Raw genomic sequence first — 45,229 nt, forward strand, 5'->3', positions numbered from 1 at the left:
GTCGCCGAACAGTTCTGGCTTTGCCGTTGCCTTTCACGGCATCCTGCGGTCGGGTGCGACGGCCACCACCATCAACGCGCTGTTCACCGCGAAGGACATCGCCAAGCAGCTGACGGATTCGCACGCCAAGATGCTGGTGACCGTCACACCGCTACTGGCCCAGGCTGAAGCGGCAGCCACTGCGGTGGGATTGGCCGACGAAGACCTCGTCGTCCTGGACGGTGAGGGGCGGGACGCCACGGGTCATCCCAACGCCGCCGAACTCATGGCGCCGGGATCGCCTGCGCCCGAAGTGAACTTCGCCCCGTCCTCGCATCTGGCGGCGCTGCCGTACAGCTCCGGCACGACCGCCAATCCCAAGGGCGTCATGCTGACGCACCGCAACCTGGTGGCCAACGTGGCGCAGATCCGGCCGCTGCACGGGATGGTCGCCGACGACGCGATTCTGGCGGTGCTGCCGTTCTTTCACATCTACGGCATGACGGTACTGCTCAACGCCGCCCTGCACGCGCGGGCTCGGCTGGTGATCATGCCGAGCTTCGATCTCGGCGAGTTCCTCGGCAACATTGCGAACCACCGGTGCACCATCGCCTTCATCGCGCCTCCGGTCGCGGTGGCGCTGGCCAAACACCCGCTCATCGATTCGTACGACCTCTCGTCGCTCAACACCGTCATGTCGGGCGCCGCACCATTGGACGCCGAACTCGGCCACGCGGTCGCCGAGCGACTGGGCTGCCGCGTCGTGCAGGGCTACGGAATGAGCGAGTTGAGTCCGGTCAGTCACATCACGCCGTTCGACGGCGGGCAGTCCAACATGGGCACCATCGCCCCGCTGAGTTCGGTCGGTTGGACCGTTTCCAATGCAGCCTCGAAGCTCATCGATCCCGAGACGGGTGACGAAATCGCCATTCCCGCAGAGGGTCTCAGCGAAACCGGGGAGCTGTGGTTCAAGGGCCCCAACGTGATGGCCGGGTATCTCGGCAATGAGCAGGCCACCAAGGAAACCATCGACGGCGAAGGCTGGCTGCACACCGGCGATCTGGCCCGGGTCGACTCGAGCGGCTGCGTCTACATCGTCGACCGGCTCAAGGAACTGATCAAGTACAAGGGCTACCAGGTGCCGCCCGCCGAACTCGAGGCCGTGCTGCTGAGCCACCCCGGGATTGCCGACGCCGCAGTGATCGGCGTGAACGACGCCGAAGGCGAAGAAGTGCCAAAGGCGTTCGTGGTCAAGCAGGCTGGCGCCGAACTCGGGGAGGCCGAGGTAATGGAGTTCGTCGCCGGTCAGGTCGCACCGTACAAGAAGGTCCGGCAGGTGGAGTTCATCGAGGCGATCCCGAAGTCGGCCTCGGGCAAGATCCTCCGGAAGGACCTGCGACCGGCCTAACGCCGAACCAGTTGCGCCGCAGCCTTGCTCGCCCGCGCCTGACGGAATCCGAGCCAAGCTCCGGCGAGGGGGGCGAGGACCAGCCCCGCAAGGCCGAACAGCACACCACCGGGCTGGTACGGCGCGGCGGCCGCCCACAGCGACGACACGGCGCGTTGCAGCATCGGCTCCTCGAGCCGGACGGTCGGCGGCGGTGCGGGCGCTGGCGGCGGCGGGGCCGGGGCGGGTGTCTCCACGGGAGCGGCCGGCGAGGGCGCCTCCCTTGGCTGGCCCGAGAGGATGCCGGGCGAGCGGCCGTTGCCGACAGTCACCCGCGGTTGGGTGAACGACGAGCCGATGGAACCGGTGACCGCGGCACCGCCCGATCCGCCCCCTCCGTCGGCGGCGGGAGGCGCAGCCTGGTCCCCGGGCTGTGTCGCCGCGGACGCCCCCCGGGAAGTCGACGGTTGCCGGAAGACCGGCGTCGACCGGTCAGTCGGGGACGATCGGTTGTTTTCGGGGCTGCGTTGGTTACCGAAGGTGGGCGTCGGATCGGACGCGGCAACGCGGCCTGCGTCGCTGTCGCCACCCCGCCCGTCGGTACGGTCGACGTCGAACCTGCCGCCCCGACCTCGCTGCTGGTCGTAGCCGTCGTCGTTGCCGCGGTGGGAGCCGTTTCCGTGCCGCGAGTGGCCCGGATCAGCGGACACCACCGGGACGGTGCTGCCGGCGAACAGCACGAAGGCCGCGATCGCCCCGGCACCCGCGGCGACGCGAACGTTCGTTCGGCCCATCGTCCCTCCCCGACCCAGTGGGAAACGGCTTATCGGGTCATTCTGACATGATCGTGCGCCGCGGGCGATCACCCGTCCTCAGATTGCCGATGGATCGTCGGCAACCCCGTCGGCGACCTTCTGCGCCGACGCCAGCGCCAGGCGGGCCCATGTGGCGGTGGCGCCTGCCAATCCGCAGGCGGGCGTGATGCCGACGCGCTCGCGCAACACCGATCGCGGGAAGCCGAGGCGGTCGGTGATCGCGGCGGCGGACTTGGCGATCTCCTCGATCGACGGCCGGTGCTCCGGGTCGACCGCAGGAACCACGCCGAGCATTGCGGTCCGGCCCGAGTCGATGAACTCCCCGAGGCCGTCGAGGTCGGCGGCCACCAAGGTCGACACGTCGACGGAGATGGCATGAACGGTGCTGCGTTGCAATAACTTCCACGGCAGTTCGGACGCACAGCTGTGCAGCGCGACTTCGCCGCCGACCGTCGCCACGCACTGGTCGAGCAACGCGATGGCCACCGCTTCGTCGACCGGGTGCACCGGCGAGAAGCTCGTCACACCCGTCAGCCGACCGGCCAGCGCGGCCGGGAGCAGAGGCTCGTCGAATTGGACGACGACGGCGGCCTCCAACCGGCGGGCGAGCTCGGCCCGGTGCGCGGCCGCGCCCTCTGCCAACGACCCGGTCAGGTCACGCACCGCGCCGGCATCGGTGATGGCACGGTGTCCGCCGGGAAGCTCGAGTTGGGCAGCCAGCGTGATGGGACCGGGTGCCTGCACCTTCACCGTCCGCTCGCTGCCCCGCAGCCCGGCCTTCTCCCAGGCCTCCTCCAGGGCGTCGACGTCTTCGTCGAGCAGGCTGGCAGCACGCCGGGCCACCGCGCTGCGGCCGGTGGCGATGCGGTAACCGCGTGGCACGGTGTCGATGCCGATGTCGACGAGCAGCGCACCGCCGCGACCGATCATGTCGGCACCCACGCCGCGGGCAGGCAGCTCGACCAGATGGGTGACAGTGTGCAACTCCCCCACCACCACTTCTGCGGCCTCACGCGGAGACGAGCCGGGCCAGGATCCGATGCCGGTTGCCGCGGCGAAAATACTCACCGGCCAACAGTATTCGATGACCGTGTCCTCGCGTTACTCTCAACCATGCCCGCGTCGGCCAGGAAGCTGCTGGTGGGGTGGGCGGCGGCGTTGACGATGGCCGTCGCCGTCGCTTGCACGCACAGTGTCACGGGCAGCGCCGTCCGGTCGCCGCCGGGCATCGACGACGACTCGCAGTCGCCGGTCGACGTAGACGGCGTGCTGCTCGAGCAGGCGCAGATGCGGGCGATCACGGGCGCGGGCGACGACTTGACGGTGATCCCCAGCATGGACGGCAAGTTGCCGGTCGATATCGACCAGCTCGCCGAGGCCGTTCCGCCGCCGTGCCAGTGGTACTTCGCCGAGACCCACACGTTCGGTCCCGACGTCGAAGAGTTCCACAAGACGAGTTATCAGGACCCACCCGATGGCGCGCTGATCTCCCAGGGCGCGGCCGCGTACCGCGACGCGGGAACCGCACGCCGCGCGTTCGACGGGCTCGTCGCCCTGGTGGACGGCTGCGATTCGACGGAGATGGGGGCGACGTTCGTCGGCGACTGGACCGCGACCGGCGACTCGGTGCAGACCCGTACGGGCAGCCAATGTGGGCGCGACTACCGGCTGAAGTCCGTCGTGCTCGTCGAGGTGACGTTCTGCGCGTTCCCCGAGTCGGTGCCCGACATCGTCCTGACCAACATCTTGGCCAAGGTGCCGGGCTAAACCTTTGCGGTACAGCCGAATTGACGTCACTTTCAGTCGGTGGCGAAGAATTCGCCGACGAGAAGGTCGAGGCGCTCCGAATCGCGATCGGGACGCAGCCGTCCGCTCCGCGCGAGCGTGATCAATCCGTGCAGCGACGCCCAGAGCACTTCGGTACGGATGTCGACATCCCCGTCATCGGCGGTCGCCGCAACCACCGCACGGAGTTCGGCGAAGCCGGCCGACAACTGCTGCGGCGTTTCGGTGGTGGCGAAGTGCAACGTGGTCGTGCGGGTGAACATTGCGTCGTACAGCGTCGGATTCCGCTGAGCGAAGTCGAAGTAGGCGTGCGCGACCCGCCGCAGTGCCAGCTCGGGCGTGTCGGCGCCAGACCGGGCCTGCGCCAACGCGGCCGTCAGTTCATCGAATCCGTCGATGGCCACCGCCGCAGCGATGTCGTCCATGCTCGAAAAGTGCTTGTAGAGCACGGGCTGGCTGTACTCGATCTCCTCCGACAGCCGCCGGGTCGTGACGGCATCCCACCCTTGCGCCTCGGCGAGCCTGCGCGCGGTGGTAACGATGAGACGGCGCTGGGCTTCTCTGTCGCGGGCGCGGCGCTGCTCGATGGCCATACTCGATCATAGCACCGCTAGCGCACCTAGCGATGCTATTGAACAATCCAGCTCCGTGCGCGGCGGAGGGCATCAGACTTTTCGAACTGGTCCGCCGTCCACGTCGTGGATCGAACGGTTCCGCGACTGCCGTAGCGCTTCATGATGTCGATGTGATGGGGCAGGCCGACGAACCGCTCCAAATCGGCTTCGCTCGCCCACACCGAGATGGAACCGCTGCGCGCCGTTGCGGGCAGCGACCACAACCACAGGCCGACAGCTCCGGGCATGGCATACCAGCCCATCCGCATGCGTAGACCGTTCGCGGCGATGCCGGGCAGCTCTCGTCGGCGAAACGCCTGGAAGTCCGTGACACTGACCACGACGGAGGCGTCACCGGGGTCATGAGGACCTGGCATCCACGGCGCGATCAGTGGGGCCACCGACGCGGCGGAGGTTGTGGTTGGTTGCATGCCTATCAGCGTGCTCATACGATTGGTTCGTGTCACGGTCCAATGAGGGCTTTTCTGAACAGACCAATTCGTCCGACTCAGGGTTTCCGACGGACATCCTGCTGACGCTCGACCGGTCCGAGCGTCGGGGGTTGCGTGAGCAGCTGCAGCACCAATTGCGCTCGGCGATCCAGGACGGTCGATTGTCGGCGGGCACGCTGCTGCCACCGTCACGGCTGCTCGCTCTCGATCTCGGTATCGCACGAAGTGTGGTCGTCGACGCATACGAACATCTCGTCGCGGACGGCTACCTGGACGGCCGACAGGGCTCGGGCACCCGCGTCTTGCCAACCGCTGCACCGGCATTCACCAACCGAAGCGCCCGCTCCAAGCCCGTTCATACCGCCCGTCTCGTCGGCGGACTGCCCGACCCCGCCCTCTTTCCACGGACCGAGTGGCTGCGCCACTACCGCGTCGCGCTCAACACCGTTCCAAATGAACGGCTGGGCTACCCCGGGCCGCGTGGCGCACTGCCCTTGCGCAAGGCGCTCGCCGACTACCTCGGCCGAGTGCGCGGCGTCGCCGCCGACCCCGACCGCGTGATGATCACGGCGGGCCTGACCCAGGCCGTCGTGCTGCTCTCCCGGGCGTTGCGGCGCCGCGGCGTCGAAGCGATCGCCGTCGAGGACCCGTGTTTCGGGTTTCATCGCGAGGCGATCCTCAACGCCGGGCTGCGGGTGGTGTCGGTCCCGGTCGACGGCGACGGTATCGACGTGGCCAAGCTGGCCGCGCAGAACGTCGGGGCCGTGCTGGTGGCGCCCGCGCATTCCTATCCGACGGGAGCCGTTCTCGGTGCGGCTGGTCGCGCTGCGCTCATCGAGTGGGCTCGCGACCACGACGGGCTGATCATCGAGGACGATTACGACGCGGAGTTCCGCTACGACCGAGCACCGATCGGCGCGCTTCAGGGACTTGCGCCCGAACGCGTGGCCTACACGGGTTGTGCCAGCAAAATCCTCACTCCCGCACTGCGATTGGGTTGGATGGCGTTGCCGGGCTGGCTTGCCGAAGATGTCGACCGCGAGAAGCTGTTCGACGACATGGGAACCACGATGCTGGAGCAATTGGCGCTGGCGCGGTTCATCGAGACCGGTGGACTGACCCGGCATCTGCGTCGCGTCCGCCCGATCTACCGTCGCAGGCGCAACGCGACGCTCGAGGCCTTGTCGACGTTCCTGCCCGACGCGGTGCCTACCGGCGTCGCCGCCGGATTGCACGTATACGTGCAGCTGCCAGGTGACTGCGACGAAGGGACCCTCGTGGAGGCGGCCAATCAGCGGGGGCTGCTCATCGAGGGAGCGAGCTGGCACTTCCGCGATGCGGCCTCTGCCCCACCGGCTTTGGTGCTCGGCTACGGCGCAGTCGCCGAGCCGGCGATGCACGGTGCGCTCGCGCTGCTCGGAGAGATCTACGGAGAGCGCTAGGGTCGCAGGTGGTCGCCGCTCGGAGCGACGGTTGCGCCGTTCCCTGCCAGAATCCACGGATGAGCGCAAGGAATCCGGTCACCGTCGATGCGACGCCGTACGTCTGGCCCTACGACGGAGACATACCGCGGGACCACACGGCGCTCGTCAACATCGATTGGCAGGTCGACTTCTGCGGCGAGGGCGGCTACGTCGATGCGATGGGCTACGACCTTTCGCTCACGCGCACGCCACTGGGCCCAGCCCGCACGGTGCTCGAGGCCGCCAGGGAACTCGGCCTGTTCATCCTGCACACCCGCGAAGGGCACCGACCCGACCTGAGCGATCTGCCCGCTAACAAGAAGTGGCGATCGGCGCAGGTGGGCGCGGAGATCGGATCGCTCGGCCCGTGCGGACGCATCCTCACTCGCGGTGAGCCCGGGTGGGAGATCGTCGACGAGATGCGGCCGCTGCCCGGTGAGCCGGTCATCGACAAACCCGGGAAGGGTAGCTTCTACGCCACCGATCTTGACCTGCTGCTGAAGGCGAAAGACATTACGCACCTGATCTTTACGGGAATCACCACGGACGTCTGCGTCCATACCACGCTGCGGGAGGCCAACGACCGTGGCTACGAGTGCCTGGTCCTGTCGGATTGCACCGGAGCGACGAAGTACGCGAATCACCAAGCGGCCCTGGACATGATGACCATGCAGGGTGGGTTGTTCGGCGCGTACGCCACCAGCGCCGCGTGTCTCGATGCCTTCGGCAAGATGCGTAGCTGAGCGCGAAACTACGCGATGGTGGCGCTACCGATGACTTCGTCGCCGTCCGGGTCGGGGCGGTACAGCACCATGGTCTGGCCGGGGGCGACGCCACGCAGCGGGGTGCGCAGATCCATCACCAGCATCCCGTCGCGCAGTTCGGCCACACCGTCGGCGATGCCGCCGTGTGCGCGCACCTGTACGACGCACTCGATGGGCCCGGTGGGCGCGAATCCCGAAGTGAAGACGGGCCTCTCACCGGTCAGAGTCCGAACGTCCAGGTCGTCGGCGCTGCCGACGCGTACGGTGCCGCTCTCGGCGTCGATCCGGGTGACGTAGCGGGGCCGGCCGTCGGGCCCGGGACCCGCGATGCCAAGGCCCTTGCGCTGCCCCACCGTGAAGCCGTGCACGCCATCGTGTTCGGCCAACACGGCGCCACCGGCATCGACCACGGAGCCACGGCGCACACCGATGCGGGCGCCCAGGAACGCCTGGGTGTCACCGGAGGGAATGAAGCAGATGTCGTGGCTGTCGGGCTTCTCGGCGACGGCCAATCCGCGCTCGGCGGCCTCTTCCCGAATTCGTGGCTTGGCGGTATCGCCGATCGGGAACAGCGCATGCCGAAGTTGCTCGGCGGTGAGCACGCCCAACACGTAGGACTGGTCCTTGTCGTGGTCGACGGCGCGGCGCAGCCGGCCGTCCGACAGCCGGGCGTAATGCCCGGTGGCGACGGCGTCGAAGCCCAGCGCCAACGCGCGGGCCGAGAGCGCCGAGAACTTGATCCGCTCGTTGCATCGAACGCACGGGTTGGGGGTCTCGCCGCGGGCGTAGGACTCCACGAAGTCGTCGATCACGTCTTCCTTGAAGCGGTCCGCGAAATCCCAGACATAGAACGGGATCTCGAGGATGTCGGCGACGCGGCGGGCGTCTCCGGCGTCCTCCTTGGAGCAGCAGCCGCGGGAACCGGTGCGCAGCGTGCCGGGCGCCGACGACAACGCCAGGTGCACACCGACGACGTCGTGCCCTGCGTCGACCATGCGGGCCGCAGCCACCGACGAGTCCACGCCGCCGCTCATCGCTACCAGGACGCGCACGATTACTTCCCGTGCCCGGCGCTGGCGAGTGCGGCCTGCCGTGCGCGCTCCACCGCCGCTGGCAGCACCGCCAACGCCGCGTCGACGTCGGCCTCGGTGCTGGTGTGCCCCAACGACAGTCGTAGCGATCCGCGGGCGCTGGCCGAATCGGCGCCCATGGCGATGAGGACGTGGGACGGTTGCGCGACTCCGGCCGTGCATGCAGAACCGGTCGAGCACTCGATTCCCTTGGCGTCCAGCAACATCAACAGGGCGTCGCCCTCGCATCCGCGGAAGGTGAAGTGCGTGTTGCCCGGTAGGCGCTGCGGGCCGACGGCGCCGTTGAGGTCCACGTCGTCGATCGCGGCGAGCACGCCGTCGACGAGCCGGTCGCGCAGCGCGGAGACGCGGGTGCGATACCCGTCGAGCCCGTCGATGGCGATGCGGGCGGCGGCGGCCATGGCCGCCGCTCCTGCGACATCCGGTGTGCCGGAACGTACGTCGCGCTCCTGCCCACCACCGTGCAGCAACGGCACGCAGGCGGTGTCACGGCGCAGCACCAGGGCGCCGACGCCGGTGGGCCCGCCGAACTTGTGCGCGGCGATGCTCATCGCCGACAAGCCGCTGGCGGTGAAGTCGACGGGCAGCTGGCCCACGGCCTGGATCGCATCACTGTGCATGGGAACGTCGAATTCTGCTGCTACGGCGGCCAATTCGGCGATCGGCTGAATCGTGCCCACTTCGTTGTTCGCCCACATGACCGAGACCAGGGCGACGTCGTCGCGGTCGGCCAGCGCCTCGCGCAGTGCGGCGGCGGTGACCGAGCCGTCGGGACCGACGGGCAACCACGTCACCTCGGCGTGTTCGTGTTCGGCAAGCCACTCGACGGCGTCGAGCACCGCGTGATGCTCGATGGGAGTGGTGACGATGCGGCGCCGGCGCGGATCGGCGTCACGCCGTGCCCAGTAGATGCCCTTGACGGCCAGGTTGTCGCTCTCGGTGCCCCCGGCGGTGAAGATCACCTCGGACGGTCGGGCACCCAGCAGTTGGGCCAGCGTCTCGCGGGCCTCCTCCATGCGGCGGCGGGCCGTGCGGCCCGTGGTGTGCAGTGAGGATGCGTTGCCGACCGTCGCCAGCACGGCCGTCATCGCCTCGATGGCAGCAGGGTGCATCGGGGTGGTGGCGGCGTGATCGAGGTAGACGGCGCTCATGGCCCGCCCAGTTTACCGGCAGACCCGATGACCTCAGGCGACCAGAGCGTGCCCGCCAGCGGTGTGCACCGTCCGCGACGACGTCCCGCGCACCGCGGCCTCGCACCGCGCGGCCAGATCGCGCCGATCATCACCGGGCAATTGCAGCGATTGGACCTGTACGTGACACACCGTCAACCGGGCGGTGATCACCCGGCGCACCGACTCCACCAGCGAGTCCTCGCCGATGAAGGCCGGAACGGTGGACGGCGCACCGTCGCGGTGGTGGTAGGTCAGGCGCAGCGGCTGCACGGGCCGACCCGCGTCGACGGCGCCCTGGAACATGGCCGGCCGGAAGGGGCCGTAGGCCAGTCCGCACCAGGTGGTGCCCTCGGGGAATGCGACGACCGTCTGCCCCGCCCGCAGCCGGTCGGCGACGGCGCGCACCACGTCGGGCAACCGGCGCAGATTGGTCCGCTCGATCGGGATGACCTTCAACAGCCGGGCTAGGAAGCCAAGGGCGGGCCAGTCCACCAGGTCGGCGCGCGCGACGAAGGAGCCGGGTAGCACCGAGCCGATGGTGAAGATGTCCACCCACGACACGTGGCCGCTGACCACCAGGACGCCGCTCAGGTTGCGAATGGGGCCGCCGGACACGGTGATTCGCACGCCGAGGCAGCGCAGCATCAGGCGGCAGTAGACCCGCTGGATCCGCGACTTTCCGGGCAGCGGCATCGCGAGGAGCGGCAGTGCGGGGAACAGCATCAGCGCACACGCGATGCGTGCCGAGGTGCGTAGCGCGACGACCGCGGGACGCGACGCGTGCGAGGCGTCGCAGCGGATGCACGACGCGTCACACGACGCCCGCGGCAGCCAGGGGTTCTCGCCAAGCGCGTGGCTGCTCATCGCGACGTCCCCTCGTTCAGGTCGGTGGCTTGGGACACCGAGCGCAGCCGCTTGAGGTAGCGCACGTCGGCCTGGCGCTTGTCCAGAAGGGCGGGGAAGTCGCCGACCCCGAAGTCCGGGTCGTGTGCCGGATCGCCGCAGACCCGGGCGCCCAGCCGCAGGTAACCACGCATCAGCGGTGGGACCGCGAGGCGTGCGGGCGGGTCGATGTCGTCGAGACCCCTGCCGTCCACCATCACCGGCCGATGGGGGTGCACGACGAACTCGGAGGCATGTCTGCGCCGAACGAAGTCGCGGACGCCGCGGATTTGCGTGCCTGGCACCTCGTCCCGGCCGCCCTTGACGGGGACCGACACGCATCCGGTGACGTAGTCGTAGCCGCATCGGTCCAGGTAGGCCAGGATTCCCGCCCACATCAGCAGCACGACGCCACCGTTGCGGTGGTCGGCGCGGACCACCGCGCGGCCCATCTCGACCAGCGAAGGCCGCAGCGTGTCGAGCGCACGCACGTCGAACTCCGTCGCGGTGTATAGGCCGCCCGCGGCGATGGCGCCCGGGGGCGGGAGCATGCGGTAGCAGCCGACGAGGTCACCCGAGGTGTCTTCACGGACCAGCAGGTGATCGCAGTATTCGTCGAAGCGGTCGGCGTCACGGCCGTCGAGACCGGCACCGCTGAGCTCGAAGCCGGGTTCGGAGGTGAACACCTCGTGACGCAGACGCTGCGCGGCGTCGACGAGGGATGGGTCGGTGGACAACAGCAGGGTGTAGCGCGGCGAATCTGCGGCCACGCTGTCGGTGTCGTCAGCGGCTATGAGTACGGATGCAGTGCTCATGGCCTGACGGTCGCGGAGTCATTCGGCTCGGCGGCAATCAGGGCGTGTCGTGTTCGTGCACGCTGGGTGACGAGTTGTCGTCGGCGCTACGTCCGTGTGATTTCGGCGTGCTCCGTCACGCTCAGCGTGACTAAACACGCCGAAATCGCCTTGGTCAGCGGGCGACGGGCTCGTATCCGTCGATCGCGTCGACCTTGCCCGCGGACGGGCTCTGCGGGTCGAATTCGTAGTTCAGCCACTCGCGCGCCAGCCGTCGGGCCAGCTCGAGGCCGATCACCCGCTGCCCGAAGCACAGCACCTGGGCGTTGTTCGACAACACCGACCGCTCGACGGAGAAGCTGTCATGCGCCGTGACGGCACGGATGCCCGGGACCTTGTTGGCGCTGATCGCCACGCCCAGCCCGGTACCGCAGACCAGCAGCGCCCGGTCGGCCTTGCCCTCGGCGACCAATCGCGCGGCCGCGACGGCGACGTGCGGGTAAGCGGTGTTCTCGTCGGCGCCCACACCGACGTCGATGACCTCGCCGACGCGTTCGTCGGCCATCAGGTCGCCCTTGAGGGCCTCCTTGTACTCGTAGCCGGCGTCATCGGCGCCGACGACGATGCGCAGTGGGGTCACGAGGCATCTCCCTTCGCAGTGAGGACGAAGCAGTCCGCGACGACGTGCGCGCACATGGCCAGCGACGTGGCGCCCGCGTCCGGGGTGCCCACGCTGCGGTCGCCGAGTGGGCGGGCGCGGCCGATCTTGGGCCGGAGATCCGCGGTGGCCCGCGCGGCGTCGGTTGCCACGTCGGCGGCGGCACGCCAGGCCTCCTGCCATGGTTCGCCTGCGGCGACCCGATGCTGCATCTCGTCGACGAACGGCAGCAGCGCATCGAGCATGGTCTTGTCCCCCGGCGCCGCACCTCCCAGCCGGACCAGCGCGTCGTAGCCGTCGCGCATCGCGGCGGCGACGGCGGCCGAGTCGGGCCGTCCGGTATCGCCGAGCCGTGCGCCGATCGCGCTGAGCATCGCGCCCCAGAGCACACCGGACGTGCCGCCGGCCTTGGCGGCCCACTCCTTGCCCGCGGCGTTCAGCACCGAGCCCTGGCCCGCGCCGTCTCCAACCGCCCGCGCGGCGGCATCGCGGGCCGCGGACGACCCCTTGACCATGCCGCGGCCGTGGTCCCCGTCGCCGGCGACGGCGTCGATGCGGCCCAGTTCGTCCTCGGCGTCGGCGAGCATCGCGGCCATGGCGTCCAGCGCCCTGGCGACCAGCGCGCCGCCGGAACGGGCGTCGTCGTCGGCCAGCTCGGCCGCCTGCGGTGCGGCAGCGGCGGCGTCGGCGGCGGCCACGGTCCGACGCTCACTCGAATCCCGCTTGGCCGCAATGCCCTTGCGGTAGGCCGGCGTGTCGGCCGGTGCGGTCCAGTACTTTTCGAGCTCCTCGTCGAGCCACATCACGGTGAGCGAACAGCCCGCCATGTCGAGGCTGGTGACCAGTTCACCGACCTCGGGTTCGACGATCTCGTAACCGCGTTCGCGGAGCAGCCGCGCCACGGTGCCCCACACCACGAACAGCTCCTCGTACTTGGTGCGGCCAAGTCCGTTGAGAATCACGGCAATTCGCTTGTCGTCCCTGCCCGTGTAGTCCCCGAGCACGCCGTCGACGAGGGCGACCGCGAGGTCGGCGGCCGACGCCATGGGCTCGTCGGACACCCCGGGTTCGCCGTGGATGCCGAGGCCGACACCCATCATGTGGTCGGGAACGGTGAACAAGGGCTCGTCGGCGCCGGGCAGCGTGCAGCCGTCGAAGGCGACGCCAAGGGTCCGGGTGGCGGCGTTGGCCGCTTCGGCGACGCGGATCACGCCGGCCAGGTCGAGGCCGTCTTCCGCCGCGGCGGAGGCGCACTTGAACACGGTGAAATCGCCTGCGATACCCCGTCGTTTGGACTCGTCGCCCTTGGGTGCGCTGGCGACGTCGTCGGTGACGGCGAAGTAGTGGGCGTCGATGCCCTCGCTGCGCAGCTGGTCGACCGCCAGGCAAAAGTTCATCACGTCGCCGGCATAGTTGCCGGTGGTCAGCAGCACACCGGCGTCACCGTGCGCGGCTCTGGCCACCGATGCGGCCTCTTCGGCCGACGGTGACGTGAAGACGTTGCCCACCACCGCACCGTCGGCGAAACCGGGTCCCACCGTTCCGCAGAACGCCGGATAGTGCCCGGACCCGCCGCCGATCACCACGGCCACCTTGCCTGGCGCCGTCTCGCGGGCCCGGACCACACCACCGGGCACGCCGACCACGTACGACGCGTTGGCGTCGAGGAATCCGGTCAGCATGTCCTCGGTGAACCGGGCGGGGTCGTTGAAGAGCTTTGTCATCGCAGCCGCTCCCCCGTATCGGCGTCGAAGAGATACACCCGTTCGGGCGGCGCGGTGACGACGACCCGCTGTTCCGGCTCGTAATCCTCCTGGGCCGGCGTCTGCACGACGATGCCCTCTTCCACCCCGGCGATGGTGCTGGTGGCCAGCCCGAACTCGAGCAGATGCTCGAAATATGCAACGGTGGCTCGGATCCCGGTTCCATCGCCTGAAGACAAGGTGCAGTCCTGGGGCCGGATCCCTACCGCGACGCGCGTGCCGTCGGCGACGGCGGTCGCCTTCGCTTCCAAAGAGCCGGCGCCTGAGCCGATCTCGACACGGGTCGCACCGCTGTCCTTCCGGACCGTCCCGCGCAGCACGTTGATCTGCGGCTCACCGACGAACTGGGCGACGAACAGATTCGCCGGGTCGTCGAACACCTCGTCGGGTGTGCCGAACTGCTGCACCACGCCCGCGTCCATCACCGCGAGGCGATCGGCGAGCGACAACGCCTCGACCTGGTCGTGGGTGACGACGATGGTCGTGTAGCCGAATTCGCGCTGCAAGACCTTCAGTTCGCGACGGACCCGTTGGCGCGCGGCCGCATCGAGGTGACTCAACGGCTCGTCGAGGAGCAGCACCGGTGGGTTCCTGACCAAGGCCCGCGCCAGTGCGACGCGCTGCTTCTGACCGCTGGACAGGCCGGCGGGCCGCAGCTCCAGCATGTCGTTCATCTCCAGGCGGTTGCTGATCGAGGCAACCATCTGCTCGGCGCCCTTGACCTTGCGGGCCTTGAGGCCGTACAGCAGGTTCTCCCGGACCGACAACGGTGGATACAGCGCGTAGCTCTCGAAACCGACGCCGATGCCCCGCTTCGAGGCGGGCAACTGCGAGATCTCCCGGTCGCCGATGCTGATCGAACCGCTGGTCACCGTCTCCAGGCCCGCGATCATCCGCAACGTCGTGGTCTTGCCGCAGCCCGATGGACCGAGCAGCGCGACGAGCTCACCCGGTTCGATTGCCAGGTCGATGCCCTTCACCGCGGTGACGCTCTCTCGTCCCCGGGACGCGTAGGTCTTCACCAGCCCGCGCAGCACCAGGCTCTGCGCGGTTCCCGAGGAATCCGACCGGTGCTTGGGCGCGCCGTTGGTCCGCGACGTCGTCACACTCATTGCGCTGCCTCCAGGGTCTTGTCGTCCGCACCGAGCCGTCGAGTGTCGCCATCGCCCGCGGCAAAGACGTGAACGTCCTTGTCTGCCACCGTCATCGACACGGGGGAGCCTTCATCGGCGCCTTCGCGTCCCGACGCCAGGACGATCAGCTGCTCGCCGCCGACCTGCACCGTCAGCTCGACGTTGCGGCCAAGCCGCTCGGCCAACAGGACCGTGCCGCTCAGCCGCGCCGATCCGGAGTCTGCGCCGACGACGTGAATGTCACAGGGGCGCAACCCGACCCGCACGCGCTCACCGGTACGCACGTCGACGCCCGCGGGCACCGGCACTCCGATCGAGCCGTCGCCCAACCGAATCTGCCCGTCGTCGACGATGCCGTCGAGGAGGTTGATCTCGGGCTGCCCGAGGGCACGTGCGACGAACGTGTCGGCCGGCCGCCGCCAGATCTCCTCGGGTGTACCGATCTGCACCAGCGACCCGGATCGCATCACCGCGATGCGGTCCCCGAGCGCGAGGGCCTCCTGGTAGTCGTGCGTGACGTAGACGGTCGTGGTCTTCGACATCGCGCCGAGTTGCTTGAGCTCGGCGCGCATCGCCGCCCGCAATTTTGCGTCCAGATGGCTCAGCGGTTCGTCGAGCAGATAGATGTCGGCGGGCCGGACCAACACGCGGCCCAGTGCGACCCGCTGCCGCTGCCCGTTGGACAACTCTCGCGGAAACCGCTTGAGCAGATGGTTGATTCCCAGCGTCGTGGTCACCTGGTTGATCCGCTCGGCGCGCTGGGCATCGGTGTACTTGCCGGTGCGGCCGGACTTCAGCGGTGAGGCCAGGTTCTCGTTGACGGTCTTCTGCGGGTACAGCGCGTAGCTCTCGAACGCCATCGCGACGTTGCGGTGGTACGGCTCGACGCGCGTCACGTCGGTGCCGCCGATCGTCACCGTGCCACCGTCGATGTCGACGAGGCCGGCAACCGACTTCAGCGTGGTGGTCTTGCCTGCCCCGCTGGGGCCGAGGATGACGAAGAACTCGCCGTCGGCGATGTCGACCGACAGATCGTGCACCGCCCTGGTCTTCCCGAACGACTTGGACAGGCCCTGCAGCGATACGGTGGCCATCAGGCTTTCACCGCCCCGAACGACAGGCCGCGCACCAGGTATCTCTGGATGGTGAGCGCAAGTATCAGCGGTGGCAATGCCGCGATGATCGCGGCCGCGGCGGTCAGGTTGTAGTACGCCTGCCCACCGCCACCGAGGAACTTGGTGATCGCGACGGTCACCGTGCCCGCGTTGCTGTCGGCGAGGATCAGCGGGAACACGTAGTTGTTCCAGGCGAATATGAACGCCAGCAGGGCGGCAGCGGCGATGCCGGGACGCACGATCGGCAGCGCCACCATCACGAATGCCCGTGTCCTGGTGTAGCCGTCCAGCAGCGCGGCGTCCTCCAGGTCCGCGGGCAGGTCCTCGAAGTAGGACCGCAGGATCCACACCACCAGCGGCATCGTGACGAGTTGCAGCACCCAGATCATGCCGACCTTGGTGTCGAAGAGGCCGATCTGGTTGTAGATCACGAACAGCGGCACGATGACCATCAGCTCCGGCGCGAACCGGAACGACAGCATCTGGAACATCAGGTCGTTGCTGCCCTTGTACTTCCAGCGGCCCGCCGCGTACGCCGCGGGAATGCCGATCACCAGCGAGACGATCACCGCGCCACCGCAGTTGAGCAGGCTGGTCAGCAGCGAGGCCTTGAAGTCGACACTGGTCATCTGGGTGCCCTTGTCGGACAACACGGTTGCGAAGTTCGACCAGGTCGGACTGAACTCGAAGTAGGTGCTGGTCTGCTGCTCGGCGTTCTTCAGCGCCAGGATCAGCATCCACACGATGGGGAACAACGAGAACACGAACCAGAAGATCAGGCCGACGTCTGCCGACACCGATCCGATCGAGAGACGCCGCTGCCCGGGAAGCAGTTCGCGCGTAGCCGATTTGAGTGCCATGGTCAGGACTCCGCTCCCGCAGCGCGACGCTGCGCCTTGCCGAGCACGCTCACCAGGTAGCGCGCGGTGATGAACACGATGATCCAGAGCAGCAGCATGTAGGTGCTGCCACGCGAGTAGTCCAGGTTGATGATCGAGTCCTCGAAGGCCCCGATCTGCAGTGTGCGGGTGGCGACGCCAGGCCCGCCGGCGGTGAGCACGTAGATGTGATCGAACACCTTCAGGTTGTCCATGAACCGGAAGATCACTGCGACCAGGATGTAGGGCCACAACATCGGCAGCATGAGCTTGCGGAACATGTAGAACCAACCGGCACCGTCCACCTCGGACGCCTCGAACGGCTCCTTGGGCAGCGACCGGATGCCTGCCAACACCAGGATGGCCACGAACGGGGTGAAGATCCACAGATCGACGAGGATCACCGACCACAGTGCGTTGGTGCTCGACAACCAGTCGAACGTGTTGCCCAGTCCGAGAACGTGATTGAGGATGCCGAATTGCGGATTGAACATCAGCTTCCACATCACGCCTGCGATCACCGGGGCGATCATCAGCGGCAGGATTAGCACCTTCTCGAAGATCTTCCCGATGAACGACGACCGGTTCAGCAGCAGCGCGAGGCCGACGCCGAGCGCCGTCTCGACGAGCGTGGCCAGCACCGCGAAGATCGCCGTGACCTTGACGCTCTGCCAGAAGATCTGGTCACCCAGCACCGACTTGAAGTTGTCGAACCAGATGAAGTGCGGGTCGGGGTTCACCGCGGCGTAGTTCAGGAACGCGTAGTAGGCACCCACGGCGAACGGGTAGAGGATCCCGATGACGATGACCAGCGCGGGTATCGACAGCAGGTAGGGGCGCATCCGGCGCCGCCACGTCGGGATCTCGGGGAGTGGCCGGCGCGCCTGTGTCGTGGCGGACCGTTCGGGTTGCGTCGGAGGCGCTTTGGGGGTTTGTGTCGTCATCGTTGCCGCAACTCCCTAGAGGTTGACCTTGGAGGTATTGGTCTTGGCGAGGCTGCGTAGTCGCGACGCAGCATCGTCTCCGCCGTAGATGTCCTGCAGGGCCACCGCCCAGTTCTGCGTGGTGTCGAAGAACTTCTTCTGCGGGGTGAACTGGATCTTCGACGATCCGATCACCGTCTCGAAGGCCTCCAGATAGCCGAACTGCTCGGCGGCCACCCGCTTGAAGGTGGTGTCGAAGACGGACTTTCGCACCGGATCGGCGTAGGTGCCGCCCTCGACGGCCTTGTTCATCGACTCCTTGCCGGTCGCCCACTGGATGAACAGCCAGGCCGGCAGCTTGTTGCGGGAGTTGGCACTCATCGCCCAGCTCCAGGTCCACAGGTTCGTCTTGTAGTTCCCGTCCGGCCCGGCAGGCCCGGCGTACCAACCCAGGTTTCCGGCTTCCTTGCTGGCGCCGGACTTGTTCTTCGGATAGGTGGCGCTGTCGGCATCGAACACCATCATCGCCTTGCCGTCGCCCAGATCGCCTGTGGCATTGGGGTAGTCGTAGGTGGTCCACGACGTCGGCCCGGCCTGGTGCTGCATCTCGATCCACTTCTTGGTGAAGTCGATGGCCTCGTCGCTGTCCATCTCGGCGATCATCTCGGAGCCGTTGAACGTGTAGTCGACGGCTCCGGCCCGGGAGTACTGCGTCATGAAACCGGGGTGGATCGTGGCCCACGACTTGGACCCGCGGGTGGCGATGCCGTAGCGGTTCTGCGACCGGTCGGTGAGATCGACCGCGAGCTGGATGAAGTCGTCGAAGTTGTCCGGCAGCTTGGTGATGCCGCGCTGGTCGAAGTACGCCTTGTTGTACGCGACCACGTTGTTCTCGAAACCCCACGGGATGGCCCACTGGCCACCGGTGCCCAACGGCGTGCCGGGCGTGAAGTCCCACCGGGTGGACGTGCGCAAACCCTCGAAGATGTCGTCGAAGTCGTACTCGGCGTTGGTGGCGGCGGAGTTCTGCAGCCACGGGTTGAGGTCCTCGATCCAGCCCGGCGGCCCGTACTGCCAGATGAAGTAGGCGCCGAGCATGAACGCGTCGTGCTTTCCGGATCCGCCTGCCAGCTCGGTGTTCAGCTTGGTGAAGTAGTCGGCCTCTGGTACCAGGTCGACGTTGACGGTGATGCCGGTGAGTTCGGTGAACTCGGCAAGCAGCGGCTGGTAGGACAGCTGGTACGGGTGCGGCGTCTGCAGGATGTTGATGGTGGACCCGGATGCCTTCTTCCAGTCGAATCCGCCGCTGACCTCTGCGGCACCGTTCGGAGCGCTGGCCTTGCCGCCGACGCCGCAGGCGCTCAGCACGGGCAGGCTGGCGGCGGCCGCACCGGCAACTCCCAACGCCGCCAACATGTTCCGCCGCGACATCTGCGGGCCCTGGAATCCAACTCGGTTACGACTCATCTGAGATAGTCCTTCGGTCGGGAGGAATCAAGCCGGAATCAGGGAGACCTTCACCGACTCCTTGCCGCTGGCGACGAGGTCCAGTCCCTTCTGGAAGTCGTGCAGTGGCAATTGGTGAGTGCAGATTTCGTTCATCGGCAGCACGCCGGACTCGATCATCCGGATCGCGGCGGGCCAGCAGTACGGGCCGAGGTGTGCGCCGAGGACGTCGAGTTCCTTGTCGTCGCTGATGATGCTCCAGTCGACGGAGACGTCGCTGCCGAAGACGCCGTACTCCACGTAGCGGCCGAGCTTGCGCAGCAAGTTGAGCCCCTGCGGTACGGCGGAGGTGTGGCCGGTGCCCTCGAGGTAGACGTCGGCGCCGTATCCGTCGGTCAGGCCCTTGATCACCTCGACCACGTCCTGCTCGGCGATGTTGATGGTGATGTCGGCACCGCAGGCCTTGGCGAGTTCCAGCTTCTCCGGCGCCATGTCGAGCGCGATGACGTGCATCGGGTTCTTGGCCCGCGCGCCGGCGACCATGCCTAGTCCGATCGGCCCGCAGCCGGCGACCACGACGGTGTCCTCGAACGTGATCTGGGCGCGCTCGACGGCATGCAGCGAGCAGGACAGGGGCTCGGCGAACGCGGCGTGCTGCGGCGGGATGTCGCCGGATACCTTGTGCACCAACGCCTCCGCGGGGTACACCATGTAGCTCGCCATGGCGCCGGGGGTGCGTCGCTTGAAGCCGTATAGGTCGTGCGGCTGACACATGTGGTACTGGCCACGCTTGCAGTAGCGGCACTCCCAGCACGGCACGATCTGTTCGGACACCACGCGGTCACCGACGGCGATGCCCCACCTGTTCGCGGCCTCGTCGTCGAGTTCGACTACGCGGCCGGTGAATTCGTGGCCGGGGATCACCATCGTCTCGGCCCAGGCCGGACGGTTCTCGTCACCCCAGAACTTGGCGGCGCCGTGATAGCACTTCAGGTCGCTGGCGCAGATGCCGACGGCCTCCACGCGAATCAGTGCCTCGCCGGGTCCGCGCTGCGGGACTGCGACCTCTTCCAACCGGTAGTCGTGCGGTCCGTGGCACACGACCGCCTGCATCTTCTCGGGGATTTGGTCGGTCATCGGCAGCTCCTTCGCATGTGGCTGCGGTCACACTATCGAGCCCGTGCACATTTGTCCAGAACGAATGTTCAGGAAAATTCTTTCCAGAACACATGTGCAATGACATACTTTCCCCATGCCCCGCCCGGCCCCGCGCACGCCGACGACCCCGGTGGGCGACGCGGCCCCACCAGACGGCGAAGGCAGTCACTTTCCCGCATCACTGCTGTACAGCGCGGCGCGGCTGTACTACGAAGACGACGCCACGCAGGCCGAGGTCGCCGAGCGACTCGGCACCAGCCGCGCCACCGTGAGCCGGCTGCTGTCCGAAGCCAAGCGGCAGGGCATCGTGCGCATCGAGGTGGTGCCGCCCGCCGAAGCGCGACCCGGTGACCTCGCCGACCGTCTCGCCCGCGCACTCGGTCTGACGTCGGTGTACCTCAGTCCCCCGCTTCCGACTCCCAGCGCGGGCCGCAGCGTCGTCGACGTGATGGGCCGCGCGCTGGCGCCTGCGGTCGGCCGCGCGCTGAGCGAAGCGGGCCTGTTGCCCGGCGACGTGCTGCTGGTGTCGTCGGGACGCACCGTGTACGAAGTCGCGCAGTTCGACCTGACCGCACTCCCCGGCGTGGTGATCGCACCGACCGTCGGCGGCAACGACCAGCCCGAAGAGTGGTATCAGACCAACGAGATCACACGGCTGGTCGCCAATCGCGTTGGTGGGCGGGCGAGTTATCTCTTCGCACCCGCGCTGCCCGGCGAAGAGTTGTACCAGTCTCTCCTCAACGACCCGAGCATCCAACGGGTACTCCATCTTTGGCCGCACGCGCGGTGCGCGCTGATGGGCGTCGGCGCCCCGCCGCTGATCCGGTCCGACATTCCGCAGTTCGTGCCGACCGGCTCGACGTCGCTGCGCGCTGCGGTCGGGGACGTGTGCTCGCGGTTCTACGACCGCGACGGGCAACCCATCGAGTTCGACGGCGGGGAGCGCCTGATCGCCGTCGAACTCGATGCCCTGCGGCACATTCCGGTGACCATCGCCGTTGCGGTCGGCAAGGAGAAGGTCGACTCGATCATCGGCGGCGCCCGCGGCGGGTACTTCAACCACCTCGTCACCGACCCGGTGACGGCCACCGCCATCCTGGCCAGTCCGGCCATCGACGAACAGGTGTGACGACGTGACCACCATGGCAGAACCGCAGCGCCCCGGCACCATTCGCCTCGACGGTAAGCGGGCCCTCATCACGGGCGCCACCAAGGGAATCGGCGCCGACATCGCCCGCGCCTTCGCCGCGGCCGGCGCCACCCTGGTACTCAGCGGCCGCGACGAGGCGGAGCTGGAACGCGGCGCCCGCGCGTTGACCGACGAGTTCGGAGTCAAGATCGGTACCGCCGCAGTCGATCTGGCGCTCGGCGACGGACCAGCGCGACTGGCAGAACTGGCCACCACGGCGTTCGGCGGGCTGGACATCCTAGTCAACAATGCCGGCATCTCGCATCCCCAGCCGGTCACCGAAACCGATCCCGAGATGTTCGACGCCACCATGGCAGTCAACCTGCGGGCCCCCGCGCTGCTGGCCGCCGCAGTGGGCAGGGTGATGGTGGCGCAGGGCACCGGAGGGTCGATCGTGACCGTGGCATCGGCGGCCGCGCTGGCGCCACTGCCCGACCACTACGCCTACTGCGCGTCCAAGGCGGGACTGGTGATGGCGACGAAGGTCCTCGCCAGAGAACTGGGCCCGCACGGCATCCGGGCCAACTCGGTGTGCCCCACCGTGGTTCTCACCGAGATGGGTCAGCGGGTGTGGGGCGAGGAAGCCAAGGCCGCACCGATGCTGGCGCGGATACCGTTGGGCCGCTTCGCCGTACCGCGCGAGGTGTCCGAAGCCGTGCTGTGGCTGGCGTCGGATGCGGCCAGCATGGTCTCTGGTGTCGACATCGCCGTCGACGGCGGCTACACGATGGGCTGAGCGTCCCGCCCACCGATCGCGCCGAGCGCGTGGACTGCTCCCCTGGTCGCCGGATACAGCTCCCGCCAGACGCCATACAGCTCGTCGTACAGCGCGTGATTGGCCGGGTCCGGCGTGATCTCCCTGTCGATCTTGGCCCAATCCGTTTCCGGTGCAACCAATTCCGCACCGATCGCCGCCATCAGAGCGCCGCCGTAACTAGCGCCGATGGCCTGCTCGGGAACCAGCTGCGGACGGCCCGTGATGTCGCTGACCGCTTGCGCCCAGACCGGGCTCTGCAGTCCGCCGCCGACCGCGACGGTACGCAGGCCGGTGTGCGCGTCGTCGAACATCTCCAAGATCTGCCTGATGCCGAAACCGATGCCCTCGTACGCCGCGCGGAACAGATGACCGCGGCCGTGCCGCAGGGTGAGCCCGGCGAACAACCCCCTGGCCTGCGGATCGAACACGGGGGTCCGCTCCCCCGCCAGATACGGCAGGACCATCAGTCCTTCGCTTCCAGGAGGAACCGCCGCCGCCTCGGCCATCAGCACGTCGAATGCCGCGCCGCCCGTGACCTTCTGCAGCCAATTGATCATGCTGCCCGCGGTCGACGTGCCCGCGGCCAATGCCAGTGAACCGTGGGCGACGCCCGCCGTCGTCCACAACGCGGGGTCACTGTGGTAGGAGTCGATGACCTGAACCAGGAACATCGTCGAGCCGTACATCAGCATCTGGTCACCGGGATTGCGGACGCCAGCCGAGAACGCCTCGGCGTACGCATCGACCGTGCCCGCCACCACCGGCGTGCCCTTCGGGATGCCGGTCGCGGCCGAAGCTTCGGCGTGAACGGTGCCGACGACGTCGCTCGGCCAGACCAGCCGAGGCAGCGGCAGGTGCCCGCAGATCCGCTTCGCCCACTCGTGGTTCCAGTCGAATTCGCGCGTGACGTACAACGGATCGCACTGGCTGGCGGTGTGGTGATCGAGCACGTACTCGCCGGTCAGCTTCGCCGTGATGTAGGAGTTCGACCCGTACCAGCCGGTCGCCTGCTCGAACACCCTGGGTTCGTGGCGCCGCACCCATTCCAGCTTCGGCCCGACGGCCTGGCTGGACAGCAGCGTGCCGGCACGTTCCAGGATGGCGTCGGCGCCGAATTCGGCAGTCAGCAAGTCGATCTCGACGCTCGCGCGGGTGTCGACGCCGTACAGGATCGCCGGCCGCAACGGTGTCAGCGCGTCGTCGCAGAGCACCAGGCATGGCCCGACGCCGCTCACGCACATGGCGGCAATGCGTGCGCCCGGCGGCATCTCGCGCGTCAACTGGTTGCCGAGCTCGCACACCTCGCGCCACCACAGCGCCTCGGCGTCCACCTCGGCCCAGCCCGGCCGCGGCAAGTCCATCGCATGGGCCCGTGTCGCCGAGGCGATGACCGTGCCCGCGGTGTCCACGAGGACGCCCTTCGTGCTCCCGGTGCCCATGTCGATGCCGAGAAGCAGGTCCACGCCGCAACCCTACGTCCAAGACGGAACGCTCAGTGATCGAGGAACACCACGTTCTTCTCGACGGGGTTCCGCGGCACGGACAGATCGTTCGCCGGGAAGGCGGGGTCCGCGTAGCCGATCGACAGTCCGCACAGGATCGTCAGTTCGTCCGGTATGTCGAGCTGTTCGCGCAGCACCTCCGGGAAGTGGGCGATCGACGCCTGAACGCAAGAGCCGATGCCACGTTCGGTGAGCGCCAGCAACAGAGTCTGCAGGAACATGCCGACGCCCACGCTGTCGACCGGACCCAGCGCGCGCGGCATGCACACCACTCCCGCCACGGGTGCGCGGAAGAACTCCCAGTTGCGCAGCCGGGCGATCCGCCGGCTCTCCTTGTCGTCACGCGCAATTCCCATGGCCCCGTACACCAGGGCACCCATTTCTTGGCGCATCGGGGCGAATTCCTCCGGCAGGCCCACCGTCTCCGGGAAGCCGAGGGCCGCCCGGTCCAGCAGCGCGTCGACGAGCCGGTCCCGCCGCGGTCCGGTCGCGAGGAACAGCCGCCACGGCTGCAGGTTCGTATTCGACGGTGCTCGCATGGCAAGGGCGAGTGCCTCGTCGAGCAGTTCGCGCGGTACTGGCTTGTCGCGCAGGAACATCCGTGTCGACCGGCGTTCCCTCACGACGTCGTCCAAGGCGGTCATCGTCGTGGTATGCGCCGATCCCGGCGCTGCTCGAGTTCGTCCTCGTCGACCACGACGAGCATCGGGACACCGGGTGCACAGACCATCGTGACGAGGAAGCGCAATGCGACGTCGGAGCGGTTGTTGGCATCCGAGTAGTGGATGATGTCACCGCCCGGCTCCCAGAACGCCTCGCCTGCCTTGAGCACCCGCGGCGCTTCACCTTCCAGCTCGAAGAGCATCTCGCCTTCCAGCACGTAGCCGAACGACGGCCCACCGGGGTGGCGGTGCGGCGGAGCGCCCGCGCTTCCCGGCGGCCATTCGATGATCGAGGTCATCACCTCGGCATCCGCGGGGATGAACGGCGGTGTGACGGTCTGAATCGTGGTGATGGCCTTCATCAGGTCAGCGGTGTCGAACATGGGTCTCCTCCTCAGGGTCGGGGTGCTCGACCGCGCTACCGGCCAGCGAGCCAGTCGGCGAAGCGGACCGTGCCGAGCACCGCGCCGTCACCGGTGACGAGGCTGGAGTCGTCGACGTGCGTACCGAAGTAGGTGGCTTGCGGGTCGATTACGACGGGCTTGCGGTCGCCCTGATGGTCGAGCACGGCCTTCGCCATTTCGGCGAACGACAACTTCTCCGGGCCGCCGATCTCGACGATGCCGTTGGCGGGCTCGGCCTCGGCCGTGCGAACCACCTGCGCGGCGACGTCCGCGCCGGCGATGAGCTGGATGCGACCATCCGGCACGCGGACTTCACCGTCCACCACGAGGGATCCCGTGATCGCCTCGGCGAATTGGTGGAACTGCGTCGCCCGCACGATGGTGTACGGCAGCCCGGATTCGACGATCGTGCGCTCCTGCACCACCTTCGCGCGCATGTAGCCGCTCTCGGGCAGCCCGTCGGCGTTCACGATGGACAGGGCGACGTAGTGGCCGACACCGGCAGCCTGCGCCGCCGCGACCAGATTCTTCGACGACGCGGTGAAGAAGTCCATCACCGGGCCGTCCTCGAACGACGGTGAGTTGACGACGTCGACGAGCACCTGCGCGCCCGCGACCGCTTCGGTGAGTCCTTCGCCGGTGAGGACGTTGGCCCCCGACGACAACGATGCCCCGACCACCTCGTGGCCGTCGCGCACGAGCTGGTCTACCACTGCCGAACCGATGAGCCCGGTGGCTCCGATAACTGTGATCTTCATGCGTCTACTGTGACGCTTTCGGCCCCCTGACCGAGCCCTTGAAAGTCCGTAGTCTGCGTGGTCCCCTTGGGCGAGAACGCAAAAGCCCCCATTTCACGGCGGAAATGGGGGCCTTAGCGTCGCGCAGAGGGAATTAACCCTTGCGGGCCTGGACCTTCTCGGTGAGCTGCGGGGTGACCTTGAACAGGTCGCCGACGACGCCGAGGTCGGCGATCTCGAAGATCGGCGCCTCCTCGTCCTTGTTCACCGCGATGATCGTCTTCGAGGTCTGCATACCGGCCCGGTGCTGGATGGCGCCGGAGATGCCCAACGCGATGTACAGCTGCGGCGACACGGTCTTGCCGGTCTGGCCGACCTGGAACTGACCCGGGTAGTAACCCGAGTCGACGGCGGCACGCGAGGCGCCGACGGCCGCGTTCAGCGAATCCGCCAGCTCCTCGACGACCTTGAAGTTCTCGGCGCTGCCGACACCGCGACCACCGGACACCACGACCGTGGCCTCGGTGAGTTCGGGACGGTCGCCGGCGACGGCCGGTTCGCGGGACGTGATCTTGGTCGCATTCTCGGCGGCGGCGGGCACCTCCACGTTGACGACCTCGCCTGCGCCAGCCGCAGGCTCTGCCTCGACGGCGCCCGGACGGACCGTGATCACGGGGGTGTCACCGGCGGCCTGCGCCTCGACGGTGAACGCGCCACCGAAGATCGAGTGCACGCCGACGGCGCCTTCCTTGACCTCGACCACGTCGACCAGCACGCCGGAGCCGAGGCGGGCAGCGAGCCGGCCCGCGATCTCCTTGCCGTCCGCGTTGGCGGCCAGCACGACGGCCGCCGGGGCGGCGGTCTCGACCAGCGACGCCAGAACGTCGACGACCGGGGTGATCAGGTAGTTCGGGGCGTCGTCCGACTCGGCGACGTAGATCTTCGCGGCGCCGGCCTCCTTCAGCCCGTCGACCAGCGGCGCGGCAGTGCCCGGGGCACCGACCACGACGGCGGACGGCTCGCCCAGCACTCGGGCGGCGGTGATCAGTTCGGCGCTGACCTTTTTCAGCGCCCCATCTGCGTGCTCAGCGAGCACCAGTACTTCAGCCATGAGTTACTCAGCCTCTTGATCTCTTGAGAAGTGTTTGGGTGTCGGGAAACTAGATGATCTTTTGAGCGACGAGGTACTCGGCGATCTTGGCGCCGCCCTCACCCTCGTCGGTGATCTTCTCGCCCGCGGTCTTGGGCGGCTTCGGCGTGGACGCCAGCACCTTGGAGCCGGCGTTCTCGACGCCGACCTCGTCGGACTCGACGCCGATCTCGGCGAGCGTCAGAGTCGTCACTTCCTTCTTCTTCGCGGCCATGATGCCCTTGAAGGAGGGGAAGCGGGGTTCGTTGATCTTCTCGTTCACCGAGACCACGGCGGGCAGGTTCGCCTCGAGGGTGAACACGCCGTCATCGGTCTCGCGCTCACCGGTGACCTTGCCGCCCTCGACGGTCACCTTGCGCAGGTGCGTCAGCTGGGGCAGGCCGAGGTATTCGGCGATGATCGCCGGGACTGCGCCGCCGACGCCGTCGGTGGCCTCGTTGCCCGCGATGACCAGCTCGGTGCCCTCGATGGTGCCGAGCGCACGGGCCAGCGCCCAGCCGGTCTGCACGATGTCCGAGCCGTGCATGCCGTCGTCGAGCAGGTGCACTGCCTTGTCGGCACCCATCGACAGGGCCTTGCGGATCGCCTCGGTGGCGCGCGCGGGGCCTGCGGTCAGCAGGGTGACGGTGCCCTCGCCGCCTTCCTTCTCCTTGATCAGCAGCGCTTCCTCTACGGCGCGCTCGTTGATCTCGTCGAGGACGGCGTCTGCGGCCTCCCGGTCGAGGGTGTAGTCGCCGTCGGTCAGCTTGCGCTCTGACCAGGTGTCAGGGACCTGTTTGATCAGGACCACGATGTTCGTCATGAGTCTGCTTCGTCCTCCTCGATGAGGCCGCAGTCGGCCTGCATTACCACGAATGATGCAACAACCTTCATGTTACCCGTCAGTAACTTTAGACGCTGCGCACGAACACCATAGCTTGCCGAAGTTTGCCTCTCGGCCTCCCCTTAGTTGGACGAACCATTCGCGAACGATCCATCACGGGTTAGCCTGCCTTCCAATGAGCGCATCGTCCCCACCCGAGCCGTCAGCCGACGCCGTCATGCCCCTGACCGGGGAACGCACGGTCCCCGGCCTGGCCGAAGAGAACTACTGGTTCCGCCGCCACGAGGTCGTCTACCAGCGTCTGGCCGACCGGTGCGCGGGCCGCGACGTGCTCGAAGCCGGGTCCGGTGAGGGCTACGGCGCCGACCTCATCGCAGGCGTCGCACGACGGGTGGTGGGGCTCGACTACGACGACTCGGCCGTCGCGCACGTCCGGGCGCGCTACCCGAGGGTGGACATGCGGCAGGGCAACCTCGCCGACCTGCCATTGTCCGATGGCGAGTTCGACGTCGTGGTCAACTTCCAGGTCATCGAACACCTGTGGGATCAAGGGCAGTTCGTCGCAGAGTGCCATCGGGTGCTGCGTCCGTCGGGAACGTTGCTGATGTCCACCCCCAACCGCATCACGTTCTCACCCGGCCGCGACACCCCGATCAACCCGTTCCACACCCGCGAACTCAACGCCGCCGAACTCACCGACCTGCTCACCGAGAACGGGTTCGCGGTGCAGGCCATGCTTGGGGTCTTTCACGGCCCCCGGCTGGCCGAGCTGGACGCCCGCCACGGCGGGTCGATCATCGACGCGCAGATCGACCGTGCGCTGGCCGACGCGCCGTGGCCCGACGACCTGCTGGCCGACGTCGCATCGATCGGCATCGACGACTTCGACCTCCTCGATGCCAACGACCGTGACATCGACCTGAGCCTCGACCTGGTCGCGATCGCGGTGCGATGTGACTGACACCGGGGACGCGGCGCCGGGACTCTTCACCCTGGTCCTGCACACCCACCTGCCCTGGCTGGCCCACCACGGCCGCTGGCCGGTGGGCGAGGAATGGCTCTACCAGTCCTGGGCGGCGGCCTACCTGCCGCTGATGCGGGTGCTGCGGACACTGGCCGCCGAGGACCGCAGCCACCTCGTCACCCTCGGCATGACGCCGGTGGTCACCGCGCAACTCGACGATCCGTACTGCCTGACCGGCATGCATCACTGGCTGGCGAACTGGCAGCTGCGAGCACGGGAGGCCGCCACCACGCACGTCGCCGGCGACGGCTCGGCCTACAACGCGCCAGAGGCATTGCGCGCCTTTGGCATTCGCGAACACCAGGAGGCAGGTCGGGCGCTCGACGACTTCGCCGGCGCGTGGCGGCACGGCGGCAGCCCACTGCTGCGTCAACTGATCGACGCCGAGACCATCGAATTACTCGGCGGCCCACTGGCCCACCCCTTCCAGCCACTGCTCAACCCACGGTTGCGGGAGTTCGCGCTGCGCGAAGGCCTCGCCGACGCGCATCAACGCTTCGCCCACGCCCCCACCGGCATCTGGGCCCCCGAGTGCGCGTACGCGCCTGGCATGGAGACCGACTACGCGGCCGCCGGCGTGACGCACTTCATGGTCGACGGGCCGTCGCTGCACGGCGACACCGCGCTGGGCCGTCCGGTCGCGGACTCGGACGTGATCGCCTTCGGCCGCGACCTGCAGGTGAGCTACCGGGTCTGGTCCCCCAAGTCGGGCTATCCGGGGCACGCCGCCTACCGCGACTTCCACACCTACGACCACCTCACCGGCCTCAAGCCGGCACGGGTCACCGGCCGAGGGGTGCCGTCGCAGGACAAGGCGCCGTACGACCCGGAACGCGCCGACCACACCATCGACGGGCACGTCGCCGACTTCGTCGAGATGGTGCGCAGGCGGCTGGTGTCCGAGTCGGCGCGCATCGGCAGACCCGCGCACGTGATCGCGGCGTTCGACACCGAACTCTTCGGGCACTGGTGGTACGAGGGCCCGGTGTGGCTGGAGCGGGTGCTGCGCGCCCTGCCCGAGGCGGGCGTGCGGGTGGGCACGCTGTCCGACGCGGTCGCCGGCGGCTTCGTCGGCTCGTCGGTCGAATTGCCGCCCAGCTCTTGGGGTTCGGGCAAGGACTGGCAGGTGTGGTCGGGTGAGGCGGTCGCCGACCTGGTGGCCCTCAACGCCGAGGTGGTCGACACGGCTCTGACGACGGTCGACAAGGCCCTGACGCAGCACGCCTCGGTCGGTGCGCCGACGCCGCGCGACACGGTGGCCGACCAGATTCTGCGCGAGGCCCTGCTGACCGTGTCGAGCGACTGGCCGTTCATGGTGAGCAAGGACACCGCGGCCGACTACGCGCGGTACCGGGCGCATCTGCACGCCCACGCCACCCGCGAGATCGCAGGCACGCTGGCCGCCGGCCGACGCGATCACGCCGAACGTCTTGCCGCAGGCTGGAACCGTGCCGACGGGCTGTTCGGTGCGCTGGACGCTCGGCGGCTGCCGCGATGAGCGCTTGCGCGAAGAGCAGAGGGCCCCGATGAGGGTCCTCATGGTGTCGTGGGAGTACCCGCCGGTCGTGATCGGCGGACTGGGCAGACACGTGCACCACCTCGCGACCGCACTCGCCGCCGACGGACACGAGGTGGTGGTGCTCAGCCGCCGTCCGGCGGGCACCGATCCGAGCACCCACCCGTCCACCGACGAGGACGCCGAGGGCGTGCGCGTGATCGCCGCCGCCCAGGATCCACACGAATTCGACTTCGGCACCGACATGATGGCGTGGACCCTTGCCATGGGGCATTCGATGGTCCGCGCCGGCCTTGGCCTGAAGAGTCGACGGGGTAACAGGGTCTGGCGTCCCGACGTCGTGCACGCACACGACTGGCTGGTCGCCCACCCCGCCATCGCGCTGGCCGAATACTTCGACGTACCACTGGTTTCCACCATCCACGCCACCGAAGCGGGCAGGCACTCCGGCTGGGTGTCCGGCCGCATCAGCAGGCAGGTCCACGCCGTCGAGGGCTGGCTGGTCCGCGAATCCGATTCGCTCATCACGTGTTCGGCGTCGATGAGCGACGAGATCGCCGAGCTCTTCGGGCCCGGCCTCGCCGAGACGCGCGTGATCCGCAACGGCATCGACGCGGCGTCGTGGCCCTTCGCGAAGCGTCGGCCCCGCCGCGGCCCGGCGCGGCTGCTGTACCTGGGCCGGTTGGAGTACGAGAAGGGCGTGCACGAGGCCATCGCCGCGCTGCCCCGCATCCGGCGCAGCCACCCCGGCACCACGCTGACCATCGCAGGCGACGGCACCCAGCAGGACTGGCTGGTCGAACAGGCGCGAAAGCACAAGGTGCTCAAGGCCGTCGAGTTCGTAGGCCGGATGGACCATGAAGAACTCGTCGCGCTGCTACACCACACCGACGCCGCCGTGCTGCCCAGCCACTACGAGCCATTCGGCATCGTCGCCCTGGAAGCCGCAGCCACCGGCGCGCCACTCGTCACGTCCAACGTCGGCGGGCTGGGTGAAGCCGTCATCGACGGCGAAACCGGTGTCTCGTTCCCGCCGAGGGACGTGGCCGCCCTTGCGGCGTCGGTCCGCGCCGTGCTGGACGATCCGGCGGCCGCTCAACACCGCGCCATCGCCGCCCGCGAGCGGCTCACGTCCGCGTTCGACTGGCACACCGTCGCTACCGAAACCGCGCAGGTCTACGTGGCCGCCAAGCGCCGCGAACGCGAACCGCACCGGCGCGCCATGATCGTCGAACACGCACTGCCCGACCGCTAGACGGTTCGACGGGCGTCGAATCAATCCGCGCCTAACGTGCGGGTATGGACACGAAACGGCTCACCTTCGACACGACGCTGACCCTGATCGCGGCCTACCTCGGCCTGTTCGTCGGCCTCATCGACGCCAACGCGATCAACCTCGCGCTTCCGGCCGTCCGTGACGACCTCGGCGGTGGCATCTCCGGCGCTCAATGGACCATCGACGCCTACAACGTCACCTTCGCCGCGATGCTGCTCACCGCGGGCTCGCTCGGCGACCGCTTCGGCCGACGTACCGTGTTGCGCGGCGGCCTGGTCACATTCGTGGTCGCTTCGCTGGCGTGTGCTGCCGCTCCCTCACTGCCAATGCTGTTGACCGCCAGGGCAATCCAGGGCGTGGGTGCGGCGCTGATGCTGCCGCAGGGCCTGGCCATCACGGCTGCCGCGTTCCCCAACCCGGTCGAACGCGGCCGGGCGACGGCGGCGTGGGCGATGGCGGCGGCGATGAGCACCGCGATCGGCCCGATCCTCGGCGGCGTGCTGACCGACACCCTCGGCTGGCGCTACATCTTCTGGCTCAACGCGCCCGTCGGCGTCCTCGCACTGCTGATGACCTACCGCTACCTGCCCGAATCCCGCGACCCCGACGCCGCGGGCATCGACGTGCCTGGCCAGCTCCTGGCCATGTGTGGACTCGGCGCACTGACGATCGTCCTCGTCGAGTCGCGCACGATGGCGCCCACCTGGACGGTCGCACTGGGCGTCGTCGCGGTCGCGGGCGTCGCCGCGTTCATCTGGAGCCAGCGACGCGGCGCGCACCCGATGCTGCCGCTGGACCTGTTCCGCAGCCGCAGACTCGTCGCCGCGCTGATCGCGACGTTCACGATGACGTTCGGCATCTACGGGCTGCTGCTGGTGAACAGCTTTGCGTTCCAACAACAACGGGGTGCCAGCGCCCTGGAGACGGCGCTCTGGTTCCTGCCGATGCCGTTGACTTACCTGGTCCTCATCCCCGTCGTCAACGCGCTCGCCCACCGCACCGGTCCCCGGCTGCCGATGACTGCCGGACTGAGCCTGATGGCCGCCGGCATGGCGCTGTATGCGGCGGCCGGTCCGCAGGCCGAGGTGTGGCTGCTGGCGCTGTCCTTCGTGCTGGCCGGCGTGGGTCTTGCGCTCACCACCGGCCCAGCCGTCGGCCTGGCGATGTCGGCCGTTCCGGTGCAGCGGGCGGGCCTGGCGTCCGGCGTGGTGAACCTCGCCCGTCTGGTGGGTATCACTGTCGGTGTCGCGGTGTTGGGTAGTGCCATGGCGAGCGTCGGCGGCGCGGACGGCGTTCGCATCGCGACGGTGGCGGGCGGCCTGGTTCAGGTGATCGGTGCCGCGGCGGCCTTCCGATGGGCGAGGCCGGAGGCACCCGCGACGACCGACGAGGAGGTGTGCCATGCGTGACGTAGCCGACCTGCCGGTCACCGGCGACGCCGACATCGCCGCGGTGGCCGGGCTGCTGGCCGACCCCGCCCGGTGCAAGGTGTTGCTCGCGCTGGACGACGGCCGGGCGCTGCCCGCCAGCGTGCTGGCCGACGAGGCCGGAATCAGCCGGTCGACCGCCAGCAGCCACCTCGGCAAGCTGACCGCCGCCGGGCTGGTCACCGTGCAGACGCATGGGAGGCACCGCTACTACCGGCTTGCCGGTCCCGAGATCGCCGAGCTGCTCGAGCGGCTGAGCAGGTTGTCGCCGCCCCGGCCGGTCCGGTCGCTGCGGGAGGGAACCAGGGCGGCCCGATTGCGTTCGGCGCGTACGTGTTACGACCATCTCGCCGGCCGGCTCGGCGTGGCGATCATGGGCAGCTTGCTCGATCGCGGACTGCTCGTCGGCGGCGACGGCACCTACGACCCGCTGCGGCACACCCGCGATGCGCTCAGCAGCCCCGGCCACGACGTCGACTACGAACTCACCGCCGCCGGGCGCAGCTTCCTCGACGACGTCGGCATCGAATTGCCGAGCAGCCGAAGGCCGGCGGTGCGCTACTGCATCGACTGGACCGAACAACGGCATCATCTGTCCGGCGGACTGGGCCGCGGGGTGTTGGACCGGTTCGTGTCGGCGGGTTGGGTCAAGCGGGTGCCCCGGGGGCGTGCCGTGACCGTCACCGACGCCGGGCGCGCGGGGTTGGCCGACTGCTTCGGGATCGACTGGGCGGACTGACGGTTAGTGCGCCTCGCGCATCGTCAGCGGGCGGCCTTCTTGCGTTCGATGTCGGCCAGCGCGGCAGCGAGTTCCGCACGCTCGGCCGCAGACGTCTCCCACGCCAGCTTGCGGTTCTTGACCACCTTGGCCGGGGCGCCGACCGCAATCGAGAAGTCCGGGATCTCGCCCTTGACGACGGCGTGCGCGCCGAGCACGCAACCCCGTCCCACCGACGTACCCCGCAGCACGGTGACCTTCGCGGCGATCCACGTGTCGGGGCCGATCCGCACCGGGGCCTTGACGATGCCCTGGTCCTTGATCGGCAGCTCGATGCTGTCCATCTTGTGGTCGAAGTCGCAGACGTAGCACCAGTCGGCCATCAGCACCGAGTCGCCCAGCTCGATGTCGAGGTAGGTGTTGATGACGTTGTCGCGGCCGAGCACCACCTTGTCCCCGATGCGCAGCGAGCCCTCGTGGCAGCGGATGGTGTTCTTGTCGCCGATGTGGACCCAACGACCGATCTCCATGGTGGACATCTCTGGCGTCGACTGGATCTCCACGCCCTTGCCGAGGAAGACCATGCCGCGCGTGATGATGTGCGGGTTGGCCAGCTTGAACTTCAGCAGCCGCCAGTACCGGACCAGATACCAGGGCGAATACGCCTTGTTCGCGAGCACCCAGCGCAGCGACGCGGCCGTCAGGAATTTGGCCTGCCGGGGGTCGCGCAGCCGGGAGCCTCGCCAGCGAACGTGCACAGGCGAGCCCCACATCGTCGTCATGCCTCGACTCCCACTCGCTCCGGTCCTCGCTCGTACCTCGTCCCCTGCCCTGCGGCCGTGGGCCCAGCGATCCTCACTCGCGATCGTCTTCGGGTCGTCATGGCCGCAGAGCCTACGCGAGGCCGCGCGAAGCTCCCGATAGTCTCATGACTCGATGCCTGCTCGAGGAATGACCGTGCGCCGGTTGGTTGCCATGGCGTCGGCGGCGCTGATCGTGACCGCCTGCGGAAACACCGACCCATGGGTCGAGGCCCACCCCGCTGACGGCTGGCCCGCCCAGTACGGCGACGCGGGTAACAGCAGCTACACGCCGACCGCGGGCGCGGACGGACTCGTGCCGGACTGGCGACGATCGGTCAAGGGCGACCTCGCCGCCCAGGTCGCCATCGGGTCGAGCGGCTACCTGGCCGCCAACGCCCAGACCACCGCCGGATGCTCGCTGATGGTGTGGGAGTCGGGCAACAAGGGCAGGCAGCGCTGGTGCGGCAGGCTGTGGCAGGGCGGAGGCCTGTCCGGGCCCCTGTTCGACGGCTTCGACAACCTCTACGTCGGACAACCCGGCGCCATCCTGTCGTTTCCGACCACGCAGTGGATCCGGTGGCGTGCGCCGGTGATCGGCCTACCGCTGACGCCGCGCATCCTGGCGCCCGATCAGCTGCTGGTGCTCACGCACCTGGGCCAGGTTCAGGTGTTCGACGCGCACCGCGGCACGGTCGTCGGCACGTCCATGGATCTCGTCGCGGGCGTCGACCCCACCGACTCGCAGCGCGGCCTCGCCGACTGCCAGCTCGGCAGGCCGCGGTGCCCCGTGTCGGCGGCGCCGGCGTTCTCGCCCGCGTCGAACATCCTGGTCCTCGGATTGTGGGAGCCGAATGCCGAAGCGCCCATCGTGGTGGGCTTGCGCTACCGGCCGGGCCAGACGCCGCCCCTGGTGCGGGAGTGGACCAGCACCGACGTCGGGGGCGGACCGCTGGCCAGTCCGGTGCTGTCTTCCGACGGCAAGACCGCCTACCTCAACGGCCGCGACGGACGACTCTGGGCGCTGGACACCGCCAACGGCAAGGCCAAGTGGTCCGTTGCCCTGAACTACCAGCCGCAGACGCCGCCCTCGGTATCCCCCGACGGCTTGATCGTGGCCGGCGGTGGCCCCGACGCCAAACTGGTGGCCGTCAAGGACGGCGGTGACCGCGGCGAGGTGGTGTGGAAGCGCGACGACGTCGTGCCGCTGTCCACCTCGAGCCGCGCTGGGGCCGACGTCGCCTACACCGTCGCGCGCGACGGCGAGAACGGCATGACGCTCTTGGTGTTCGACCCCGCCGACGGTCACACGGTCAACGCCTACCCGCTGCGCAATGCGACGGGATTCCCGGTCGGTGTGTCGATCGGGCACGACCGGCGAGTGGTGACCGCCACCAGCGACGGACAGGTCTACGCGTTCGCGCCCAAGTAGGTCCTCAGGCGATCATCGCGTCGATCGGCCCCCGCGGAACCGAAACCTGCAGGGCGCCTGCCGCCTCGGGCAGTAGCTCACCCTGGCTGAAGAAGAAGATGACGGCGTCGTTGGTGATGGCGAAGTTCTGGTACGTCGCCGGGTCGAGGCCGACCTGGGGGGCGATCGCCACCGGCTGACCGGACTGCTTCTCCAGTTCGCTCTGCACGACGGGGAAGATCAGCGGCCACGGGTTGGCCCCCGGCCGAAACAGCGGCTGGATCTTGTCGGAGCCACCCGTGTCGATCTGGATCGGCTTGCGCGTGCCCTGGTCCCAGTTGAACGACTTGTAGAACGTCTGCGGGTGCGCGCCACCAACGTCCTGGAACGTCTTGAACACCAGCGACCGCGTGCCGCGGGGCGGTACCGCCGAGGTGAACTGCGTGGTGGTGGTGTCGAGTTCGTACGGCATGTAGTGCGGGCCAGGCATGTTCGCGACGTTGAGGAAGCCGTCACGGGTCTGCTTGACGTAGTCGAACACGGACTGGAAGTCCGGATAGTCGACCGGGTAGCTGATGTTCAGCGCGTACGCGGGATCGCTGGCCTGGATCTGGCACGTCTGGTTGGCCCCCATGACGCCGGACAGGTCGGCACACTGCGGCGGAGCGGCCGAGGCGACGGGGACGCTCGAGAGGCCGAGCGCCGCCACCGCAGCAAGGGCCAAGGCCAGTGTGGGAATGCGCATCTGAAGAAGACCCTCCGCGAAGAGCGGCATCGCGCCGCCCACGCAACAATACCTGCGACATCAGCGCGACGGCTGGCAGACGTAGGCCACCGCACGGCTGTCGCGGCCCGTCCCGATTCTGGTGATCACCACCGAGAGCCTGCGGGTTCCGCGCAACTTCAGCCGCGATCGCAACGCGTCGGGGTCTACGTCGACGCCGCGGACCAGGATCTCGGCGGCGCCCACGCCGAGTATCGAAAGCGCCTGGCGCAGGCGGCGTTCGCCGTAGTCCAGTTGTTCGAGCACCTCGAATCCGCGCACGCCGTCGGGCAGGACGTCACCGGACAAGTAGGCGATGTCGGGGTCGAGCTGCCACAGACCGTGGCGCGCACCGTAGTGGCGCACCAATCCGGCCCGCACCACCGCCCCGTCCGGGTCGACGATCCAGCGGCCGGCCGGCGCGGTCACGCACTCCCCCGGCTCGGCGTCGGTGATCTGCTCGCCACGATCCAGTACGGTCGCGCGGCGGGTGACACCGGGTACGGCCAGTCCCGCCGACCACAGGCAGGCTTCGCGAACGCCGCCCGCCAGCGACGTCACCTCGATCTCGCCGGTGAACCCGAGACGACGTAGTTGGTCGAAATCGACTCCAGGAGCACACTTCACGACGAGGTCGCGGTCGGCATACACATCCAGCAGTGCATCCAGCGCGGGCGTGTAGTCGCGCGGATCGAACCGGCGCCGCCCACCGCTACGCCTGGCGGGATCCGCCACCACCACGGTGTCGCGCGTCACCGGTCGCAGCGCATCGGCGCGGCACAGGTCGACGCCGTCGAGGTTGTGCCGGGCCATCGCCAACCGGACCGGGTCGACGTCGCTGCCCACGACCTGCGACGCCTGCCCTTGCAGCGCTGCCAGTTCGGCGCCCACCGAGCAGGTGACGTCGTGCACCCTCAGACCGGCAAGGCGTCGGGCGCGGTGTGCGGCAACGGGTTCCGCCGTGCACTGCTGCAGGGCCTCGTCGGTGAACAGCCACGCCGACGGGTCGGTGAACTTGACCGTCGCCCGCCGCCGCAGCAGTACGGTCTCGACGAGGATCGCGGTTCGTTCACCGAAACGCGCTCGGGCTGAAGCGATGTCGGAGATCCGCGTGGCGTCGTCCAGCCGGTAGCCGGCTACCTCGGCGAGCGCGCGGGTCCCGTCGTCGCCGTCGAGGTACGCGACGTCGTCGAGCGTGAACGCCAGGCCCCCGTTCAGGAAGGCTTGACCCCGGTGACCATGACGTTGTAGAACCAGCCCTTCGGCACGACGTGCCGCCACAGGTTGGCATCCACCCAGCTCAGCGTGATCCAGCTGTGGAAGGCGAATCTCGCCCAGCCCCAACCCAATCGGCCCGGCGGCACCGACGCCTCGAACGTCCGGATCGGCCAGCCCAGCATCGCCGCGGTGAACTCCTCGCTGGCCGTCGCGACCTCGACGGCGCCCGCGTTGGTAGCCATCCGTTCCAGATCGCTCGGCTCGAAGGTGTGCAGGTCCACCACCGCCTCCAGCGCCGCGGCGCGCGACGACTCGTCGAGCTCCTCCTGGGGCCGCCGCCAGTCCTGCAGGCCGGGAAGCTTCGTCACGTTGGTGGCCACCCGCCACGTCAGCGTGGACAGGTTGCGCGCGTAGACGTTGCCCGACGTGGTGGGTTCACCGGCAAAGACGAACCGGCCGCCGGGCTTGAGCACCCGGACCACTTCGCGCAGCGAAAGTTCGACGTCGGGAATGTGGTGCAGCACGGCATGGCCGACGACCAGGTCGAAGGTGTCGTCGTCGTACGGGATGCCCTCGGCGTCGGCGACCCGTCCGTCGACGTCGAGCCCGAGCGACTGGCCGTTGCGCGTGGCGACCTTGACCATGCCCGGCGAGAGGTCGGTCACCGAGCCGCGCCGCGCGACCCCGGACTGGATCAGGTTCAGCAAGAAGAAGCCGGTGCCGCAGCCAAGTTCCAGTGCGCGGTCGTAGGGCACCTCACGTTGCACCTCGTCGGGCACGATCGCGTCGAACCGGCCCCGCGCGTAGTCGATGCACCGCTGGTCATAGGAGATCGACCACTTGTCGTCGTAGGTCTCGGCCTCCCAGTCGTGGTACAGCACCTGCGCGAGCTTGGAGTCGTGCCGGGCGGCCTCGACTTCCTCCGCCGAGGCGTGGGGATTGGGAGCCGGGTCGGTACTCGTCATGAAGGGCAGCCTAACGCCCGTCGAACGAGGCCTTCACCGCAGCCAGTGCGGCCGGCGAGGCGTCCGCAAACCGGGCCGCCCATGCCACCGCGCCGTCGTACACGTGGTCGGGTGCCACCATTTCGTCGATGAGACCGAGCGCCAGGGCTTCCTTGGCGCCCGCGAATCGTCCGCTGAACACCAGATCCTTGGCCTTGCTGTCGCCGACCGCCCTGGCCAGCCGTGCGGCTCCCGCCGGCACCAGTCCGTCGAGGATTTCGGTGGCACCGAACTTGGCGTTGTCACCGCTGACCCGCCAGTCCGCGGCCAATGCCAGCGTCAGGCCACTGCCCAGCGCATAGCCGGTGATGGCCGCGACGGTCGGCTTGGGGATGGCGGCGATGGCGTCGATGGCCCGGTGCCGGGCGTCGTGCGCGGTGGTCATCTCGTCGGCGTCGAGCGTGCGGAGTTCGGGGACGTCGTCACCGGCGGAGAAGATCTCGTGGCCGCCGAAGACGATGACGGCAGTGACGTCGTCGCGCGTGCCCACCTCTTCGGCCGCGGCGGTGATCTCCCGGTACATCTGGCGAGTCAGGGCGTTGGTCGGCGGCCGCGACAGCAGCAGGGTGGCGATGCCGGGCTGCTCCGGTCTGACGTGGATGCCGACGAACTCGCTCACCCGCCGCCCTTGTCTGGCTTGTCCGGCACGTACCCCTGCGGCGCACGGCGGTTGCGCGCCTCGTTGTAGCGGTCGCTGTTGAAGAACTCGATCTCCCAGTTGCCCTTGGACACGGCCAGGTGTGGCTCGACCGGCACGATCTTGCGTTCCACCGCGAGCACGTCGCCGACGGTGCGGCCGTTGAGCGAGTCCAGCTGCGTCCACGTCGGCGGCAGCAGGAACGACCGCCCCTCGGCGAAGTCGTCGAGGGCGGACTGTGGCGTCGCCCAGTCGGCGCGGTCGGTTTCGGTGTTGTCGCCGTCGGCGCGCTGGCCCTCGGGCAATGCCCCGACGAAGAAGTAGGTGTCGTAGCGGCGGGTGCGCTCCTCCTTCGGCGTCACCCAGTTCGCCCACGGTCGCAACAGGTCGGCACGCAGCACGAGGTTCTCGGCGCGCAGGAACTCGCCGAAGGACAACGTCTTGGCGTCCAGCGCCTTGCGTTCATCCCGGTAGACCGACGCGTCGGCGACGATCCCGTCGGGGTCGTCGGCCGGGCCGGCGAACAGCACGCCGGACTCCTCGAACGTCTCGCGTGCCGCCGCGCAAATCAGGGCTTCAGCGAGGTCGACGTCGACGCCGAGGCGCTCCGCCCACCACGACGGCTCAGGCCCGTACCAGGCGATGTCGGCGTTCTTGTCGCGGTCGTCGACCCCGCCGCCGGGAAACACCATCACGCCGGCCACGAAGTCCATCGCCGAATGCCGTCGCATCAGGAAAACCTTGATGCCCTCGGCGGTGTCCCTGACCAACATCACGGTGGCCGCCGGTCGCGGGGTCAGCGGTTCGGGTTCGGTCATGCTCGCCTCCTGTGTGCCGCGCGGGTCCTGGTCCGACGGGCGAAGTACCGCCCGTCGATGACATCCAGCGCGATGGATTGGCCGAAGGCCTTGGACAGGTTCTCGGAGGTGAGCACGTCGGTCAGCAGGCCCGACGCGACGACGTTGCCCTCGGACAGGAGCAGGCAGTGGCTGAAGCCCTGCGGAATCTCCTCCACGTGGTGAGTGACGAGGACCGTGGCGGGCGCGTCGGGATCGGCGGCCAGGTCGGCGAGCCGCGCCACCAATTCCTCGCGGCCGCCGAGATCTAGACCGGCTGCGGGTTCGTCGAGCAACAACAGTTCGGGATCGGTCATCAAAGAGCGCGCGATGAGCACCCGTTTCCGTTCGCCCTCCGACAGCGTGCCGTAGGTGCGCTCGGCCAGGTGCTCGGCGCCGACGCTCTCCAGCATGTCGACGGCCTGGGCGTAGTCGACGTCCTCGTACTTCTCACGCCAGCGGCCCAGCACGGCGTATCCGGCCGAGACCACCAGGTCGCGGACCACTTCGCCGTCGGGCACCCGCTGGCTCAGCGCCGAGCTGCTCAGCCCGACCCGCGCACGCAGCTCGGCCATGTCGGTACGGCCGAGCTTCTCGCCGAGCACGTACGCGGTGCCCGAGGAGGGGTGTTCGATGGCGGCGGCGATCCGCAGCAGTGACGTCTTGCCCGCGCCGTTGGGCCCGATGACGACCCAGCGTTCGTCGAGTTCCACCGCCCAGGTGATGGGGCCGACGAGGGTCTTCCCCCCGCGTCGCAGCGAGACCTTCGCGAAGTCGATCAGCAGGTCGGGGTCGACTACGTCGTCTGCTGGCACCCGCCCATCGTAGTCAGGCGATTTCGGCGGGCTCGCGTGCGCTCGCGGCGGTTCGCACGCCGAAGTCGTTCAGCGACAGCCAGCCCCGCGGCGTCAGCCGAAGGACCAGCTGGACCAGCGGCCCGATGCCGAACGCGTACACCACCGTGCCGACGCCGACGGTCCCACCGAGCAGCCAGCCGACGGCCAGCACCGTCGCCTCGATCGACGTGCGGACCAGCCGCACGGACAGGCCGGTGCGCGCGACCAGTCCGGTCATCAGACCATCGCGTGGCCCCGGCCCCATGCCTGCGCCGATGTACAGCACGGTGGACACCGCGTTGAGGACGACGGCGCCCAGCATCATCGCCACCCGCACGGGAAGCGATGACGGCGTGGGCAACACGGCCAGGCCGACATCCACCGTGACGGAGATGACGATGACGTTGGCCACCGTGCCGACCCCCGGCCGGTTACGCAGGGGTATCCACGCCAGGAGGACGACGACGCCGACGACGGCACACGCGATCCCGATCGTCGTCCCGGTGCGCCCGGCCAGGCCCTGGTGGAAGACGTCCCACGGGTCCAGGCCCAGGCCTGCGCGCACCATCACCGCCATCGAGAAGCCATAACCGGTGAGGCCCACGAGCAGGGCCGCGCTCCGAGTAAGGAGTCGGGGGCGGAGGACGGGCCGCCTCACGCGTGGTCGGGGAATCGTGCGCGGATGGCGTCGAGGTCGCTGCGTATCCGGCGGGCATCCGCGTCGTTCTCGGAGTAGCCGCCCAAGCGTGGGTTGGGACGGAAGACGCGGCCCCACTTACTCGCCTTGCGCGTCGCCCGGGAGGTCCAGTTCTGTGCCATACCTCGATATTGATCGCTGACTGGCCTTGCTTTCAATAGCCAGTTAGGGGAAAGTGGCCTCGATGATAGACGAACTGGCCGGACGCAGACTCGAAGTGGACCTGCTTGCGCGCGAACTGGGTCACTGGCGCACGTCCAGTGCCAGTGGACCGGCCTATCAGGGCCTCGCGGACGGTCTGCGGATGCTGATCGTCGACGGCCGGATTCCCGTCGGGGCGCAGTTGCCCAGCGAGCGGGCACTGGCCGACGCCCTCCGCGTCTCCAGGACCACCGTCACCGCCGCGTACACGCAGATGCGCGACGACGGCTACCTCAACGGCAGGCGCGGTGCCCGCAGCACGACGGCGCTGCCCCTCTCACCGCCCGCGGTCCCCGTCCCCATCGCCACGGGCGCGGTATCGGTCAACCTCGCAGCCGCCACGCTGGCGGCACCCGTCTCCGCCGTCTCGCGGGCCTTCGTCGACGCGGCCGACGAGGTCACCCCGTATCTGCACGACATCGGGATCGAGTTGGCGGGGGTGTCCCCGCTGCGCGCTGCCATCGCCGAAAGGTACTGCGCGCGAGGCCTTCCCACCGAGCCCGACGAGATCATGGTCACCACCGGTGCGCTGCACGCGATCGGCCTGATCCTGGCCACCTACACCCAACCCGGTGACCGCGTCCTGGTCGAGCAACCCACCTACCATGGCGCTCTGTCGGCGATGTCCACGCGCGGGATCCGACCCGTTCCGGTGGGCATGACGCCCGACGGGTGGGATCTCGATGCCATAGACGCTGCGGTGCGCCAACTTTCGCCGAGCCTGGCCTATCTCGTTCCCGACAATCACAATCCGACCGGCTTGTCGTTGCCTGCCGCGGGACGAACGCGGTTGGCGCAGATCATCGCCGAGACGCGGACCCGCACCATCATCGACGAGACCATCACCGATATCTGGCTCGACGAGCCGGTGCCCGCGCCGGTCGCTGCGGCCATGACCACCCGACGCGACCTCGTCCTGACGGTTGGTTCGATGTCGAAGTCGTGTTGGGGCGGGCTGCGCATCGGCTGGATCCGCGCCGAACGCAGCACGCTCACCACCATCGCGGCGACGCGGCCCGCCATCGACATGGGCACCGCGATCGTCGAACAGCTCGCCGCCGCAAAGCTTCTCGGTGTCAACGACGAGTTGCTTCACGACCGCCGAGACGTGCTGCGAGCCCGGCGCGCGCTGCTGCTGGCGCTGCTCGACGAGCACCTCCCCGACTGGCAGCCCAATCCCGGCAAGGGCGGCATGTCGCTGTGGGTGCGACTGCCCGCGCCGATGAGTTCGGCGTTGTCGGCGGCGGCCTCGCGCATGGGACTCGAGATACCGCCCGGTCCGCGGTTCGGGGTGGACGGCACCTTGGAGCGGTTCATCCGGGTGCCCTACACGCTGCCCGACGACCAGTTGGCCGAGGCGATCGCGCTGCTGGCCCGCGCCTGGCGCAGCGTGACGGGCTCGACGGGCCCGGAGCCGCACGCGGTGGTGGTCTGAGGCGCTAGGCGTCGGGGATGTCCACGCGGCGGAAGGTGCCGTCGACGGCGTCGGCCGCCTCGATCTCCCCGCGGGTGACGCCAAGGATGAACAGCACGGTGTCCAGGTACGGGTGGCTGATCGACGCGTCGGCGACCTCACGCAGCGCCGGCTTCGCGTTGAACGCCACCCCCAGGCCCGCCGCGGCCAGCATGTCGATGTCGTTGGCGCCGTCGCCAACGGCCACGGTCTGCTCCATCGGAACACCCGCCTGTTGCGCGAAGTCCCTCAGCGCCTTGGCCTTTCCGGGCCGGTCGATGACCGGGCCGATCACGCGGCCGGTCAGCTTGCCGTCGACGATCTCCAGTTCGTTGGCGGCGACGAAGTCCATCATCAGCTCGTGGGCCAGCGGCTCGATCACCTGGCGGAAGCCGCCCGACACGATGCCGCAGTGAAAACCCAAGCGGCGCAACGTCCGTAGCGTCGTGCGCGCACCCGGCGTCAGCTCGATCTGATCGGCGACGTCGTCGAGCACCTCGGCAGGCAGGCCCGCGAGCGTCGCGACGCGACGGTGCAGCGACTCGGCGAAGTCCAATTCGCCACGCATGGCCGCCTCGGTGATGGCCGCCACTTCACCTTCCATGCCCACTCGCTTCGCGAGCATCTCGATGACCTCACCCTGGATCAGGGTCGAGTCGACGTCGAACACGATGAGCCGCTTGGCGCGTCGCGACAGGCTGTAGTCCTCGAGGGCGATGTCGACGCCCTCGTCGACCGCCGCCTGCGCCAGTGCTGTCTGCAACTGGCCGTAGGCCGCGCCGGGAGGGACCGAGACGCGCAGCTCCAGCCCGGTCACCGGGTAGTCCGAGACGCCGCGGATGAAGTCGATGTTGACGCCGAGCGCCGCCACCTTCCTGGCGACCACGCCGAACGCCTCGGCGGTGATGGGACGTCCCAGCACCACGATGGTGTGCGTCGAGGGTTCACGAAGGACCGGCAGGTGATCGCTGGGTTCGATGGTGACGTCGAGTCCGACGCGACGGATCGCGGTGGTCACTTCGTCACGCAGCTCGTCGCCACCGGCGACGTCGGGCGGCCCGGCCACCAGGACACCCAGCGTGAGCCGGCCCCTGATGACGACCTGTTCGACGTTGAGCAACTCGACCTTGTGGCGCGAGAGCACCTCGAACAGCGCCGAGGTGACGCCCGGCTGATCGACACCGGTGACGGTGATCAACACCGACACCTTTGACGTGTTCACGCCTGAGAGCCGCCGATCGTCAGGTGCGGACTTCGGCATCGTCGAGTCGGGTCACGTCGCCGTCCTCCGGGCCGTGCGCCCGCCCGACGTGTGCCTCGGCGCGCATCCGCTCGACCATGTGCGGGTAGTGCAGCTCGAATGCCGGACGCTCCGAACGAATCCGGGGCAGTTCGGTGAAGTTGTGCCGCGGCGGTGGGCAGCTGGTGGCCCACTCCAGCGAGTTGCCGTAACCCCACGGGTCGTCGACCACGACGGGCTCGCCGTAGCGCCAGCTCTTGAACACGTTCCACGCGAACGGAATCGTCGAGATGCCCAGGATGAACGCGCCGATGGTCGAGATCACGTTGAGCGTGGTGAACCCGTCGGTCGGCAGGTAGTCCGCGTAGCGGCGGGGCATGCCCTCGTCGCCCACCCAGTGCTGCACCAGGAACGTGGTGTGGAAGCCGATGAACGTCAGCCAGAAGTGCAGCTTGCCCAGCCGCTCGTCGAGCAGACGACCCGTCATCTTCGGGAACCAGAAGTAGATGCCCGCGTAGGTCGCGAACACGATGGTGCCGAACAGCACGTAGTGGAAGTGCGCCACGACGAAGTACGAGTCGGTGACGTGGAAGTCGATCGGCGGGCTGGCCAGCAACACACCCGACAGGCCACCGAGCAGGAAGGTGACCAGGAAGCCCACCGAGAACAACATTGG

General features: G+C 68.6%; 46 protein-coding genes (1 of these 46 cut by a window edge). 13 read left to right on the forward strand and 33 right to left on the reverse strand.

All coding sequences use genetic code 11. The features are described from left to right. Nucleotides 1-1,387: the 3' portion of a 4-coumarate--CoA ligase family protein gene (locus tag N536_RS0118660; protein ID WP_029114995.1), read on the forward strand. 221 nt of this gene lie to the left of the window's left edge; the window shows 1,387 of its 1,608 coding nt (coding positions 222-1,608); its start codon lies off the left edge, out of view; the stop codon is at nt 1,385-1,387. Here N536_RS0118660 and N536_RS0118665 read toward each other — a convergent pair. Continuing rightward, on the reverse strand, nt 1,384-2,160 hold the full coding sequence (locus N536_RS0118665; protein ID WP_029114996.1) for a hypothetical protein: 777 nt from the start codon (nt 2,158-2,160) through the stop codon (nt 1,384-1,386). The two genes, N536_RS0118660 and N536_RS0118665, sit on opposite strands and share 4 nt — an antisense overlap. A gap of 78 nt (nt 2,161-2,238) precedes the next feature. Continuing rightward, entirely contained in the window at nt 2,239-3,249 is a 1,011-nt protein-coding gene (locus tag N536_RS0118670) for a methionine synthase (RefSeq protein ID WP_029114997.1), read from the reverse strand. Between the two features lie 45 nt (nt 3,250-3,294). Between N536_RS0118670 and N536_RS0118675 the strand changes: the two genes are divergently transcribed. Then, nucleotides 3,295-3,948: a sensor domain-containing protein gene (locus N536_RS0118675; RefSeq protein WP_029114998.1), complete on the forward strand. Its 654-nt coding sequence runs from the start codon at nt 3,295-3,297 to the stop codon at nt 3,946-3,948. A 32-nt stretch (nt 3,949-3,980) separates the two neighbouring features. Here N536_RS0118675 and N536_RS0118680 read toward each other — a convergent pair whose 3' ends face one another. Next, on the reverse strand, nt 3,981-4,559 hold the full coding sequence (locus N536_RS0118680; protein WP_029114999.1) for a TetR/AcrR family transcriptional regulator: 579 nt from the start codon (nt 4,557-4,559) through the stop codon (nt 3,981-3,983). Nucleotides 4,560-4,594: 35 nt separating this feature from the next. Continuing rightward, on the reverse strand, nt 4,595-5,011 hold the full coding sequence (locus tag N536_RS0118685) for a hypothetical protein (RefSeq protein WP_051574602.1): 417 nt from the start codon (nt 5,009-5,011) through the stop codon (nt 4,595-4,597). Between the two features lie 29 nt (nt 5,012-5,040). Here N536_RS0118685 and N536_RS0118690 point away from each other — a divergent pair, with 29 nt between their 5' ends. Together N536_RS0118690 and N536_RS0118695 are read left to right on the forward strand one after the other, a co-directional pair. Beyond that, the gene (locus N536_RS0118690; RefSeq protein WP_051574603.1) at nt 5,041-6,474 is read left to right on the forward strand and encodes a PLP-dependent aminotransferase family protein; all 1,434 of its coding nucleotides are present in this window, start codon (nt 5,041-5,043) and stop codon (nt 6,472-6,474) included. 59 nt (nt 6,475-6,533) lie between these two features. Further along, complete coding sequence (locus N536_RS0118695) at nt 6,534-7,238, forward strand: cysteine hydrolase family protein (protein ID WP_029115002.1); 705 nt, start codon at nt 6,534-6,536, stop codon at nt 7,236-7,238. An 8-nt stretch (nt 7,239-7,246) separates the two neighbouring features. Here the strand turns inward: N536_RS0118695 and mnmA are convergent, their stop codons facing one another. The 12 genes from mnmA to eltD all read right to left on the reverse strand — a co-directional run bounded on the left by mnmA (nt 7,247) and on the right by eltD (nt 20,251). After that, nucleotides 7,247-8,311: a tRNA 2-thiouridine(34) synthase MnmA gene (gene mnmA / locus N536_RS0118700; protein ID WP_029115003.1), complete on the reverse strand. Its 1,065-nt coding sequence runs from the start codon at nt 8,309-8,311 to the stop codon at nt 7,247-7,249. Between the two features lie 2 nt (nt 8,312-8,313). Then, on the reverse strand, nt 8,314-9,501 hold the full coding sequence (locus N536_RS0118705; RefSeq protein WP_029115004.1) for a cysteine desulfurase family protein: 1,188 nt from the start codon (nt 9,499-9,501) through the stop codon (nt 8,314-8,316). A 33-nt stretch (nt 9,502-9,534) separates the two neighbouring features. After that, nucleotides 9,535-10,386, reverse strand: a complete 852-nt coding sequence (locus N536_RS0118710; protein ID WP_029115005.1) for a 1-acyl-sn-glycerol-3-phosphate acyltransferase — start codon at nt 10,384-10,386, stop codon at nt 9,535-9,537. Then, complete coding sequence (locus N536_RS0118715; RefSeq protein WP_029115006.1) at nt 10,383-11,219, reverse strand: GNAT family N-acetyltransferase; 837 nt, start codon at nt 11,217-11,219, stop codon at nt 10,383-10,385. Before N536_RS0118715 ends, N536_RS0118710 begins: the two co-directional genes overlap by 4 nt. Nucleotides 11,220-11,373: 154 nt before the next feature. Beyond that, the gene (gene derI1, locus N536_RS0118720) at nt 11,374-11,838 is read right to left on the reverse strand and encodes a D-erythrulose 4-phosphate isomerase DerI1 (RefSeq protein WP_029115007.1); all 465 of its coding nucleotides are present in this window, start codon (nt 11,836-11,838) and stop codon (nt 11,374-11,376) included. Continuing rightward, the gene (gene derK / locus N536_RS0118725; protein WP_029115008.1) at nt 11,835-13,580 is read right to left on the reverse strand and encodes a D-erythrulose 4-kinase; all 1,746 of its coding nucleotides are present in this window, start codon (nt 13,578-13,580) and stop codon (nt 11,835-11,837) included. Before derK ends, derI1 begins: the two co-directional genes overlap by 4 nt. Continuing rightward, nucleotides 13,577-14,731 (reverse strand): ABC transporter ATP-binding protein, encoded by a 1,155-nt coding sequence (locus tag N536_RS0118730; RefSeq protein WP_029115009.1) that lies wholly within the window; start codon nt 14,729-14,731, stop codon nt 13,577-13,579. The genes derK and N536_RS0118730 overlap by 4 nt, the downstream gene beginning before the upstream one ends. Beyond that, entirely contained in the window at nt 14,728-15,846 is a 1,119-nt protein-coding gene (locus tag N536_RS0118735) for an ABC transporter ATP-binding protein (protein WP_029115010.1), read from the reverse strand. Before N536_RS0118735 ends, N536_RS0118730 begins: the two co-directional genes overlap by 4 nt. Further along, nucleotides 15,846-16,727 (reverse strand): carbohydrate ABC transporter permease, encoded by an 882-nt coding sequence (locus N536_RS0118740; RefSeq protein WP_029115011.1) that lies wholly within the window; start codon nt 16,725-16,727, stop codon nt 15,846-15,848. Before N536_RS0118740 ends, N536_RS0118735 begins: the two co-directional genes overlap by 1 nt. A 2-nt stretch (nt 16,728-16,729) precedes the next feature. Then, entirely contained in the window at nt 16,730-17,689 is a 960-nt protein-coding gene (locus N536_RS0118745; protein WP_029115012.1) for a carbohydrate ABC transporter permease, read from the reverse strand. Between the two features lie 15 nt (nt 17,690-17,704). After that, nucleotides 17,705-19,084, reverse strand: a complete 1,380-nt coding sequence (locus N536_RS0118750) for an extracellular solute-binding protein (RefSeq protein ID WP_369798448.1) — start codon at nt 19,082-19,084, stop codon at nt 17,705-17,707. Between the two features lie 78 nt (nt 19,085-19,162). Continuing rightward, nucleotides 19,163-20,251 carry an erythritol/L-threitol dehyrogenase gene (eltD, locus tag N536_RS0118755; protein ID WP_029115014.1) on the reverse strand — a complete coding sequence of 363 codons (1,089 nt, stop codon included), beginning with the start codon at nt 20,249-20,251 and terminating at the stop codon, nt 19,163-19,165. Between the two features lie 115 nt (nt 20,252-20,366). Here eltD and N536_RS0118760 point away from each other — a divergent pair, with 115 nt between their 5' ends. Both N536_RS0118760 and N536_RS0118765 read left to right on the forward strand, forming a co-directional pair. Beyond that, entirely contained in the window at nt 20,367-21,401 is a 1,035-nt protein-coding gene (locus tag N536_RS0118760) for a sugar-binding transcriptional regulator (protein WP_029115015.1), read from the forward strand. Between the two features lie 13 nt (nt 21,402-21,414). After that, entirely contained in the window at nt 21,415-22,197 is a 783-nt protein-coding gene (locus N536_RS0118765; RefSeq protein WP_029115016.1) for an SDR family NAD(P)-dependent oxidoreductase, read from the forward strand. Here N536_RS0118765 and N536_RS0118770 read toward each other — a convergent pair. The 6 genes from N536_RS0118770 to N536_RS0118795 all read right to left on the reverse strand — a co-directional run bounded on the left by N536_RS0118770 (nt 22,182) and on the right by N536_RS0118795 (nt 27,475). Continuing rightward, the gene (locus N536_RS0118770; RefSeq protein ID WP_029115017.1) at nt 22,182-23,681 is read right to left on the reverse strand and encodes an FGGY-family carbohydrate kinase; all 1,500 of its coding nucleotides are present in this window, start codon (nt 23,679-23,681) and stop codon (nt 22,182-22,184) included. The genes N536_RS0118765 and N536_RS0118770 overlap by 16 nt on opposite strands. Before the next feature lie 29 nt (nt 23,682-23,710). Continuing rightward, entirely contained in the window at nt 23,711-24,364 is a 654-nt protein-coding gene (locus N536_RS0118775; protein WP_029115018.1) for a nitroreductase, read from the reverse strand. Then, on the reverse strand, nt 24,361-24,765 hold the full coding sequence (locus tag N536_RS0118780; protein ID WP_029115019.1) for a cupin domain-containing protein: 405 nt from the start codon (nt 24,763-24,765) through the stop codon (nt 24,361-24,363). The genes N536_RS0118775 and N536_RS0118780 overlap by 4 nt, the downstream gene beginning before the upstream one ends. Before the next feature lie 35 nt (nt 24,766-24,800). Further along, nucleotides 24,801-25,544: an SDR family oxidoreductase gene (locus N536_RS0118785; protein ID WP_029115020.1), complete on the reverse strand. Its 744-nt coding sequence runs from the start codon at nt 25,542-25,544 to the stop codon at nt 24,801-24,803. 133 nt (nt 25,545-25,677) lie between these two features. Beyond that, nucleotides 25,678-26,634 carry an electron transfer flavoprotein subunit alpha/FixB family protein gene (locus tag N536_RS0118790; RefSeq protein WP_029115021.1) on the reverse strand — a complete coding sequence of 319 codons (957 nt, stop codon included), beginning with the start codon at nt 26,632-26,634 and terminating at the stop codon, nt 25,678-25,680. A gap of 49 nt (nt 26,635-26,683) precedes the next feature. Beyond that, the gene (locus N536_RS0118795; RefSeq protein WP_029115022.1) at nt 26,684-27,475 is read right to left on the reverse strand and encodes an electron transfer flavoprotein subunit beta/FixA family protein; all 792 of its coding nucleotides are present in this window, start codon (nt 27,473-27,475) and stop codon (nt 26,684-26,686) included. 196 nt (nt 27,476-27,671) lie between these two features. On the opposite strand from N536_RS0118795, the gene N536_RS0118800 reads away from it, so the two are divergent. The 5 genes from N536_RS0118800 to N536_RS0118820 are packed head-to-tail and all read left to right on the forward strand — an operon-like array spanning nt 27,672 to nt 33,478. Then, complete coding sequence (locus tag N536_RS0118800) at nt 27,672-28,457, forward strand: bifunctional 2-polyprenyl-6-hydroxyphenol methylase/3-demethylubiquinol 3-O-methyltransferase UbiG (RefSeq protein WP_029115023.1); 786 nt, start codon at nt 27,672-27,674, stop codon at nt 28,455-28,457. After that, nucleotides 28,450-30,018: a glycoside hydrolase family 57 protein gene (locus N536_RS0118805; RefSeq protein ID WP_029115024.1), complete on the forward strand. Its 1,569-nt coding sequence runs from the start codon at nt 28,450-28,452 to the stop codon at nt 30,016-30,018. The genes N536_RS0118800 and N536_RS0118805 overlap by 8 nt, the downstream gene beginning before the upstream one ends. 28 nt (nt 30,019-30,046) lie before the next feature. After that, on the forward strand, nt 30,047-31,291 hold the full coding sequence (locus tag N536_RS0118810; protein WP_029115025.1) for a glycosyltransferase family 4 protein: 1,245 nt from the start codon (nt 30,047-30,049) through the stop codon (nt 31,289-31,291). A 44-nt stretch (nt 31,292-31,335) separates the two neighbouring features. Further along, the gene (locus N536_RS0118815; protein WP_029115026.1) at nt 31,336-32,721 is read left to right on the forward strand and encodes an MFS transporter; all 1,386 of its coding nucleotides are present in this window, start codon (nt 31,336-31,338) and stop codon (nt 32,719-32,721) included. Further along, on the forward strand, nt 32,714-33,478 hold the full coding sequence (locus N536_RS0118820) for a helix-turn-helix transcriptional regulator (protein WP_029115027.1): 765 nt from the start codon (nt 32,714-32,716) through the stop codon (nt 33,476-33,478). Before N536_RS0118815 ends, N536_RS0118820 begins: the two co-directional genes overlap by 8 nt. 23 nt (nt 33,479-33,501) lie before the next feature. On the opposite strand, the gene N536_RS0118825 is transcribed toward N536_RS0118820, so the two are convergent. After that, nucleotides 33,502-34,239 carry an acyltransferase gene (locus N536_RS0118825; RefSeq protein WP_029115028.1) on the reverse strand — a complete coding sequence of 246 codons (738 nt, stop codon included), beginning with the start codon at nt 34,237-34,239 and terminating at the stop codon, nt 33,502-33,504. A gap of 169 nt (nt 34,240-34,408) precedes the next feature. Here N536_RS0118825 and N536_RS0118830 point away from each other — a divergent pair, with 169 nt between their 5' ends. Then, the gene (locus N536_RS0118830; protein ID WP_036436862.1) at nt 34,409-35,689 is read left to right on the forward strand and encodes a PQQ-binding-like beta-propeller repeat protein; all 1,281 of its coding nucleotides are present in this window, start codon (nt 34,409-34,411) and stop codon (nt 35,687-35,689) included. A gap of 4 nt (nt 35,690-35,693) precedes the next feature. On the opposite strand, the gene N536_RS0118835 is transcribed toward N536_RS0118830, so the two are convergent. The 8 genes from N536_RS0118835 to N536_RS42630 form a co-directional block, all read right to left on the reverse strand. After that, complete coding sequence (locus N536_RS0118835) at nt 35,694-36,413, reverse strand: esterase (protein WP_036436948.1); 720 nt, start codon at nt 36,411-36,413, stop codon at nt 35,694-35,696. Between the two features lie 60 nt (nt 36,414-36,473). Next, nucleotides 36,474-37,712 (reverse strand): class I SAM-dependent methyltransferase, encoded by a 1,239-nt coding sequence (locus N536_RS0118840; protein WP_029115031.1) that lies wholly within the window; start codon nt 37,710-37,712, stop codon nt 36,474-36,476. Beyond that, the gene (locus tag N536_RS0118845) at nt 37,646-38,614 is read right to left on the reverse strand and encodes a class I SAM-dependent methyltransferase (RefSeq protein ID WP_029115032.1); all 969 of its coding nucleotides are present in this window, start codon (nt 38,612-38,614) and stop codon (nt 37,646-37,648) included. Before N536_RS0118845 ends, N536_RS0118840 begins: the two co-directional genes overlap by 67 nt. Nucleotides 38,615-38,624: 10 nt before the next feature. After that, nucleotides 38,625-39,272: an enoyl-CoA hydratase gene (locus N536_RS0118850; protein WP_029115033.1), complete on the reverse strand. Its 648-nt coding sequence runs from the start codon at nt 39,270-39,272 to the stop codon at nt 38,625-38,627. Continuing rightward, complete coding sequence (locus tag N536_RS0118855) at nt 39,269-40,108, reverse strand: NUDIX hydrolase (protein WP_029115034.1); 840 nt, start codon at nt 40,106-40,108, stop codon at nt 39,269-39,271. The genes N536_RS0118850 and N536_RS0118855 overlap by 4 nt, the downstream gene beginning before the upstream one ends. Next, nucleotides 40,105-40,941, reverse strand: coding sequence for an ABC transporter ATP-binding protein (locus N536_RS0118860; protein ID WP_029115035.1), 837 nt, complete (start codon nt 40,939-40,941; stop codon nt 40,105-40,107). Before N536_RS0118860 ends, N536_RS0118855 begins: the two co-directional genes overlap by 4 nt. A gap of 13 nt (nt 40,942-40,954) precedes the next feature. Next, nucleotides 40,955-41,539, reverse strand: a complete 585-nt coding sequence (locus N536_RS38860) for a YitT family protein (protein WP_231514576.1) — start codon at nt 41,537-41,539, stop codon at nt 40,955-40,957. Nucleotides 41,540-41,616: 77 nt separating this feature from the next. Continuing rightward, complete coding sequence (locus tag N536_RS42630) at nt 41,617-41,781, reverse strand: hypothetical protein (RefSeq protein ID WP_197040175.1); 165 nt, start codon at nt 41,779-41,781, stop codon at nt 41,617-41,619. A gap of 62 nt (nt 41,782-41,843) precedes the next feature. On the opposite strand from N536_RS42630, the gene N536_RS0118875 reads away from it, so the two are divergent. After that, nucleotides 41,844-43,295, forward strand: coding sequence for a PLP-dependent aminotransferase family protein (locus N536_RS0118875; RefSeq protein ID WP_029115036.1), 1,452 nt, complete (start codon nt 41,844-41,846; stop codon nt 43,293-43,295). A gap of 4 nt (nt 43,296-43,299) precedes the next feature. On the opposite strand, the gene serB is transcribed toward N536_RS0118875, so the two are convergent. Beyond that, nucleotides 43,300-44,574, reverse strand: coding sequence for a phosphoserine phosphatase SerB (gene serB / locus N536_RS0118880; protein WP_051574605.1), 1,275 nt, complete (start codon nt 44,572-44,574; stop codon nt 43,300-43,302). Further along, nucleotides 44,555-45,229, reverse strand: a 675-nt coding sequence (locus N536_RS0118885) for a cbb3-type cytochrome c oxidase subunit I (protein WP_036436953.1), incomplete at its 5' end; no start/stop codon positions are given. The genes N536_RS0118885 and serB, both read right to left, overlap by 20 nt.

It is taken from the genome of Mycobacterium sp. URHB0044, from assembly GCF_000620625.1.
In the GTDB taxonomy this organism is placed as follows: Bacteria; Actinomycetota; Actinomycetes; order Mycobacteriales; family Mycobacteriaceae; genus Mycobacterium.

Bases quoted from the DNA above. Each gene is read 5' to 3' on its own strand.
- derK (WP_029115008.1), bottom strand. From the start codon at position 13,580: ATGACAAAGCTCTTCAACGACCCCGCCCGGTTCACCGAGGACATGCTG.
- N536_RS0118780 (WP_029115019.1), bottom strand. From the start codon at position 24,765: ATGTTCGACACCGCTGACCTGATGAAGGCCATCACCACGATTCAGACC.
- N536_RS0118875 (WP_029115036.1), top strand. From the start codon at position 41,844: ATGATAGACGAACTGGCCGGACGCAGACTCGAAGTGGACCTGCTTGCG.
- N536_RS0118790 (WP_029115021.1), bottom strand. From the start codon at position 26,634: ATGGCTGAAGTACTGGTGCTCGCTGAGCACGCAGATGGGGCGCTGAAA.
- N536_RS0118775 (WP_029115018.1), bottom strand. From the start codon at position 24,364: ATGACCGCCTTGGACGACGTCGTGAGGGAACGCCGGTCGACACGGATG.
- N536_RS0118810 (WP_029115025.1), top strand. From the start codon at position 30,047: ATGAGGGTCCTCATGGTGTCGTGGGAGTACCCGCCGGTCGTGATCGGC.
- N536_RS0118710 (WP_029115005.1), bottom strand. From the start codon at position 10,386: ATGAGCAGCCACGCGCTTGGCGAGAACCCCTGGCTGCCGCGGGCGTCG.
- N536_RS0118820 (WP_029115027.1), top strand. From the start codon at position 32,714: ATGCGTGACGTAGCCGACCTGCCGGTCACCGGCGACGCCGACATCGCC.
- N536_RS0118665 (WP_029114996.1), bottom strand. From the start codon at position 2,160: ATGGGCCGAACGAACGTTCGCGTCGCCGCGGGTGCCGGGGCGATCGCG.
- N536_RS38860 (WP_231514576.1), bottom strand. From the start codon at position 41,539: ATGGCGGTGATGGTGCGCGCAGGCCTGGGCCTGGACCCGTGGGACGTC.
- N536_RS0118765 (WP_029115016.1), top strand. From the start codon at position 21,415: ATGGCAGAACCGCAGCGCCCCGGCACCATTCGCCTCGACGGTAAGCGG.
- N536_RS0118715 (WP_029115006.1), bottom strand. From the start codon at position 11,219: ATGAGCACTGCATCCGTACTCATAGCCGCTGACGACACCGACAGCGTG.
- N536_RS0118855 (WP_029115034.1), bottom strand. From the start codon at position 40,108: ATGACCGAACCCGAACCGCTGACCCCGCGACCGGCGGCCACCGTGATG.
- N536_RS0118845 (WP_029115032.1), bottom strand. From the start codon at position 38,614: ATGACGAGTACCGACCCGGCTCCCAATCCCCACGCCTCGGCGGAGGAA.
- N536_RS0118795 (WP_029115022.1), bottom strand. From the start codon at position 27,475: ATGACGAACATCGTGGTCCTGATCAAACAGGTCCCTGACACCTGGTCA.
- N536_RS0118735 (WP_029115010.1), bottom strand. From the start codon at position 15,846: ATGGCCACCGTATCGCTGCAGGGCCTGTCCAAGTCGTTCGGGAAGACC.
- N536_RS42630 (WP_197040175.1), bottom strand. From the start codon at position 41,781: ATGGCACAGAACTGGACCTCCCGGGCGACGCGCAAGGCGAGTAAGTGG.
- N536_RS0118675 (WP_029114998.1), top strand. From the start codon at position 3,295: ATGCCCGCGTCGGCCAGGAAGCTGCTGGTGGGGTGGGCGGCGGCGTTG.
- N536_RS0118835 (WP_036436948.1), bottom strand. From the start codon at position 36,413: ATGCGCATTCCCACACTGGCCTTGGCCCTTGCTGCGGTGGCGGCGCTC.
- N536_RS0118825 (WP_029115028.1), bottom strand. From the start codon at position 34,239: ATGACGACGATGTGGGGCTCGCCTGTGCACGTTCGCTGGCGAGGCTCC.
- N536_RS0118680 (WP_029114999.1), bottom strand. From the start codon at position 4,559: ATGGCCATCGAGCAGCGCCGCGCCCGCGACAGAGAAGCCCAGCGCCGT.
- N536_RS0118815 (WP_029115026.1), top strand. From the start codon at position 31,336: ATGGACACGAAACGGCTCACCTTCGACACGACGCTGACCCTGATCGCG.
- N536_RS0118695 (WP_029115002.1), top strand. From the start codon at position 6,534: ATGAGCGCAAGGAATCCGGTCACCGTCGATGCGACGCCGTACGTCTGG.
- N536_RS0118800 (WP_029115023.1), top strand. From the start codon at position 27,672: ATGAGCGCATCGTCCCCACCCGAGCCGTCAGCCGACGCCGTCATGCCC.
- N536_RS0118705 (WP_029115004.1), bottom strand. From the start codon at position 9,501: ATGAGCGCCGTCTACCTCGATCACGCCGCCACCACCCCGATGCACCCT.
- N536_RS0118785 (WP_029115020.1), bottom strand. From the start codon at position 25,544: ATGAAGATCACAGTTATCGGAGCCACCGGGCTCATCGGTTCGGCAGTG.
- N536_RS0118750 (WP_369798448.1), bottom strand. From the start codon at position 19,084: ATGTTGGCGGCGTTGGGAGTTGCCGGTGCGGCCGCCGCCAGCCTGCCC.
- serB (WP_051574605.1), bottom strand. From the start codon at position 44,574: ATGCCGAAGTCCGCACCTGACGATCGGCGGCTCTCAGGCGTGAACACG.
- N536_RS0118760 (WP_029115015.1), top strand. From the start codon at position 20,367: ATGCCCCGCCCGGCCCCGCGCACGCCGACGACCCCGGTGGGCGACGCG.
- N536_RS0118730 (WP_029115009.1), bottom strand. From the start codon at position 14,731: ATGAGTGTGACGACGTCGCGGACCAACGGCGCGCCCAAGCACCGGTCG.
- N536_RS0118740 (WP_029115011.1), bottom strand. From the start codon at position 16,727: ATGGCACTCAAATCGGCTACGCGCGAACTGCTTCCCGGGCAGCGGCGT.
- N536_RS0118685 (WP_051574602.1), bottom strand. From the start codon at position 5,011: ATGCAACCAACCACAACCTCCGCCGCGTCGGTGGCCCCACTGATCGCG.
- eltD (WP_029115014.1), bottom strand. From the start codon at position 20,251: ATGACCGACCAAATCCCCGAGAAGATGCAGGCGGTCGTGTGCCACGGA.
- N536_RS0118745 (WP_029115012.1), bottom strand. From the start codon at position 17,689: ATGACGACACAAACCCCCAAAGCGCCTCCGACGCAACCCGAACGGTCC.
- N536_RS0118830 (WP_036436862.1), top strand. From the start codon at position 34,409: ATGACCGTGCGCCGGTTGGTTGCCATGGCGTCGGCGGCGCTGATCGTG.